Here is a 55498-nt window from a genome sequence, read left to right as displayed (position 1 = left end):
GACTGCACGAACGTCTGCACCTGGTTCCGGGCCAAGGGCCTCGAGGTCGACGAGCACGAGCTGTTCGGGGAGCTGATGGCCCAGGCGTTCTAGAGGACGCCACTAATCCGAAAATCAGCCGGAGCCGGACACACGACAACCTTGCGCCGTTCCGATGGCTCGGTGCTGCGTGTCGGCTTCAGTTGTGGACGGGTGACCTCCGCGCTGTTGGAGCAGGGGTGTGACAGGTGACCGCCCGGGGGGACTGATGAGGTGGATCGAATCTAATCCTCGTGCTCTGACCCTGAAGGGTCGTGGCGACATCGAAGGGCACATGGCCGGTCCCCGCGCGCAGGCTAGTCCACGGCCTCGTAACGGACCATAGGGTGAGCGTCGTCGACCGGGCGGCCACCCACCGATTTTCAGCCCGGAACGGGCGCCCCCGCAAGGGGGCAGGATGGCTAGTCCGAGAATGGCGGTGACCAGGCAGGCGGCAGCTCCCGGCGGAGCCGGGAAGGGTTGTTGCGGTGGTTAGGCGGCGGGTTCGAGGGTGACGTGGTAGCCGAGGGCTTCGAGGCCTCGGATGTGGCTGCGCTTCTTGGCGGTGGTTGAGACGCGCTGGTCGTAGTGGTCGGGGCCGAGGTCTTGGTAGCGGGCGTTGGGGTCGGCGAGGAGGTGCCAGATGATGGTCAGGATCGATCGTCCGACCGCGACCATGGCCTTCTTCTTGCCGCGTCGGCGCGCGAGCCGGCGGTAGCGGGCGCCGAGGAAGGTCTCGGTGCGGCCGGCGCCGACGGCGGCTTCGCCGAGGACCCGGGCCAGGTAGCGGTTGCCGTGTCCGGTGGAGCCGTTGCCCTTGTTCTTCCCGGCCGATGACTTGATCCCGGGTGAGAACTTCGCCCACGACGCGAGGTGGCCGGGGGTGGGGAATCGGGTCATGTCGAGGCCGATCTCGGCGATGATGACCGCGGCCGCTCGCGGGCCGATCCCGGGGATCTCATCGAGCCGGGCGACCGCGTCAGCGAAAGGGGCGAGATGCTCCTCGAGCTCGTCCTCGAGGGCGGCGATGTCGTTGTTGGTCTGATCGATGCGTGCCAGCATCCGTGACAGGAGGAACCGATGGTGCTCACCGAAAGTGCCGACCTTGAGTCCGGCGAAGGCCTCCTCCAGCAGGCTGATCTTGGGACGCATCCGTGAGCGGGCCAGGTCCGCGAGTCGCTTGGGGTCGCGTTCCCCGGCGATCATCGCGGCCAGCATGTCGCGTCCGGAGACCCCGAAGATGTCCGAGGCCACTACCGAGAGCTTGATGCAGGCGTCCTCCACCAGCTTCTCGACCCGGTTCTTCTCCGCGGTGCGGACCCCGACCAGGTCGGCTCGGTAGCGGGTCAGGTCCCGCAGCCGGCGGATCTCGTGTGGGGGCACGAAGCTGGGTCGGAGCATCTGACGTTCGGCGACCTTGCACAGCCACACCGCGTCCAGCACGTCGGTCTTCGGCCGTCCGGGCAGGTGCCGGACGTCCTTGGCATTGACCAGCCACGGCTGAAGTCCGTGAGCCTCAAACAGGTAGAACGGTGGCCGCCAGTAGTCGCTGGTGGCCTCCATCACGACCCGCTCGATGCGTAGATCGACCAGATGGTTGGCCAGGTCGCTCAACGACCCCACCATGGTCGAGTGCGTGGTCACCTCCTGGACCCGGCGCTTCTTGCCCGCCGCCGCGGGCAGCCGGACACAGCACACGACCTCGGCCTTGCCGATGTCCAACGCTGCGACGCGTTCGATGATCTGCTCATCGTCTTCAGAGTCTGCGAACACCCCACTCCTCCTTGGGATCGGTCGGTTCTGATGGCAACGACCGCCCGGGGGAACCACCAGGGCAAAGAAGCGAAACTAGTCCTCGCGCTCACACCGACTCACCTCCTGGTGACCCGGATCGGCAGCATTGAAGGGCCCACCACGCGGTTCCCGCGCCCGGCTAGACGACGGCCTCGCAGGACCATAGGAACAACGGCGTCACCGGGCGGCCGCAGCACCATTCTCAGCCCGGAACGGGCGCCCCGACAGGGGCACTTTGGCTAGATGACTAATTCCAAGGCCTCGCACGCTGCGCGACGCTCATCATCCGCTCCGGCGGCGTTGCCGACGCTTGAAAGACGTCCAGTCTGCCGACGCATCGGCGCCTTGCCGGAGCGGCGCTGAGCGCCGCTCGCTTGCACGATCCCTTGGAATTAGTCATCTAGGGTGCGGGCGTGCGATCGCGTCATGCCGTCCGAGGTGAGCCCGACGAGCTGGTCCTCGGCCTGGAGCGTCGGGCCGCCGAGCAGCCCGACGTGCCGGTCGATCCCGCCCGGACCACGCTCTACTCCCCCGGCGACCTCTACGACGCGGCGCCGTACGACGACTCGCTGGACGCCCGGGCCTACCGCTGGGCCCGGGCTCCACGCACCCCGGAGGCGGCGCTGTGCCGCGCGCTGCACGACCACGCGATCGACGTCGCGCTGGAGCGTTGGATCGCGGACCGCCGCCTGGTCGGCGTGATGGGCGGGCACGGACTGCGGCGCGGCGAGCAGGCGTACGTCGAGGCGGCCCGGCTCGGCATGCTGCTCGGCGCGTCCCACGTGGTGGCCACCGGCGGCGGGCCGGGCGCGATGGAGGCGGCGAACCTCGGGGGCTACCTCACGGGCCACCCGGACGCCCTCGACGACGCGCTGGCGCGGCTGGCCGCGGCCCCGTCGTTCCACCCGTCGGTCGACGCGTGGGCGGAGGCCGCCTTCGACGTGCTCGCGCGGCACCCCGACGGGGCTCCCGGCCTCGGGATCCCCACCTGGCACTACGGGCACGAGCCGCCGAACGTCTTCGCGACCGCCATCGCGAAGTACTTCCGCAACTCCCAGCGCGAGGCGATCCTGCTCGAGATCTGCGACGCCGGCATCGTGTTCCTGCCCGGCCTCGGCGGCACCGTGCAGGAGATCTTCCAGGACGCCTGCGAGAACTTCTACGCCGACGAGGCCGCGGTCGCGCCGATGGTGCTGGTCGGCGCGACCTACTGGACCGAGACCCTGCCCGCCTGGCCGCTGCTCCGGGCGCTCGCGCGGGGCCGGGCGATGGAGCGACACGTGCACCTCGTCGACACCGTCGACGAGGCCGCCCAGCTGGTCGATTCCAACGACACGAACACCAATACGGTGACGCGGACGACCGACTGAGCCTAGATTGACGCGGTGCAGATCTCGCGTCGTGACGTCCTCCGCTCCTCCGCCGCCGCCGGCAGCGTCGCCGCTCTCGGTGGCTTCGGCCTCGGCCTCGCCGACGCCGCGGTCGCAGGTTCCCCCACCGTCCGCGCGGCCGGGCGGACCGCCGTGCTCGGCAAGACCACACGCACGGCGGTGCTCGCCAAGGGCACTGCGGGCGCCGGCGGCTACCGGCCGGTGGTCGCCCGCGCTGGTGAGGCGACGGTGGTCCGGGGCGGGCTCGGCGCCGAGGCACAGCGCAAGCGGGCGAGCCGGCGCCGGGCGCTGGTCGCGTTCGGGCAGATGAGCGACGTGCACATCTGCGACAGCGAGTCCCCCAACCGTCTCGAGAACGCCGAGTTCTTCAGCAGCTCGGCGTACCGGCCCGGCGAGATGCTCGGCCTGCACGTCGCGGAGGCGATGGTGCGGCAGATCAACCGGATCGGCCGCGGTCCGGTGACCCGGCGCAAGCTCGACTTCGTCGTGCAGACCGGCGACAACGCCGACAACGCGCAGTACAACGAGCTCCGCTGGAACATCGACGTCCTCGACGGGGGCACCGTGCGGCAGGACTCCGGCGACCTCAACCGCTACGAGGGCGTGATGGACTCCAGCGACCCCGCCTTCTACACGCCGGCCTACTACCACCCCGACGGCACGCCGGCCGGGCAGGTCGACGACGACTACCGCAAGACCTACGGCTTCAAGGCGATCCCCGGCCTCATCGACGCCGCGCGCCGCCCCTTCGACGCCACCGGCCTCGACGTGCCGTGGTACTCGGCACTCGGCAACCACGACCCGCTGATCCAGGGCAACGAGGCGCCGGACGCGACCAGCCAGGCCAAGGCCATCGGCGGGACCAAGACGATCCGGGTGGGGCAGCTCCCGCGCAACGTGACGCCGGACCCCGACCGCCGCCAGCTCAGCACGGCGGAGATCGTCGAGGAGCACTTCCACCTGGTGCCCGGGGCGCCCGGCCCGGTCGGCCACGGCTTCACCCCGGAGAACCGCAAGTCCGGCACCGGCTACTACACCTTCGACCACGGCAAGCACCTGCGGTTCGTCGTCCTCGACACCGTCAACCACAACGGCGACGACCGGGGCTCCCTGAACCAGACGCAGCTGAGCTGGCTGCGCAAGGTCCTCGCCGGCTCCCGCAAGCGCCTGGTGGTCGTCGCCAGCCACCACACGTCGTGGACGATGAACAGCACGGTCACCGGCTCGATCGACCCCGGGCGCCGGGTGCACGGCGACGAGCTGGTCAAGGAGCTCCTGCGCCACCCCAACGTGATCGCGTGGGTCAACGGGCACACCCACAGCAACAAGATCCTGCCGCATCCCCGCAAGAAGAAGGGCGGCAAGGGTCGCGCCGCGGTGGTCGGCGGCTTCTGGGAGATCAACACCGCCTCCCACATCGACTGGCCGCAGCAGGCCCGCCTGATCGAGGTCGCCGACAACCGCGACGGCACGCTCTCGATCTTCACCACGATGATCGATCACGGGGCGCCCACGGCGTACGCCGACCTCGGGTCGCCGCTCGAGCTCGCCGCCGTCGCCCGGGAGCTGGCCGCCAACGACCCGCAGGAGCGGAGCAAGAAGCGGGGCGGGGTGCGCACCTCCCGCAACACCGAGCTGCTGCTGCCCGCGCCGGCCTTCCTCACCAAGAAGAAGAAGAAGAAGTAGCCGACCGGTCACAACCCCAGGACGAGTCGCAGACCGTCGTCCACCTGTCGCATGACGCTCGCGTCCAGCGAACCGACCGGCTCGGTGAGCCGAGACCGATCCACTACCAAGGTCTGCGACACGTTCACTACACAGCTCTTCGGCAGACCCGCTGCGCCGGCCTCGAGCTCGACATTTCCCGGTAGCGGCGCAAGACGCAGGTTGCTCGTCACGGCCGTCACGATCACGGTAGAGATACGCGACCGGTTGAAACGGTCCGAGGAGACGACCAGGGCCGGGCGCCGGTAGCCGGGCTCAGAGCCGAGGGGGTCACCGAAGTCGGCCCACCAGACCTCCCCGCGGGCTACCACTCCCACACGCCGGCGTCGATCAGCGCCCGCGCTGTGACGGGAGTCGCCGGGCTGCCCATCTCGTCGGCCAGTGCGTCGAGCGCACAGGTCACCGGATCGTCGCCCTGCTCCCCGAGGAACTGTCGGATCGCACGGGTATACAACTGAGACCGACTCCACCCCAGGCGCTCGGCTGCCTCGTCCGCCTCACGGAACACCTCGTCAGGGATGGATACCGCCGTCTTCATGACCCAAGAGTATAACCGGTATGAAAGCAGGCGCGTGGGCTCCTTCGACCGGTCAGGCCTCGGTGGCGGCCAGCTGGCCGCAGGCGCCGTCGATCTCGCGGCCCCGGGTGTCGCGCACGGTCGTGGGGATGCCCTTGGCCTCGAGCCGGCGCACGAACTCGCGCTCGTCGGCCGGGTCGGACGCCGTCCACTTCGACCCCGGCGTGGGGTTGAGCGGGATCAGGTTGACGTGCACCCAGCCCCATCGGCTCCGCCGATCATCCGGTAGAGCACCACGCTCGCGCAGCACGTCGGCGAGCAGGTCGGCCCGCCACGCGTGGTCGTTGATGCCGCGCATCATGGCGTACTCGATCGAGACCCGTCGCTTGGTCACCCTGGCGTAGTTCCAGGCGGCGTCGACGGTCTCGGCGACCGAGAAGCGGGTGTTGATCGGCACCAGCTCGTTGCGCAGCTCGTCGTCGGGGGCGTGCAGGCTGAGCGCCAGGGTGACCGGGATGCCCTCCTCGGCGAGCTGGAGCATCCGGGGCACCAGGCCGACGGTGGAGACGGTGATGCCGCGAGCGCTCATCCCGAGGCCGTCCGGCGTGGGGTCGGTGAGCCGGCGGACGGCGCCGATGACCGCCTTGTAGTTGGCGAGCGGCTCCCCCATGCCCATGAACACCACGTTGGAGACCCGGCCCGGGCCGCCGGGCACCTCGCCCCGGGTGAGCGCGCGAGCGCCGGCGACGACCTGCTCGACGATCTCGGCGGTGGACATGTTGCGCTGCAGCCCACCCTGACCGGTCGCGCAGAAGGGGCAGGCCATGCCGCAGCCGGCCTGGCTCGAGACGCACATGGTGGCCCGGTCGGGGTAGCGCATCAGCACCGACTCGACCAGCGCCCCGTCGAAGAGCTTCCAGAGGGTCTTGCGGGTGGTGCCGCGGTCGGCCTCCATGGTCCGCAGCGGGACCATCAGCTCGGGCAGCAGGCCCGCGACCAGCTCGTCGCGCTGCGTGGCCGGCAGGTCGGTCATCTCGGCCGGGTCGTCGACCAGCCGGGCGAAGTAATGGGTCGAGAGCTGCTTGGCGCGGAAGCCGGGGAGACCGAGCTCCGCGAGCCGCTCCTTGCGCTCCTCGGGCGTCAGGTCGGCGAGGTGCCGCGGTGGCTTCCTGCGGCCGCGGGGCTCGTCGAAGACGAGGGGAAGGTTGGTGCGCTCGGACATCGCAGCCGATTCTCCCACCCGCTCGCGCCGCGGGGCGATTCGTGGGCCGGTCAGCCCTCGTAGGAGATCATGTACCAGAGCACCAGGGCGGCTACGCCGCCGACGACCAGCGCGGTCACGAGGACGCCGGTCAGCATGTAGCCGCCGAACCTGCGGGTGCGTGGCGCGATCACCAGGCCGATCGGCACCGCGAGCATGACGAGCACGAAGGGGAACAGGCCCTCGGCCGTCTCGTCGTCCAGCACCAGGTGCAGCAGGCCGATGAAGAGCCCGGGCACCAGGATCACGAAGGCCAGGCCGGTGAAGAAGCCGGTCAGCGCGGTGAACGTCGGGTGGTCACGGTGCCACCAGTCGGGCTCGCGGGCGGCGCGCTCGTCGGTCGCGGCGACGGGCTCCGGGGCCTGGTCCTGGTCGGTCGACATCATCTCGATGCTACGTCGAAGCGGCGCCCGCGACGGCCGCGCCATGCCGGTGGCGCGGGCCCGGCCAACACGGCCTAGTAGACCAGGTAGTGGAGCAGCAGCCAGATCGGGGCGATCGTGGCCAGCAGGGAGTCGAGCCGGTCCATGAGGCCGCCGTGGCCGGGGATCACCTGGCTCATGTCCTTGATGCCGAGGTCGCGCTTGATGACCGACTCGCACAGGTCGCCCAGCGTGGCCATCACGACCGCGATGGCGCCGAGCAGCAGCCCGACCCACCAGTCGCCGTCGAGCAGGTAGACCACCAGCGCCCACCCGGCGGCGAGGCAGAAGACGAACGACCCCGCGAAGCCCTCCCAGGACTTCTTTGGCGAGATGACCGGCGCCATCGGGTGCTTCCCGAACAGCACGCCCGCGACGTACCCCCCGATGTCGGAGGCGATCGTCACCAGGACGAACGCGATGATGCCCTGCACGCCGGGGTCGTCGAGGCCGCCGCCGTTGCGATCGGGTCCCTCCGCGAGGAGGAGCGCCACGAACGAGCCGAGGAACGGCACGTAGACCAGGCTGAAGACCGAGGCCGTGGCGTTCTGCACGTAGCCCTCGACGCCGCGACGCAGCAGCCACAGCATGGTGGCGAGCGCGGCCACCGCGGTCGCGGTGACCAGCGCCGGGGCGCCCCAGACGTAGGCGACGACCACCATGACGACGCCGCCGACCATCAGCGGCGGCTCGGGCAGGTCGATGCCCTTGGCGGAGAAGCCGCGGCTCAGCTCCCAGATCGCCACGACCACCGCGGCGGCGACGATCACCATGAACGCCGGCTTCCAGAAGAGCAGCGACAGCGCGATCGCCGTCAGCAGCACGACCGCCGAGCTGACGGCAGCACGGAGGTCACGTCCGGCGCGGCCGTGGTCCTTCTGCGGTGGCGCCGGCGTCGAGGCGTCGGTCATGGAGGCTTCCGAGTTGCTCAGACCTCGAGCAGCTCGGCCTCCTTGTTCTTCAGCATCTCGTCGATGGCGTCGGTGTGCTTCTTGGTCGTCGCGTCGAGCCGCTTCTCGGCGCCGGCGACGTCGTCCTTGCCGGCCTCGCCGTCCTTCTCGAGCTTCTCGAGGCTCTGCTTGGCCGTACGCCGCAGGTTGCGCACCGCGACGCGACCGTCCTCGGCCTTGCCCCGGGCCACCTTGATGTACTCCTTGCGGCGCTCCTCGGTGAGCTCCGGGAACACGCAGCGGATCACCTTGCCGTCGTCGGCGGGGTTCACGCCGAGGTCGGAGTCGCGGATCGCCTTCTCGATGGCCTGCATCGCGCTCTGGTCGTAGGGCTGGATCAGGATGACCCGCGCCTCCGGCGCCGTGAACGACGCGAGCTGCTGCAACGGCGTGGGGGTGCCGTAGTACTCGGCGACGATCTTGTTGAACATGCTCGGGTGGGCGCGGCCGGCCCGGATCGCCGCGAACTCCTCGCGCGTCGCCTCGACCGACTTGTCCATCTTGCCGTCGGCCTCGTTGAGGATGTCGTTGATCACGGCTGCTCCTGTTTCTTCGCGGTGATGCTGCTCGGTGGTGCTGCTCGGCGCCGGGGCGCCGCTGCTCAGCGGGCGGGGTCAGCCCGCGCTGACGAGCGTGCCAATCTTCTCACCCTGCACGACGCGCAGGATGTTGCCCTCGGGCTCCATGCCGAAGACGACCATCGGCAGCTTGTTCTCGCCGCAGAGCGCGAACGCGGTCTGGTCCATGATCTTCAGGCCGCGGGCGATGGCGTCGGTGTAGGTCAGCTCGTCGAACTTCGTCGCACTCGGGTCGACGTGCGGGTCGGCGGAGTAGACGCCGTCGACGCCGCTCTTGGCGACCAGCACCACGTCGCACTTGCTCTCCAGCGCCCGCTGCACGGCGACGGTGTCGGTGGAGAAGAACGGCATGCCCATGCCGGCCCCGAAGATGACGACCCGGCCCTTCTCCATGTGCCGGATCGCGCGCCGCGGCACGTAGGGCTCGGCGACCTGGCCCATCGTGATCGCGGTCTGCACCCGGGTCTCGACGCCCATCTTCTCGAGGAAGTCCTGGAGCGCGAGGCAGTTCATCACGATGCCGAGCATGCCCATGTAGTCGGCGCGCACGCGGTCCATGCCGCGCTGCTGGAGCTCGGCACCGCGGAAGAAGTTGCCGCCGCCGGTCACGACCGCGATCTGCACGCCGGCATCGACGACGGCTGCGATCTCACGGGCGACGGTCTGCACGACGTCGGGGTCCACCCCGACCTTGCCGCCGCCGAAGACCTCGCCGGAGAGCTTGAGCAGGACTCGCTTGTAACCGGTCACGGGCGGCTCCTTCGTGCCTGGTGGGGAGTGGTGCGGACATGCGAGAAGGCCGGTCCGATGATCAGGGTTGCTGTCATCGCACCGGCCTCCTCGTGTGGTCTGGGGTGAACCTATCCGCTCAGGCACCGACCTCGAAACGGGCGAACCGCTTCACGGTCGTGCCCGCGGCGTCGAGCACCTGCTTGACGGACTTCTTGGCCTCGAAGACCGACTCCTGGTCGAGCAGGACGATCTCCTTGAAGAAGGCGTTGATGCGACCCTCGACGATCTTCGCGACGGCAGCCTCGGGCTTGCCCTCCTCGAGCGTCTTCTTGGTCAGCACGTCCTTCTCGGACTCCACGACGTCGGCCGGGACCTCGCTGCTGGTGAGGTACTGCGCCTTCAGCGCGGCCGCCTGCTGGGCGGCCTGCTTCGCCGCGGCCTCGTCGCCCTCGAACTCGACGAGGACGCCGAGCGTGGGGGGCAGGTCGGAGGCCCGCTTGTGCAGGTAGACCGTGGTCGTGCCGTCGAAGTAGGCGACCTGACCGAGCTCGATCTTCTCGCCGATGGTGCGGGCGAGCTCCTCGACGGTCTCGCCGACCGTCTTGTCGCCGAGCGAGACGGCCTTGAGCGCCTCGGCGTCGCCGACCTTGTTGCTGTCGGCGGCCTCGGCGATCGCCTGCGCGGCGTTGATGAACGCATCGTTCTTGGCGACGAAGTCCGTCTCGGCCTTGAGGCTGATCAGGGCGTTGCCCGAGGCGGCGACCAGGCCGGCGGACGCCTCGCGCTCGGCGGCCCGGGCGGCGGCCTTCGCCGCACCCTTCACGCGGAGCAGCTCGACCGCCTTGTCGAAGTCGCCGTCGGTCTCGTCGAGCGCCTTCTTGCAGTCCATCATGCCGGCCTGCGTCAGCTCACGGAGCTTCTTGACGTCGGCTGCGGTGTAAGCCATGTTCCTCTTCCTCGAAGTGTCCGGAGTGGATGCGGTGCTCAGGCCTGGGCGTCGGACGCCTCGGCGGCCGGCTCAGCAGCAGCCTCGGCGGCCGGCTCAGCGGCAGCGGCCTCGGCGGCCGGCTCAGCGGCAGCGGCCTCGGCGACCGGCTCGGCGGCAGCGGCCTCGGCGACCGGCTCAGCGGCAGCGGCCTCGGCGGCCGGCTCGGCGGCGGTCTGCTCGGCGTCACCGGTCAGCAACTCGCGCTCCCACTCGGCCAGCGGCTCCTCGGCGCCCGGCTCGGCCGCACCCTCGGCGGCCTTGGCGCCGGAGCGGGCGATCAGGCCCTCGGCGACGGCGTCGGCGACCACGCGGGTCAGCAGGCCGACCGCGCGGATCGCGTCGTCGTTGCCCGGGATCGGGTAGTCGACGACGTCGGGGTCGCAGTTGGAGTCCAGGATGCCGATGATCGGGATCCGCAGCTTGCGGGCCTCCTCGACGGCGAGGTGCTCCTTGTTGGTGTCGACGATCCACACGGCGGACGGCGTACGGCTCATCTCGCGGATGCCGCCCAGGGACTTGTTGAGCTTGTCCCGCTCGCGGCGCATCTGGAGCAGCTCCTTCTTCGTGCGGCTGCTGCCGGCCACGTCGTCGAAGTCGATCTCGTCGAGCTCCTTGAGGCGGTTGATCCGCTGGTGCACGGTCGCGAAGTTGGTGAGCATGCCGCCCAGCCAGCGCTGGTTGACGTAGGGCATGCCGACGCGGGTCGCCTGCTCGGCGATCGCCTCCTGCGCCTGCTTCTTGGTGCCGACGAACATCACGGTGCCGCCCTTGGCGACGACGTCCTTGACGAAGGCGTAGGAGCGGTCGATGTAGGCCAGCGACTGCTGCAGGTCGATGATGTAGATGCCGTTGCGCTCGGTCATGATGAAGCGCTTCATCTTCGGGTTCCAGCGCCGGGTCTGGTGTCCGAAGTGCACGCCGCTCTCGAGAAGCTGGCGCATGGTCACGACTGCCATGTGAATCTCCTGGTGTGTGGAGCCCGCACCGTTGCCGCCCGACCTTCAACCAGGCCGGACCGGAGCGTGCTCTCGCTGTTCTCAGTTACTGCCTCCGGCGGGTGCCGTCGGCCCTGACGTCTGCGCGCGACCCGACCGGTCCCCCCATCCCTGGGAGGGTCGGACTGAAGGTCGTCGCCCACGGGTGGCCGGGTCCTCGGAGTGCCAGGACCCGTCGCGGTCTGCGGACGTGCGAAGTCAACCCATACGGGTTGCGGACTCCAGCGTAGTCGACCGCACCGGGCCGCGACCAATCGCGGCCGAGGGGCCACCGGACGTCCACAGGCTCCCGTCCGGCAGCGTCCTCCACAGCCCCGGCCTCGACCCACTCCGGCCGTCCCCGGCCGACGGGAGCCTGGACTCCATGACACCACGCCACCGGCTCCGCACGCTCCTCGGCCCCCTCCTGGCGATGGCCGTAGCCGGCCCCGCGGCGCCCGCCGCGGGCGAGACCGATCCGGTCGGGGTGTGGCCCCTGAGTCCCGAGCCGGCCGTCGTCCGGGCCTTCGACCCGCCCGCGGACCCGTGGGACACCGGCCATCGCGGCGTCGATCTCCGGGGTCACCCGGGTCAGCGCGTGCGGTCCGCCCTGGCCGGCCGGGTGACCTGGGCCGGGGTGCTCGCGGGCCGCGGGGTGGTCGTCGTCGGCCACGGCACGACCCGTACGACGTACGAGCCGGTCACGGCGACGGTCGCGGTCGGCGACCGCGTCGCGGCGGGCGATCTGATCGGCGCGCTCTCGCCGGTCGGCTCGCACTGCGCGCCGGGCAGCTGTCTGCACTGGGGCTGGCTCGAGGGCGAGACCTACCTCGATCCGCTCCGGCTCGTCGGCGCCGGTCCGGTCCGGCTGCTCCCGCTGTGGCGGGACGATCCGGCGGGGTCGCCGGGGCCGGCCGTGACCGAGCCCTGGCAACCGCCCTCACTTCCCTACGCGCACTGGCGGCCGTTGCTACGCTTGCTACATCTGGTGAGGATGGCATGAGAGGCACGGTGAGTCGGCTGATGGAGCGCATTCCCCACCGTCGGCTCCGCAATGACAGTTCGGAGATCCTGCGCCGGGTGGCCGACGGGGAGTCGTTCGAGATCACGAACAACGGCGAGGTCGTGGCCATCCTCGCTCCACCGACCGCGGCTGTGAGCTGGAACCTCCGCATCGTGAAGCCCGCCGTCCGCAAGGGTGGCTGGTCGAGGTTGAAGCCAGTGCGGCTGCCGCCCGGATCGCCGGCGCTGAGCGAGACCCTCGACGAGTTGCGCGAGGAGCGGCTGTGAAGATCTACCTGGACTCGTCGGCAGCGACGAAGCTCGTCGTCGAGGAACCCGAGAGCGCTGCGCTCCTCGCGTACCTGGAGGAGCGGGCGGCGTCGGCCGAGTTCGTGTCATCGATCCTGTTCGAGACCGAGCTCAGGCGCGCCGCGCGACGGCGCGGCATCGATGAGGAGAACGTCACGGCGGCCGTCGACCTGGTCAACCTCGCCGAGGCGCCCCGTGCGGTGTTCAAGGTCGCCGCGGCCATCGGACCGATGGCGCTCCGCAGCCTCGACGCCATCCACCTGGCCACCGCTCTGCGCGAGGACGTCGACGTCCTCGTCACGTTCGACCGCCGCCTGCAGGACGCGGGCCGGGAGGCCGGGTTGGTGGTCGAGGCGCCGGCCTGACCGGGGCTCACGCCCTGGGGTGCGCCTGCTGGTAGGCCCGACGCAGCCGGTCGGTCGTCACGTGCGTGTACAGCTGGGTGGTCGCGAGCGAGGCGTGGCCGAGCAGCTCCTGCACGGAGCGCAGGTCGGCGCCGCCCTCGAGCAGGTGGGTGGCCGCGGTGTGCCGGAGCCCGTGCGGCCCGATGTCCGGCGCACCGGGTACGTCCGCGATCCGCCGATGCACCATCGTGCGGACCGCCCGCTGGTCGATCCGCCGGCCGCGGGTGCCGAGGAAGAGCGCCGCGCCCGAGCCCTCGACGGCCAGCAGGGGCCGGCCGTGCCGGACCCAGAGGTCGAGCGCCCGGGCCGCCGGGCGCCCGAACGGCACGGTCCGCTCCTTGCGGCCCTTGCCGAAGACCCGGATCACGTTGCGCTCCCGGTCGACGTCGTCGACGTCGAGGCCGGCCAGCTCGCCCACCCGGATGCCGGTCGCGTAGAGCAGCTCGAGCATCGCGACGTCGCGCAGCCCGGTCGGGCTGCCGTCGTCGGCGTGCTCGGTCGCGGACCGGATCAGCTCGGCGGCCTCGTCGGCGCGCAGCACCGGTGGCAACGACTGGTGCGCCTTCGGCGACCCGAGGCTGGCACCGACATCGGTCGGGATCCGCTCGGTGCGGGCCAGCCAGGCCGTGAAGACCCGGGCCGCGGTGGCGCGGCGCGCGATCGTGGTGCGGGAGCGGCCCATCGTCTGCTGCTTGGCCAGCCAGCTGCGCATCGTGCGCAGGTCGAGGTCGCCGACGGTGCTGCCGCCCAGCCTGGCCGTGTGGTCGAGCAGCCCGCCCACGTCCGTGACATAGGCCCGGACCGTGTGCGCCGTCAGGTCGCGCTCGACCGCAAGGTGCCGCTCGTACTCCCCGAGCACGGCGGCCATCGCCTCCGGCAGCACGTCGTGCGCCGCGTCCTCCTCACTCACGTCTGCACTCTACGAACGGCCGACCTCCTCACTCGTGAGCCAACGCGGCGAGCCGCCACCCGGCCTCGTCCAGCTCGACCATCCCCCGCATCTCGAGCTCGAGCAGGGTGCCGTGAGCCCGTTCGGCGCTGAGACCGACGAGCCGCGCGATCGACGAGGACGTCGCGCCACGCGCGACCGGCACCGCGTCGAGCACGAGGCGCTGGCGCTCGGTCAGGGCGTCCCGGGCCCGGTCGCGACCGCGCGGGATGCTCAGGAGGTGCTCCCCCGCGGGGCTGAGCACCTCCAGCACCTCGGCTCCCGAGGTGACCAAGGTCGCCGCGCCGGTGCGGACCAGCTGGTGGACGCCGGCCGACGAGGCGCTGGTCACCGGGCCCGGGACGCCCATGAGGTGCCGATTGAGGCGCCCGGCCCAGTTGGCGGTGTTGAGCGCACCGCTGCGGAGTGCGGCCTCGACGACTACGGTTCCGCGGGTGAGCGCGGCGATCAGCCGGTTGCGCGACAGGAACCGCACCCGCATCGCCGCGCCACCCGGCACGGTCTCGGAGACCACCGCCCCGTCGTCCGCGATGCGGGCCACGAGCGCGGTGTGCTCCTTCGGGTAGACCCGGTCGGCTCCGCAGGCCAGCACGGCCACGGTCGGCGCGCCCGCCGAGATCGCGCCACGATGGGCGGCCTGGTCGATGCCGTACGCCGCGCCGGACACGACGATGCGCGCCGCCTCGGCGACCTCGCCCGCGACGTCGCGGGCGAGGTCGGCGCCGTAGGTCGTGGCCGATCGCGAACCGACCACCGCGAGGGCGCCGCCGAGCGCGTCGAGGCGGAGCGGCCCGCGCACCCACAACCCCAGCGGCACCCCGCCGCGCTCCTGCACCGAGCCGGCGCCGGCCAGGTCGTCGAGCCCCGCCGGCCACTCGTCGTCGCCGGGCACGACGAACCGGAGCCCGGACCTGGCGGCGACCTCGAGCTCACGAACGCTGTCGATCTCCGCGAGCCTCGGTCCGAGCGTCGCGTCCTCGAGCAGCTGCTCCAACACGGCGGCGGCACCGAAGGACGTCACCGCGTCGAGCAGGGCGGCCCGGCCGGGCTCGGCGATCCTCCCGAGCGCGACGCGGGCGAGCCGGTCCGGCTCGGTCACGACACCCGCTCCAGCATCTGCAGCAGGAGCGGCTCCCCGGTGCGGAGCCGCAGCGCGGTCTCCACCTCGTCGAGGCCCGGACGATCGAGGCGACGGAGATCGGCGACCGTCCAGGAGAGCCGGTGGACGCGGGTGGCACCGCGGCGGCTCAGCCGTCCGTCGTAGAGCTGCTCGTCGACGGCGCGCTGACCGGCCTTGGTGAGCGGCCAGCGCTCGCGCAGCACCGGCCCCGGTGCGTGGCCGTTGAGGCGCCAGCTCTCGCCGTCGTACCGCTCGGCCTGCCGAGCGCGGGCGGCGGTGACCCGCTGGCGCACCTGCGCCGAGGACTCGGGTGCCTCGGTGTCGGCGAGCGCGTCGTGCCGGCGCAACGGCGGCAGGTGCCGGACGATGTCGACCCGGTCGGCGACCGGACCCGTGACCTTGTTGCGGTAGTCGCGGCGCTGGACCTCGCGGCACGTGCACCGGTTGAACCGGACGTCCCCGCTGTAGTCGCCGCAGGGACACGGATTGCACGCGAGCACCACCATGCCTCGGGCCGGGAGCGTCACCGACTCGTCGCGTCGGGCGATCGTCACGTCCCCACTCTCGAGCGGCTGGCGCAGCGCCTCGATCACGTCGGAGCGGAACAGGGGGAACTCGTCGAGGAAGAGCACGCCGCCGTGGGACCGACTCACCTCTCCCGGCCGGACGGCGCCCGACCCTCCCCCGACGATGCTCGCCTTGCTGGCGTCGTGGTGCGGGGCCGCGAACGGAGGCCGGGTGAGCATCCCGGCAGCCGGGTCGAGGGTGCCGGCCAGGGAGCTGATCGCGCTGAGCTCGAGCGACTCGTCCGGCGTGAGGTCGGGCAGGATGCCGGGAACCCGTTCGGCCAGGCTGGTCTTGCCGGAGCCCTTGGGCCCGGACAGCAGGAGATGGTGGCCCCCGGCCGCGGCGACCTCGACGGCGTACCGCGCGTCGTCGACTCCGAGCAGGTCGGCGAGGTCGAGCTCCTCGAGCCGCTCCTGGCCACGCCAGGCGAGCAGCCGGGCACCCGACAGCGGGGCCACCGGCTCGGCGTACGGAACCTCCTCGTCGCGCAGGATGGCCACCACCTGCGCCAGCGAACGGACCCCGATCACGCTCATGTCGGGGACCATCGCGGCCTCGGTCGCCTGCGGCTCGGGGACGAACACGGCGCGGATGCCCCGCTCGGCGGCCGCGAGCACCATCGGCAGCACGCCGCTGACCGAGCGCAGGTTGCCGTCGAGGGTGAGCTCGCCGACGAGCGCCGTGTCCGCCAACGAGGCGGCCGGGACCGTGCCCGCGGCCGCCAGCACGGAGACCGCGACCGCCAGGTCGAAGTGGGTGCCCCGCTTGAGCAGGTCGGCGGGCGAGAGCAGGATCGTGATCCTCCTGGTCGCCGGCCAGTCGAGGTGGCTGTTGATGATGGCCATGCGACACCGGTCGCGGGCCTCGTTGATCGTGGTGTCGGCCCGGCCGACCACGGTCACGCCGACCTGGCCGGGTGAGACGTCGGTCTGCACGTCGATGAGGTGGCCCACCGCGCCGTGCAGCGACACGGTGTGGGCGGTGGCGAACGGCATCAGCCGACCCCCCGGACGTGCTCCACGGCCGACGGCCCCTTGAGGGGTCGGAGCACGGCGACCAGGTCGACGCGGACCTCGGGCGCGGTCAGCCCGTGCGCGGCCTGCCAGCGCATCGCCAGCCGCCGCAGCCGGTCGAGCTTCGCCGCGTCGACCGCCTCGTGCGGGGTGCCGTAGTCGACCGAGGTGCGGGTCTTCACCTCGCACGCGACCAGCACGGCGCCGTCGCGCAGCACCAGGTCGAGCTCACCCGCCTCGCACCGCCAGTTGCGGTCGAGGACGACCATCCCCTGTGCCACGAGGTGCCGCTCCGCGAGCCGCTCGCCGTACTCCCCCAACGCCTGGTTGTGCAGCGCCTGGTTGCGCCCCGCCCGTGCCGTTCCCGTCATCTCGATGACCTCCTGACCGCCAGCGTCGCGGTCGGAGGGGACGGTCGGGAGCGCGGAAGGCCGCGCCTGGGGATCGCGCTGCCGGAAGGGCGCCTGTGGACGGAAGGTGGCCCGTCAGCCGGGGGCCGTCAGGACTTCGGGGGGTCGATCTCCGTCGGGCTGAGCTCCTCGACGTTGACGTCCTTGAACGTCAGTACCTTGACGTTCTTGGCGAAGCGTGCGGGGCGGTACATGTCCCACACCCACGCATCGCTCATCGACACCTCGAAGAACACGTCGCCGGCCTCGGTGCGCGCCTTCACGTCCACCTGGTTGCACAGGTAGAAGCGACGGTCGGTCTCGACGACGTACTTGAAGATGCCGACGACGTCGCGGTACTCCCGGTAGAGCGTCAGCTCCATCTCGGTCTCGTACTTCTCGAGGTCCTCCGCGCTCATGCTTCTCCGGGGTCCCCGCGGAAGGGCGCCGCCGCGCGCAGCGCCCCCGTCGCGCGCTTTCGTGGGGTGTTCACGACGCCGACTCTATCCCCGTGGGCTCGAGTCCGAGCTCGCCCACGCCGGGCTCCAGGCCCGCGGCCCGACGGACGTTGACGAACCGCATCCGGTGCACCGGCGAGGGCCCGTGCTCGGTGAGCGCCGCGGTGTGCACGTCGGTGATGTAGCCCTTGTGCGTCTTGAAGTCGTACGCCGGCCAGACCGCGTCGAGCTCGGTCATGATCCGGTCGCGGGTGACCTTCGCCAGCACCGACGCGGCGGCGATGCACGCGGCGACCCGGTCGCCCTTCCAGACCGCCAGGCCGGGTACGCCGAGCCCGTCGACCGGGAACCCGTCGGTCAGCACGTAGGCCGGCGGCAGCTCGAGCAGGGCGACCGCGCGCCGCAGCGCCTCGACGTTCGCCACGTGCATGCCGAGCCGGTCGCACTCGTCGTGGGACACCACCACCACCGACCAGGCGAGCGCCCGCTTCACGATCTGGTCGTAGCAGCGCTCGCGGGCCTTCTCGGTGAGCAGCTTGGAGTCCGCCAGCCCCGGCACGATGCCCGCCCTGCCCGGCGGCAGGATCGCCGCGCCCGCCACGAGCGGACCCGCGCAGGCGCCACGGCCGGCCTCGTCGACGCCGGCGATGTCCTCGATGCCGTGCCGACGGAGCGCACGCTCGTAGCCGTAGAGACCGGCGTCCCTGCGGACGGTGACTCCACGGGGCAGCTCGCTCACGGGACCATCACCCCCGGTCAGTCGGCGTCGGGCACGTCCGCGAAGGTGTCGGGACGGTGCAGGATCTTGAAGCGGTCACTGGGCCACAGCAGCACGAAGACCTTGCCGACCACGTCGTCGACGTCGACGTACGGATTCTTCGTGCAGTCGGTGTCCGTGGGTTTGCACATGTGGAACGACGAGTCCGCCGAGTTGTTGCGGTTGTCGCCCATCACGAAGACCTGGCCGTCGGGGATCGGCCCGACCTCCCAGTCCTTGCTGCAGTCGTTGACCATCGGGCCGTAGCAGTCGGCGCCGCCGAGGCGGGCGTAGTCCTTCTCGTCCAGTGGCTGGCCGTTGACCGTGAGCCGGCCCTGCTCGTCGCAGCACTTGATCACGTCGCCGGCCACGCCGATCACCCGCTTCACCAGGTGCCCGCCGGTCGGGTAGAGCCCGACCTTCGACAGCGCCTTGGCGACGGTGCCGGTCGGACCGGCGGCCTCCTCGCCGTTCAACCAGCCGCCCGGGTCCTTGAACACGACGACGTCGCCGCGCTCGGGGCCACCGAACCAGTACGACGGCTTCTCGACCAGGATCCGGTCGTTCTTCACCAGCCCGGGCTCCATCGACTCCGACGGGATGTAGAACGCCTGCACGAACAGCGCCTTGATCAGGATCGCCAGCACCAGCGCGATGCCGAGCAGCAGGATCGTCTCCTGCCAGACGGGCAGGTGCTTCTTCTGCTTCTTCTGCTTCGCGCCGTCGGGGCTAGTCGGGGCGCCCGCAGGCCCCTCGTCGGGTGACTCCGCGTTCGCCGTGGGTTCGTCGGTGGTGCTCATGCCCTCGCCATCGTCGTCGGAAGCCACGCCCCAGGGTAAACGTAGCCCGGTGCCGAAGCGGGACCGCCGCGACCGAACCGGTCAGGACGCGTCCGGTACGTCGTCGAAGGTCGCCGGCCGGTGCAGGAACCCGAAGCGATCCACCGGCCAGGCCAGGACGAAGACCTTGCCGACCACGTCGTCGACGTCGACGTACGGGTCCTCGTCGCAGGCGGTGCCGATCGGTGCGCCGAGACACGCGTGGCGGCTGGAGTCGGCCGAGTTGCTGCGGTTGTCGCCCATCACGAAGACCCGCCCGTGGGGAACCGGCCCGACCCTCCAGTCGCAGGACGCCGACCCGCGTGGCATCGGGCCGTAGCAGTCGGCGCCGTCGAGGACGGCGTAGTCCTCCTCGTCGAGGGGTTGGCCGTTGACCATCAGGCGGCCCTGCTCGTCGCAGCACCTGATCACGTCGCCGGCCACGCCGATCACCCGCTTCACCAGGTGGCCCTCGGTCGGGAAGAGCCCGACCTTCGCGAGCGCTCTCGCCAGGGCCGACGGCGGCTCGCCCGGCGGCAGCCAGCCACCGGGGTCCTTGAACACGACGACGTCACCGCGCTCGGGGCCACCGAACCAGTACGACGGCTTCTCGACCAGGATCCGGTCGTTCTTCACCAGCCCGGGCTCCATCGAGGCCGAGGGGATGTAGAAGGCCTGCACGAACAGCGCCTTGACCAGGATCGCCAGCACCAGCGCGATGCCGAGCAGCAGGATCGCCTCCTGCCAGACCGGGAGCCGCCGGCCCCGGACGCGCGAGGACCGCGACCCCTCGTCGGGATCGCGGTCCTCGGAAGTCATCGCGGGGTCCCCGCGGAATCGTGCGCCGGAGGAGCGAAGCGGAGGAGGCCGCGATTCCGTGGGGTGCTCACGCGGGTGAGCGTAGCGCTCAGGCCTCGCGGCGCTCCTTGATCTTGGCCTTCTTGCCGCGGAGGTTGCGCAGGTAGTAGAGCTTCGCGCGGCGGACGTCACCACGGGTGACGACCTCGATCTGCTCGAAGATCGGCGAGTTCAGCGGGAAGGTCCGCTCGACGCCGACGCCGAAGGAGACCTTGCGGACGGTGAAGGTGCGGCCCACGCCGGCACCGTGGATGCGGATGACGACACCCTGGAACACCTGGATGCGGGACCGGTTGCCCTCGACGACCTTCACGTGCACCTTGACGGTGTCACCGGAGCGGAACTCCGGGAGGTCCGTGCGCTTGCTCGCGCTGCCGAGCTCGGCGATGACGTTGCTCATTGTCTCTCCTCGCGAGTGCCACAGGTCAGCCGCGGTGCGGGGATGGCATGCAGTTGGACGGCCCAGCCTGGTGGCCGGCGGCGCCACGCTCCCCCTGTGGCAGGAGGTGGTGCGGAACCCCGTCGAAGACTCACTCCGGGCGATCCCTGTTTGACCGGCTGGACCGAGGGTCAAGTCTGCCACAGGGGCTCAGGGCCGGGAAATCCGCTTGGTCATCCGGACCACGCCCGGGGCGATCTCGCCGCGGAGCCGGTAGCCGGCCTTCCGGTAGATCCGCTGGTTGCGGGCGCTCCCGGCGCCCGTGAACAGTGCGTACGTCGTAGCCGCGGCGGGCGCCATCGCCTCGATCCGCTCCAGCAGCACGCGACCGAGGCCACGGCCGGCGAGGTCGGGGGCCACCATCAGCCGGCCGATCTCCCACAGGTCGTCGTCGAGGGAGGCGCGCACGGCGCCGACCAGGCGCCCCGCGGAGCGGGCGACCAGCACCGTGTCGCGCGCCAGCCACGCGCGTACGTCGTCGTGGGTCTCGTGCAGCGCGGGGATCCGCACGCCGGGGTTGTCGTGCTCCTCGGCCACCCAGCAGGCCAGCTGCAGCACCAGCAGCTCACCGGAGTCGGCGAGCTCGGCGGGTCCGATCTCGACGTCGTCCATCAGTGTCGACGCCGCGACGAGGTCCGGTCGCCGCTGCACCGTGCGCCGCACGGCCTGGTCGTGCCGCCACGCGGCGATCGCGGCGTGGTCGCCCGAGAGCAGCACCGGCGGCACGTCGTGCCCGCGCCACGAGGCGGGCTTGGTGAAGACGGGATACTCCAGCAGGCCGTCCTCGTGCGACTCCTCCACGAGCGACGCGGCGTTGCCCATGAAGCCGGGGAGCAGGCGCACCACGGCCTCGGTGATCGCCAGCGCGGCGACCTCTCCCCCGTTGAGCACGTAGTCGCCGAGCGAGACCTCACACACCTCGGCCCGGGTGGCGACCTCGTCGACGACGCGCTGGTCGATGCCCTCGTAGCGCCCGCAGGCGAACACAATCCGCTCGCGGGTCGCCAGGTCGCGGGCGACCGCCTGCGTGAAGGGCCGCCCCGACGGCGTCGTGAACACGACCGTCGCCGGCCCCTCCGCCAGCAGCTCGTCGAACGCCTCGCCCCACGGTTCGGGCTTCATCACCATGCCGGCGCCGCCGCCGTAGGGCGTGTCGTCGACGGTCCGGTGCCGGTCGTGGGTCCAGCCGCGCAGGTCGTGGACCCGGATGTCGACCAGGCCCTTCTCCCGGGCCCGGCCGGCGAGCGAGAGCTCCAGCGGGGCGAGGTACTCGGGGAAGATCGTGACGACGTCGATCCTCACGAGTCATCCTCCGGCAGCGGCGTCACGAGGCCGGGCCGGTCGGCGATCACGACCCGGCGCGTAGCGAGGTCGACCTCGGGCACGAGCGCCTTCACGAACGGCACCAGCGCGTCGCGACCGTCGGGCGTCCGCACGCTCAGCAGGTCCTGGGCGCCGCCGTGCACCAGGCCGGTGACCTCGCCGAGCCCGGCGCCGGAGACGTCGTACGCCGCCAGCCCGACCAGCTGGTGGTCGTAGTACTCGTCGGGGTCCTCGGGGGTCTCGTCAGCCGCGATCGTGGCGTGCAGCAGGATGCCTCGCGCCGCCTCGGCGGCGTTGCGGTCCGGGATCTCCTCGAAGCGCACCAGCAACACCGACTGGTGCCACTTGGTGCTCGCGACCGTGAGCGTCCGGAGCGTGGACGCCGACCCCTTCGGGGGCTGCACGGCGAAGACCGCACCGCGCGCGAAGCGTCGCTCCGGCTCGTCGGTGCGCACGTCGATCGTGACGTCCCCACGGATGCCGTGCGGCTTGCCGATCCGGCCCACCAGCACCTCGATGGTCTCCACGTGCTTCCTCTCAGAAATGCCGAACGGGTGCCGCCCCCTGAGGGCGACACCCATTCAAGCGGTCGAACGGCGCGTTCAGCGACGTCGGTCCACGTCGACGAAGTCGATCCGGGCGCCGCCGCGTCCGGCGAGCGCCGAGATCACGGTGCGGAACGCCGTGGCGGTGCGACCGCCACGGCCGATCACCTTGCCCAGGTCGTCGGGGTGCACGCGCACTTCGAGGATCGACCCGCGGCGCAGCTGCTTGTCTCGCACGCTCACGTCGTCGGGGTTGTCGACGACACCGCGCACCAGGTGCTCGAGCGCCTCGGCGAGCATGGCGCTCAGGACTCGGCCTTCTCGGCCGCGTCGGCGTCGGACTGCTCCGCGGCCTCGGCCTGCTCGGCGGCGACCTCCGGGGTCTCGTCCGCGGGGACCGGAGCGGTCTCCTCGGCGGCCGGGGCCTCCTCGGCGGGCTTCTCGTCGGCCTTCTTCTTGGCCGCCGACTTCTTGGTGACCGCGTCGCCCTTGGGCTCGCTCGCGGCCTCCTTGAGCGCCTCGTTGAAGATCGCCAGCTTGTCCGGCTTGGCCTCGGCGACCTTCAGGGTGCCTTCGGTGCCGGTGTAGCCCTTGAACTTCTGCCAGTCGCCGGTGATGGTCAGGATCTTGGTGACGGCGTCGGAGGGCTGCGCGCCCACACCCAGCCAGTACGCGACCCGGTCGGAGACGACGTCGATGTACGACGGGTTCTCCTTGGGGTGGTACTTGCCGATCTCCTCGATGACCTTGCCGTCGCGCTTCTTGCGCGAGTCGACGACGACGATGCGGTACTGCGGCACCCGGACCTTGCCCAGGCGCTTCAAGCGGATCTTGACGGCCACGTTTGTGGTGTCTCCTCGGAAGTTGTGTGTGGTGAGGACCCGCGGACCGGGTGGGGACCAGGAGCGGTGTCCTCGATGGGCTCTGCGTCGTCCGGATGAGAGGGTCCGGGCGCGCAGGACTCAGCCGCCAAGTCTGCCAGACGCGACACCGGTCGAGAAAATCGGGCAGAGTCGGTCGCATGACCACGCCGCCGAGCCAGCCGCCGCCGTCGTACCCGGTGCCGTCGGGCTACCCGCCGGGCCAGCCGCCGCGTCCCCAGAAGTATCGCCCGAGCTGGGTGTGGTTCCTGGTCGGTGCCGGCCTGATCGTCGTCGGCGGGGTCGCCGCCGTCGGGCTGTTCATCTGGACCCTGGCGGCGTTCTTCACCACCGATGCCCGCGTGCCCATCGACGGCCGGCCGCACACCGTCACCGTCGACACCGACGGCGACCGGATGCTGTGGCGCTCCGACGACGTGTTCGACCCCGGCTGCCGGGTGGTCGACACGGCCACCGGCGAGGAGATCCGGCTGCGCCCCGTGACCAGCCAGTTCACCCGCGACACCGGTGACGGCGACTTCGTGGCGGCGTACCGCTTCGCTCCAGGCTCCGGAGAGCTCGAGGTCACCTGCAACGCGACGCCCGGCGACCTCGAGTCCGAGGACGGGTTCGGCGATCCCGACGAACGCCAGGTGGTCATCGGGCCGGCCCCGACGGTCGGCGGCTTCGTCGGCGGGCTGATCGCGACGGTCGCGGTGGGCGGCCTGCTCGGCCTGCTGGGCCTGGCGACGCTGATCGTCAACGGCGTGCTCTGGGCGACCCGGCCGGCGCGGCCGAAGTCCTGACAGGACGCCGGATCGTTTGTGATACTCCGTCGCGTGTCTGATGCCTCGGGGAACGCTCGGCCGACTGCCCTGATCATCGAGGACGACCAGGACACCATCGACCTGCTGGAGGTCGTGCTGACCCAGGCCGGCTTCGCCGTGCTGAGCGCCGGCGACGCGGCGACCGGCATCGCGCTCGCCCAGCAGCACCAGCCGGTGCTCGCCACCATCGACGTGACGATGCCCGAGATGGACGGCCTCGAGGCCACGCGGCGGATCCGCGAGTTCAGCTCGGCGTACATCGTCATCATCAGCAGCCGCTCCCAGGAGGCCGACATCCTCGCCGGCTTCGACGCCGGTGCCGACGACTACGTGCCCAAGCCGATCCGCCCGGTCGAGCTGCGGGCTCGGCTGGCCGCGGTCGCGCGCCGGCCGGTGACCGAGATCGTCGGTGGGACCGCCGAGACCGGCTGGGCGCCGGCGGCGGAGGACGCGGAGCGTTCGGCGTTCCTGCGCCAGGTCGCCGCCGGGCAGCCCGTCGGCGCCGAGCCGGAGCCCGACGACGAGGACACCGGGCACGACGGCCGCGAGGGCATGCTCGAGGTCGGCATGCGGTTCGTCGGTGGCTGGATCGAGTTCCGCGGGCTGCGGATCAACCCGGCGCGCGGCATCGTCGTCGTCGACGACCGCCTCGTCGACCTCCCGCAGGAGCAGGTCGACCTGCTGGAGGTCCTGATGTACACCGGCAGCCGGACGCTGAGCGCCCGCCAGCTCGCACTGCGGATGCGCGGGCAGACCGAGCAGACGGCGACCACCACCCACCGCCAGGACGAGCGGTGGATCGACGCGCTGATGACGGGCCTGCGGCTGGGGGTCAAGGACGACGGCCCGCGGCCGCGCTGGTTCGCGGTGCTGCCCCGGAGCAAGTACCGCCTGGTCCGGCCGGCGGCTCCGTCAGCAGATCCGTCCGCGTAGCACGACACAGGCCGGGCGGAGCAGCACGGACAGGTCGGCCAGCGGATCGGCGTCGTAGACGACGAAGTCCGCCGGCGCGCCCTCGGCCAGGTCGGCGTTCCAGCCGAGCCACTCGCGGGCGCGCCACGACGCCGCGCCGAGCGCGTAGTCGCGCGGCAGCCCCATCGCGGCCAGCCCGATCACCTCGCCGGCCAGGTTGCCGTGGCGGCTGACCCCGCCGTTGTCGGAGCCCGCGTAGAGCGGCACCCCCGCGTCGTACGCCGCCATCAGCGTCTCGCGGCGGCGCACGAAGAGGTCGGTCATGGTGCGGGAGTACGCCGGGAACCGCTCGCGCCCCGACCAGGCGTACTCGGGGAACTTCTCGGTCTGCATGACGGTCGGCACCAGCGCCACCTGCCGCTCGACCATCTGCGCGAGGTGGCTCTCGTCGAGGCCGGTGCCGTGCTCGATGCAGTCGATGCCGGCCGCCAGCACGCTGGTGAGGACGTCGCTGCCGAAGCAGTGGGCGGTCACCTTCGCGCCGTGCTCGTGGGCGACGCGGATCGCCGCCGCGAAGTCGTCGGCCGGGAACGACGGCATCAGGTCGCCGTCCTCGCGGGAGATCCAGTCACCCACCAGCTTCACCCAGCCATCGCCGCGCTGGGCCTCCTGGGCGACGTACGCCGCGAGGTCCGCCGGCTCGACCTCGTGGGCGTAGTCGCGCAGGTAGCGCTTGGTGCGCGCGATGTGTCGGCCGGCGCGGATCAGCCGCGGCAGGTCCTCGCGCTCCTGGATCCAGCGGGTGTCGACCGGGGACCCGCAGTCGCGGATCAGCAACGCGCCGCCGTCGCGATCCTCGATCGCCTGCTGCTCGGTCTCCTCGTCGCTGATCGCACCGTGCTCCCCCAGGCCGAGGTGGCAGTGGGCGTCGACCAGGCCGGGCACGATCCAGCCATCCACCGCCCGCTCGGCACCGGCAACCGGCTCGTAGGTGATCGCGCCGTCCACGACGTACAGCTCACGGGGTTCGCCGTCGGGCAGGACCGGACCGGAGAACTTCAGTGCAGCAGCCATGCCCGGACGCTACCGCCTGCGGTGGCCGGCGCCGGCCCCGCCGTCCCATCGATCGCCGCACGCCGCCCAGGCCCACGCGCGTCATCAGGGCCCCGCCTGAGCCGCTAGCAACAGCTTGTCGATGTCGCGCAGCGGCGCGGTCGGCTTGTGGTCACGGTCGGTGACGCGCTTACCGGATTTGTGTGGTCGCCGTGGGTAGGGGTTACGGGGGGGGTGGTGACGGCTGCTGGGCGGCTTGCGGTCTGCTCGGGTCGACCGGGTCGCTCGGGTCAGGCGGCGTAGTCGACGGCGATGTGGAGGTCGGTGTAGTAGAGCTCGCCTCCCATGAGGGGCACGACGCGGCTGGGGGTGGGTGCGCGGGGCGCTGTTGATCGGATGACGTGGCCGGTAGGCAGCGTGGTCTCGACGACGTGCTGATCGGGCGGGCCGGCCAGTGGTCTGGCCCGCCAGCCGGGGGCCTGTTTGGTGTGGTTGCACTGCTCGCACAGGCCTTGGCCGTTGATCGCGGAGGTGGGACCACCGTCGGCGTGGTCGGTGATGTGGTCGTGGTGACGGACCGGGGCGTTGCACCAGGGGGTGCGACAGGTCTGGTCGCGCAGCTCGAGGAACAGCCCGAGGGCCTTCGGGAACGCCCGGGCGCGGGCCTCCATTGCGACGAGGGTGCCGGTCTCGGGGGCCACGTAGAGCCGCCGCAGCGCCGTCCGCGCCGTCTGCGCCGTCTGCGCCTGCGCGTGGGCGAGGGCGGTGGCGGCGAGGTCGCGGGCGTGGTCGGCGGTCAGGGGGCCGTAGCCGGTGAGCCAGGCGGGCTGGTGTCCGCCGGCGAGGAGGGTGTGGTCGGAGACGGTCAGGTTGACCGTGACCGGGACCCCCTCCGCCGTGGCCTGTCCGGTGACGAGCTCGACGAGGGTGTCGGTCATCACCTGACCCCGTGACCGCGGGTCGCCCTGGGCACGAGCGGAGTCGGCGACCCGGGTCAGGGTGGCGTAGACCGCGACACCCTGAGCGACCGGCAGCAGTACCGAGAGCCGGGCCATCGTGTCCGGCGCGGGCCGCAGGCTCACGTGCCGCTCGGCCTCCGCCTTCGCGCGGCGGTCGACCACCGCGGCCGGGTCCAGGCCGGCGACCAGCGCCCGGGTCTGCGCGACGAGTCGTCGGTCGCCCCACCCCTCGAACCGATACGCGCCATCGGAGTCGGGGGCGCACAGCTCGGCGTCCACCCGGGCCCGGTGCCCGGGTGCCAGGCAGGCGGTCTCCCGGGCGATCAGGATCGCCCGCCACTCCGACACCACCCCGGCCGCCAGCGCGGCCTCCGTCGAGGGGAGCTCGGCCAGGGCGTGCGCGAACCCCAACAACCGCGACCCGCGCGCGGGGGACTCCCGGCGGGCGTAGGCCACCAGACCGGGCACGTCCCGCCCCCGCCGCGCCGCCGGCACCCCCTGGTCGGCGTGCCGGGCCTTCACGCGGGCATCGAGTGCCCGGGTCAACCGGGCCTGGGCCGCGCAGGCCTTCGCTTTGGTGTCCTCGAGGGCGCGGATCGCGTCCACCAGCTCCGCCTCGCTCATCCTCGACGCGTCGGACACGTCACCGGCCCGGAGGTCGGTGACGGGAGCGCTGGTCATGCCTCATTGTATCGAACGATTGTTCGATCACACAAGGGATTGGGCGGACCAGTTCGGCCGGGGTGGCCGGCTTGGGGTGGTTTCGAGACAGGCGCCAGCGCGCCTTCCTCAACCACCGGGCTCGGAGGGAGGCTCGGCGACGGTGGTTGAGGAGGTTGCGCTAGCAACCGTCTCGAAACCCACGCACCCACGCTGGCGCCGCCGGGAGGGCGCCGACAATCGCTCGCGCGGTACAGGTGGTTTCGAGACAGGCGCTAGCGCGCCTTCCTCAACCACCGTGCTCGGCGGGAGACTCGGCGACGGTGGTTGAGGAGGTTGCGCTAGCAACCGTCTCGAAACCACCCCCAACGCGACCCAGTCCCGACCACAGGTCGGCGTCCTCCCGACAGGCGCCGACAGGGTGCGCGGGAGGAGCCGTCAAGGGCGCGAAGCGGCGAAGCGAACCCTGGACGGCGCAGGACGCGCACCCACACTGGCGCCCGCGGGACGACGCCAACACTCCCCCAACCCGGGACAGGTGGTTTCGAGACAGGCGCTAGCGCGCCTTCCTCAACCACCGGGCGCGCGCCTTCCTCGACCACCCGATCGCCGCGCCGGCTACGCGGCGACGAGCTCGGGCTGCCGGGCGACGTGCAGGGCGGCCTGGAGCCGCCGCTGCGCGGTGAGGACCAGGACGAACGCGACCGCCATCGCAACGACGGTGACCGCGAAGGCCGCGGTGTGGCCGTGCTGGTCGGCGAGCCGGCCGGCGATGGTGGAGCCGACGGCGTAGCCGAGGCCGGTGGCGCTGGCGAGCACCGTCATCGCGGTGGCGACGCGGGCGGGCGCGACGACCCGCTCGGCGAGGGTGAACACGCCGATCATGAAGGGCGCGACCGCGCAGCCGAGCACCGCCACGACCGCGATCAGCGCCGGCAGGCCGTCGACCAGCAGCAGCGGGAACGAGAGCACGAAGAGCGCGCTGACCGCGGCGAGGATCCGCCGCTCCGGGCCGATCCGCTCGGGGATGAACGCGGTAGCGATGCCCGCGACGGCGCTGCCGACCCCGAGGGTGGCGTGCACGAGTCCGGCGACACCCGGCTGACCGGCGGCGGTGGCCAGCACCGTCGTGCCGGTCTGGGTCGCACCGAAGAGGGTGCCGATCAGCAGCTGGGCGCTGACCAGCACCACGAGCACCGGGGTCAGCAGCCGCCCGGTCGGCAGCGCGGCGCCCGCACCACGATGGGTCCGCGCGGTGCGGTGCAGCGCGAACGCCGTACCGAAGACCGCGAGCATCGCGGCCGCGAGGAGCAGCGCACCACCGGGCGAGATCACGACGACCCCGAGGCCCACGAGGGCCGGGCCGATCGCGAACGACGCCTCGTCGGCGGCGCCCTCGTAGGAGAACGCGACATCGACGAGGCGGCGCTGCTGACCGCCGGTGCGGGCCGTGATCGGCCGCCAGCGCACCCGGGCCAGCGGCCCGACCTGGGGCATCGTGAGCCCGGCGAGGGCGGCGACCGCGACGACGGTCGCCGGCGCCGCGTCGGCGTGCACCAGGGCGACGAGCAGCGTCAGCGAGGCGGCGCCGGCCACCGACTGGACGAGCACCACGTGGCGCTGGCCGAGCCGGTCCGCGAGCGAGCCCGCGATCGGGGCGCCGACGGCGTTCGCGACGGCGAGGGCGCCGGCGGAGAGTCCGCCGAGGCCGTAGCTGCCGGTCGCGCCGGCGACCAGGAGCAGGGTGCCCAGCTGACTCATCGCGAGCGGCAGGCGGGCGACGAACGCGACGACGACGTACGTCGGACCCGCGAGCTCGAAGAGCCGCCGGTAGGAGGCGAGGGGTGACACGGGAGGGGCCTTTCGGGTCGCGTCGAACGACGCGCCGAACCCACCTCCAAGACGCGTGAAACCCTGAACTGGCTCCAGTCTAGGGCTCCGACCGGCCGAAGGCCGATTCCGGGCCGCTACAACTGGTCGAGCAGCCAGGACGGACTGAGCGCCTGCGCGCCCACGCCTCCGACCCGGGACTGCAGGAAGCGGTCCGCGGTCACGACCACCACCCGGTCGCCCCGCTCCGCGGCGCGCTGCGCCTCGGCGACGATCGTGTCGTCGCCGACGCCCTTCGCATGGACGGTGCGCACGTGTCCGTCGCGCCCGGCGCGCACCCCACCCTTGGCCTGGCCCTCGAGGACGAGCACGATCTCGTCGTACGCCGTGTCGGCCACGAGCAGCGACTCGTGCAGCCGGCGGGCCGCGCCGGCGCGGTCCTTCCACCAGCCGTCCGGCCGGCTGCCGACGACGTTGGCGGCGTCGACGATGAGGACCTGGGTCACTTGAGGTACTTGGAGAAGTCCTTGGGCAGGTTGAGCGCCGCGGCGGCCTTCTCGTAGTCGACCGGCTCGTCGCCGCCGGCGGGCGTGCCGAACGGGTTGCCGCCGCTGGCGGCCTTCTCCTTCTCCGCGGCGGCCTGCTGGGCGGCCTTAGCCGGGTTGCCGGAGACCCGCTTGCCCTTGCCCTTCTTGGCCTGCTGCTTGGCCTTCGAGCGCTTGCCGCCCATGCCGGGCATGCCCGGCATGCCGGGCATGCCGGGCATGCCGCCGCCCTTGGCCAGCGACTGCATCATCTTGCGCGCCTCGAAGAAGCGGTCGACGAGCTGGTTGACGTCGGAGACCTGCCGGCCCGAGCCACGTGCGATGCGCGCCCGGCGGGAGCCGTCGATGAGCTTGGGGTTGGCCCGCTCGGCCGGCGTCATCGACTGGATGATCGCCTGGATGCGGTCGATCTCGCGCTCGTCGAAGTTCTCGAGCTGGTCGCGGAACTGCCCCATCCCGGGCAGCATCCCCATGATCTTCGACATCGAGCCGAGCTTGCGGACCTGCTGCATCTGCTCGAGGAAGTCGTCGAGGGTGAAGTCGCCGGTCTGCAGCTTGCCGGCGGCCTTCGCGGCCTGCTCGGCGTCGAAGGTCTTCTCGGCCTGCTCGATGAGCGTCATGACGTCGCCCATGTCGAGGATGCGCGAGGCCATCCGGTCGGGGTGGAAGAGGTCGAAGTCGGTCATCTTCTCGCCGTTGGAGGCGAACATGACCGGCTTGCCGGTGATCGACGCGATCGACAGCGCGGCTCCACCGCGGGCGTCGCCGTCGAGCTTGGTGAGCACGACGCCGTCGTACCCGACCCCGTCGAGGAACGCCTGGGCCGTGCTGACGGCGTCCTGACCGATCATCGCGTCGACGACGAAGAGCACCTCGTCGGGCTGGACGGCGTCGCGGATGTCGGCGGCCTGCTTCATCATCTCGGCGTCGACGCCGAGGCGGCCGGCGGTGTCGACGATGACGACGTCGTGCAGGGTGCGCTTGGCCTCCTCGACCGCGTCGCGGGCGACCCGCACCGGGTCCCCGACGCCATTCCCGGGCTCGGGGGCGAAGACCTTGACGCCGACCCGCTCGCCGTTGACCTGGAGCTGGTTGACGGCGTTCGGCCGCTGGAGGTCGGCGGCGACCAGCAGCGGGCTCTTGCCCTGCTCCTTGAGCCAGAGCGCGAGCTTCGCGGCCAGCGTCGTCTTGCCGGCACCCTGGAGGCCCGCGAGCATGATCACGGTCGGGCCGGACTTGGCGTAGCGCAGCCGGCGGGTCTCGCCGCCGAGGATCGCGACGAGCTCCTCGTTGACGATCTTGACGATCTGCTGGGCGGGGTTCAGCGCCTGGCTGACCTCCTCGCCGCGAGCCCGCTCCTTGACCGCGCCGACGAACTCCTTGACCACCGGAAGGGCGACGTCGGCCTCGAGCAGCGCGATCCGGATCTCGCGGGCGGTGGCGTCGATGTCGGCCTCGGAGAGCCGACCCTTCCCGCGGAGGTTCTTGAAGGTGTCGGCGAGCCGGTCGGAGAGTGTCGCGAACAAGTGCTGTCCTGAGGTGCTGGAGGGGTGCCTGGACGGTCGGATGCAGAGGCCAAGCCTAACCGGGCGGCCCTCGCGGGCCGTACGCTGGCGGCATGGTGCTCGTGCTGGTGGCCGTCGCGGTGCTGCTGGCGGGCGGCGCCCTCGTCGTGTGGGCCGGTACTCGCATGATCAACACCGCTGCCGACAGCGGGGCCGGTGCGGGGGTCGCGTTCGGCACCGCCTTCGAGGCGTTCGACCCGGCCCGGGCGCGCGCCGACGAGGACCTCGAGAGCCGCAGGCAGATGGGCGAGGTGCTGCCCACGCCCGACCCGGAGCACCCGGTCTGGAACGTCGACCTCCAACGCAACCAGGTCAGGATCCCGCGACCGCGCTGAGCGCCGCCCGCACCGCGTGCGCCGCCTGGGCGGCCCGCACGTCACCGAGCACCCCGGCAGCGGCCTCCTGCAGGTAGAACACGTCGACCGCCTGCGGTCCCAGCGTGTCGACGTGCGCCGACCTGACGGCGATGTCGAGGCCCGCCAGCGCGGCACAGACCAGGTGGACGGTGCCCGGCCGGTCGGCGGTGCGCACCTCGAGCACGGTCGCGCGCGCCGACGCCTCGGGCCGGACGACGACGGTCGGCTCGAGCGCGGCGGTCGGCTCGGTCCGGCGCAGGCTGACGGCCGGGTCGAGGCGGCCGGCGACGATCGCCTCGTAGCGCTGCCGGAGCACCGCAGGGTCCAGGCCGGCCGCGTCGACCTCCCACACCGACACGGCGTACTGGTCCTGGGCCCAGGCCCGCGCGGCCCGCACCGGAACGCGCTGGAGCGCGAGCACCGCCGCGACGTCGGCCAGCAGCCCCACCCGGTCGGGCGCGATCACCCGGACCCGGGTGCCGTCCGGCAGGTCCTCGACCGTGATCGACACTGCGCCGCGGCGTACCTCCCCGGGGACGGGTACGTCGGAGGTGACCGGCGGCGGCACTCCCCCGGTGTCGATCGCCGCCCGGGTCCGGCACGCCAGGCCGCGGACCAGGCCCCCGCGCCACGACGACCACACCTTCGGCGCGGTCGCCTTCGCATCCGCCTCGGTGAGCGCGAGCAGCAGGTCGAGCGCCTCGACGCTCCCGACCCGCTGCGCGACCAGCTCGGCCGTCGCGGGGTCGTCGACGTCCCGGGTCGTCGCCGTCTCCGAGAGCAGCAGGTGCCAGCGCACCAGCCGGGCGACCAGGTCGACGGCGTCGGGACCGAACCCCATCCGCGCGGCGATCTCGCGGGCCACCGGTTCCCCCGCGACGCTGTGCGCGGCGAGGCCGCCCTTGCCGATGTCGTGCAGCAGGGCGCCGACCACCAGCACGTCGGGCCGGCCGACCCGGCGGATCAGCGCCGACGCCTCGACACACGTCTCGACGACGTGCCGGTCGACGGTGAAGCGGTGGATCGGCGACGCATGCGGCAGCAGGCGCAGCCGCTCCCACTCGGGCAGGATCCGGGCCAGCGCGCCGGTCTCGTCGAGCGTCTCCCACACCGCGAGCAGGCCGCGCCCCGAGGCGAGCAGCCGGACCATCAGCTGCCGCGCCTCCGCCGGCCAGGGCGTCGGCAGCGGGGCCGCCTCGCGGGCCAGGCGCGCCGCGGTCGGCGGAGCGAGCACGACGTCGCGCTCGGCCGCCAGCGCCGCGGCCCGCAGCAGCAGGAGTGGGTCCTCCCCCGGCCGGGCGGCGCCAGTCAGCACCACCTCGCCGCCGGAGAGCGCCACCCCCGCCGCGAGCGGCGCGAGCTCGGGCCGGCGGCCGGCCGCGGTGCGCGCCGGTCGCGCCAGGGCCGCCTCGACGCGCCGCCAGGTCAGGTGCGAGAGGTGCGCGATCCGCCGTCCGAGCTCGCGGACCCGCACCTGCGCCGCCGGTGCGTCGGCGAGGCCCAGACCCCGGGCGAGGTCGGCCCACTGCTCCGGGTCGAGCCGATCCCCCGCCCGGCCCGCGACCTCGTGGAGGACGTCGCGCACGTCGAGCATCGCCTGCCGGGCCCGCTCGAGCTCGACGTGCGGTACGTCGACCAGCCAGGTGGCGACCAGCGCCTTCAGCACCGTGGCGTCGCGCAGCCCGCCCTCGGCCTCCTTGAGGTCGGGCACGGACAGGTGGGCGACCTCGCCGACCCGCTGGTGCCGCGCCTGCACCAGCTCTCGGAGCGCCGGCAGCCGGTCCCGGGCTCCGCGTCGCCAGTCGGCGAGCACGGTGGTGCGCAGTCGCAGCGTCAGGCCGGCGTCGCCGGCGAGGTGGCGGACGTCGAGCAGGCCCAGCGCGACCCTCAGGTCGGCCCCGGCCGCCGCCCGCGCCTCCGACAGGGTGCGCACGGCGTGGTCGAGCCTGGAGCCGGAGTCCCACAGCGGATACCAGACCCGCTCCGCGACCGCCCGCACGTCCACGCCGTCGTCGGCCACGAGCAGCACGTCGAGGTCGGAGTACGGCGCCAGCTCGCCGCGTCCGTAGCCGCCGACGGCCACCAGGGCGGCGCCGGCGTCCGGGCCCGCACTCGCGCGGTAGGCCGCGACGCATCGCGCGTCGGCCTCGGCGGTACGCCGGGCGCGCCCCGCGGCCGTCAGAGCGCCGCCTCTCCCCGGTCGCCCGTGCGCACCCGGACCACGGTGTCGACCGGCTGCACCCAGACCTTGCCGTCGCCGATGCGGCCGGTCTGAGCGGACTTGACCACGATCCCGACCACGTCCTCGGCCGCCTCGTCCTCGACGACGATCTCGATCCGGATCTTGGGCACCAGCGCGATGTCGTACTCCGCGCCCCGGTAGACCTCGGTGTGGCCCTTCTGCCGGCCGTAGCCGCTGACCTCGCTGACGGTCATCCCGGCGACGCCGAAGGTCTCCAGCGCCTCCCGGACGTCCTCCCACTTGTGCGGCTTGATCACCGCCGTCACGAGCTTCATGCGTTGGCTCCTTCGGTGATCGTGCTCTTGGCCAGAACCGACGGGGTGGTGGCGGTGCCGGCGCCGAGCCCGCCGTGCAGGTCGTACGCCGACTCGCCGTGCTGGTCGCTGTCGATGCCGTCGACCTCGGCCTCGTCGGAGACCCGCCAGCCGATCGTCAGCTTGATGGCGTAGGCGATGACCGTGGTGAACACCGCCGACCACGCGATCGCGATGGCGGCCGCCATCACCTGATCGCCCAGCGGCCCGAAGCCGCCGCCGTACAGCAGCCCGTCGATGCCGCCCGGGGCGGCGGAGGAGGAGACCAGGCCGATCAGCACGGTGCCGACGATGCCGCCCACGAGGTGCACGCCGACGACGTCGAGCGAGTCGTCGAGACCGAACCGGAACTTCAGGCCGACCGCCCAGGCGCACAGGCCGCCCGCGACGGCGCCGATGAGGATCGCGCCCGGGATCTCGACCGCGCCGCAGGACGGCGTGATCGCGACCAGGCCCGCGACGATGCCGGAGGCGGCGCCGAGCGAGGTCGCCTTGCCGTGCAGCACCTGCTCGACCAGCAGCCAGGCGAGCATCGCGGCGCAGGTGGCGACCGTGGTGTTCAGGAAGGTCACGCCGGTCTCGGAGTAGAACTGCGCGAGGTTCTCCTCATCGGTCGCGCCGGTGAAGACGATCGAGCCGACGTTGAAGCCGTACCAGCCGAACCACAGGAGGCCGGCGCCGAGCATCGTCAGCGTCAGGTTGTGCGGCCGCATCGGCTCCTTGCCGAAGCCGATCCGCTTGCCGACGACCAGCGCCAGCACCAGGGCCGCGACCCCGGCGTTGATGTGGACGACGGTGCCGCCCGCGTAGTCCTGCGCACCGAAGTGCTCGGAGATGAAGCCGCCGCCCCAGACCATGTGGCCGATCGGGAAGTAGCTCAGCGTGACCCACAGCGGCAGGAACACGATCCAGGCCGACAGCTTCACGCGGTCGGCGATGGTGCCGGAGATCAGCGCCGAGGTGATGGCGGCGAAGGTCATCTGGAACATCACCGCGACGTAGCCGTCGGAGGCGACGCCGTCGAGGCCGAACAGGTCGAAGGGGTTCGCGAAGAGCCCACCCACGTCGTCGGGGCCGAACGTCATCGACCAGCCCCACAGCACGTACACGATGCCGACGACGCCCACCGCGACGTACGACATCATCATCATGTTCAGCACGGACTTCGAGCGGCTCATGCCGCCGTAGAAGAGCGCCAGCGCCGGCACGGTCATCATCAGGACGAGGGCCGTCGCCACCAGCATGAAGGCGTAGTAGCCGTCCACAGAACCTCCAGGGATCGCATCTCGGGAGGGGCGGGTACGGCGACGACCGCGCTGTCGGCTCCCGGAGCCCGCCCATTGGCCAACACCCTCGGCGGCGTACGTTTCGGCGCGCGCCGCGCCATGTTGCGGTCAGGAAACGAGTGCCCGTGGTCTGTTTCGGGCGCGTTAACGGCGTCCGGCCGGCCCGACAGACATCCCGGCGCGGCGGGCAACCGCGGGCCGCAGGCCCGCGCTGCCCGCTGGTTATGATGCGCGGGCACTGGCACCGTCATGAGGGATGCGCGTGGTTCACCATCAGTACGACGACGTGTGGATCGTGATCCCCGTCTACAACGAGGCTCCCGTCCTCCGTGACGTGGTCGAGCATGTGCTCAGCGTGTTCAGGCATGTCGTGTGCGTCGATGACGGCAGCACCGACGGGTCGATCGACGAGATCGCGGCCACCGGCGCCCACCTCGTGCGACACCCGGTCAACCTCGGCCAGGGCGCCTCGCTGGAGACCGGCCTCGCCTATGCCCGCAGGCAGCCGGGTGCGGCGTACTTCGTCACCTTCGACGCGGACGGACAGCACCGCACCTCGGACGCCGAGGCGATGGTTGCGCTGGCGCGCAGCGGGGAGGCGGACGTCGTGCTCGGCACCCGGTTCGGAGGCCAGGACGAGGACGTCCAGGTCCCCCGCCTGAAGCGGATCGTGCTCAAGGTCGCGGCGTTCACCAGCCTGTCGAGCCGCCGCCTGAAGCTGACCGACGCCCACAACGGACTGCGCGTCCTGACCAGACCCGTCGCCGACGAGATGCGGATCACCATGAACGGCATGGCCCACGCGTCGGAGATCGTGCAGCACCTCAGTCATTCGTCGTGGCGGGTGCGTGAGATGCCGGTGACGATCGACTACACCGACTACTCGCGCAGCAAGGGCCAGTCCCTGGTCAACGGGATCAACATCCTGTTCGACCTCTCGCTGCGCCAACGGAGGGGCTGAGCATGCCGATCCAGATCACCCTGATCGTCGCCGTCCTGGCGATCCTCTACGTCACGACGCGGCGATCGCACCAGATCCACGTGCAGGCGGGCAAGCGGATCGCGATCGTGCTCTTCGCCATCGCGAACGTGTACGCGGTGCTGCGCCCCGAAGACGTGAACCGGCTGGCCCAACTCCTCGGCGTCGGCCGGGGCACCGACCTGGTGCTCTACGCGACCGTCGTCGCCCTGATCGCGGTCACGTTCAGTGTCTTCCAGCGGTTCCAACAGGTCGACCGTCGCTTCACCGATCTCGCCCGGACCGTCGCCCTCCGTGAGGCGGAGGTCGTCAACCGCGAGCGAGGACTCGCCGGTCCCACCGTCCGGCCCGTGCGCAACCCGGACGACGAGCGCTGAGAGGGGTCGCTAGTGGTCGTCGCTGGAAGTTCCTCGGGGGTGGCCCGTGCACAGGGTGCGTGCATCGCAAGGCGCCGGAGCGCGGCTCTACTTGTTCGTCCAGCAAGCGACGGCAACGCCGCGAGGTGCGTGCCCGGGGTGCGGGCCACCCGAAGAACTTCCGGTGATGGCCACTAGCCCAACAGCGCGTCGACGAACGCCCCTGGGTCGAAGGGGGCCAGGTCGTCGGCCCCTTCGCCGAGCCCGACCAGCTTGACCGGGACGCCCAGCTCGCGCTGCACCTGGACGACGATGCCGCCCTTGGCGGAGCCGTCGAGCTTCGTGAGCACGATGCCGGTGACGTCGACGACCTCGCTGAAGACGCGGGCCTGGATCAGGCCGTTCTGACCGGTGGTGGCGTCGAGGACCAGCAGCACCTCGGTGACCGGCGCCTGCTTCTCGATCACCCGCTTGACCTTGCCGAGCTCGTCCATCAGGCCGGCCTTGTTCTGCAGCCGGCCGGCGGTGTCGACGATCACGGTGTCCGCGCCGGTGTCGAGGCCCTCCTTGACCGCCTCGAACGCGACGCTCGCCGGGTCGGTGCCCTCGGCTCCGCGGACCACGTCGACGCCGACGCGCTCGCCCCAGGTGGCCAGCTGCTCCACGGCGGCGGCGCGGAAGGTGTCGGCGGCGCCGAGCACCACGGTGCGGTCCTCGGCGACCAGGATCCGGGAGACCTTGCCGACGGTGGTGGTCTTGCCCGAGCCGTTGACGCCGACCACGAGCACCACCCCGGGCCTGCCCTCGGCGCCGCTCACCTGGAGGCGGCGGTCCATGCCGGCGTCGACCAGGGTCAGCAGCTCCTCGCGGAGCACCGCACGCGCGTCCTCGCCGCCCTCCACCCGCAGGCGGGTGCGCAGGTTCTCGACCAGCTCCTGGGTGGGCGCGACGCCCACGTCGGCGGTGAGCAGGGTGTCCTCGATCGACTCCCAGGTGTCCTCGTCGAGGCGGTCCCGGGAGAGCAGGGCGAGCAGGCCGCGGCCGAGCCCGCTCTGCGAGCCGGCCAGGCGCTGGCGCAGCCGGACCAGCCGGGACGCCGTGCCCTCGGGTCGCTCCAGCGCAGGCGCGGGCGGCTCGGCGGGAGCGGCGGGGGCCTCTGCCTCGACCGGGATCTCGGCCGGCGCCTCCGTCGTCGGTGCCGCAGTCGGCGCGGGGGGCGGGGGCGGGGTGCGCAGGCCCGGGGCCGGCGCCGGCGGCGCCGACGGCGTACGCCGGGCCCGGCCGACGACGAGTCCGACGACGAGCGCGACCGCCAGGACGGCGATCGCGATGACGAGATAGAGCCAGTCACCCATGGGCTCAATCCAACCAGAGCAGGTGGCGCGGTCCGTCAGTGGCGCTGCTCGGCGTCTCCGTGCTCACGAGGCGGGTCGAGGGCGAAGACCTTCTCGTCCTCCTCTGCGAGGACGGGCGCGGCGTCGACGGCCCGGGCCATCGCGTCGCCGAGCCAGGGCGCGGCCGGCATCTGCTCGCCGCGGTGGGGGTAGGCGACGTACGCCGCCACCAGTCCGGCCACCAGCAGGATCAGGACCATCACCACGACGACAGTGAGCACACGCACCTCCCGAGTCAGACGAACGCCCACGGCGTACCCGCGGCACCACCGTGCCACACGACGGGCGGCCCTCCGCAATCAGACGCGCAGCAGTCGCTCGACTGCGGCGCGGATCACGTCGGGCATCGGCGTGGCGGGGCGGGCCGGGTCGGTGTTGTCGACGTAGACGTGCACGAAACGCCCCTCGGCCGCGGCCTCGGCCCCCTCGCGCACGGGGTCACCCTGGAAGAGCCCGATCCGGTAGACGACGCTCGATCGGCCCACCTTGTCGACGACCAGTCCGGTCTCGATCGGCGCCGGGAAGCCGAGCTCGCGGAAGTAGCGGCAGCCGGTCTCGGCCACGACGCCGATCTGGGGAAGCGCCCGGATGTCGGTGCCGGTCGCCTCGTAGAGGTAGGCGTTGACCGCCGTGTCGAACAGCTCGTAGTAGGTCGCGTTGTTGAGGTGCCCGTAGGCGTCGTCGTCGCGCCACCGGGTCGTGACGGTCCGCCACGCCACGTAGTCGGACCGGGTGGGACGGTCGCTCACGCGCTCTCCGCCTCGCGAAGCCGCTGGCTGATCACCGCCGAGACGCCGTCGCCGCGCATGGTCACGCCGTAGAGGGCGTCGCCGACCTCCATGGTGCGCTTCTGGTGGGTGATGACCAGGAGCTGGGAGTTCTCGCGCAGCTCCTCGTAGATCTCCAGCAGGCGACCGAGGTTGGTGTCGTCGAGGGCGGCCTCGACCTCGTCGAGGATGTAGAACGGCGACGGCCGGGCCTTGAAGAGCGCGACCAGGAACGCGACCGCCACCAGCGAGCGCTCGCCGCCGGAGAGCAGCGAGAGCCGCTTGACCTTCTTGCCCGGCGGACGGGCCTCGACCTCGACCCCGGTGGCGAGCATGTCGCCGGGGTCGGTCAGCACCAGGCGGCCCTCGCCGCCCGGGAAGAGCCGCGCGAAGGTCGCGTCGAAGGCCCTGCTCACGTCGGCGTACGCCTCGGTGAAGACCTGCTCGACGCGCTCGTCGACCTCGCGGACGATGTCGAGCAGGTCCTTGCGGGTCTTCTTCAGGTCCTCGAGCTGCTCGGAGAGGAACTGGTGGCGCTCCTCCATCGCCGAGAACTCCTCCAGCGCCAGCGGGTTGACCCGGCCGAGCTCGCGCAGCGCGCGCTCGGCGGTGCGCAGCCGCTTCTGCTGCTCCTCGCGGACGTACGGGTACGTGGCGGGCTGGCCGCCGTCGGCGAGGTCCAGCGTCTCGGCGTCGGCTTCGGGCCCGTCGGTCGCGGCCGCGTCCGGGGAGCTCGTCGCGGCGGGGTCGGACAGCCGCGGGACGGGCACGTCGGGGCCGTACTCGGCGATCAGCGCGTCGGCGTCGATGCCGAGCTCCTCGATCGCCTTCTCCTCGAGCTGCTCGATGCGCATCCGCCGTTGGGTGCGGGCGACCTCGTCGCGGTGGACGGAGCTGACCAGCTCGTCGTGCTCCTTGCCGAGGTCGCGGAGCTGGGTCCGGACGTCCCGGAGGTCCTGCTCGCGGCCGCTGCGGGACTGCTCGACGGCGGCCCGGGCCTCGGCGGCGCGCCGGATCGAGATCTCCAGCCGGGCCAGCACGTAACCCACCGCGACGCCGACCGCCTCGGCGGCCCGGCCCTCGCGGATCAGCCGCTCGCGACGTTCGGCCGCCTGGGCCCGGGCCGCGCGCTCCTTCTCGGCCGCCCGCAGCAGCGCGTCGGCGCGGCCGTGCAGCGCGCGGGCCCGCTCCTCCGAGGTGCGCAGCGCCAGCCGGGCGTCCATCTCGCCCTGGCGGGCGCCGCGGGCGGCCTCGACGAGCTGCTCGCGGGCGGTGGTGTCGGGCTCCTCCTCGGGCGCCTCCTCCGCGGACGCGAGGCGCTGCTCGAGATCGGCGAGGCCGGACACGGCCTGCACGCGGGCCTCCTCGGCCTTCGCGATCGCCTGGGCCAGCCGCTCGGCCTCGCCGCGGGCGGCACGGGCCTGCGAGCCGAACTGGCCGAGTTCCTCGGCGACGGCGGCCAGCGTGGCGTCGGACTCGTGGAGCTTCGCGAGCGCGACGTCGACCCGCTTGTGCGCCTCGAGCCGCTCGCTCTCCAGCCGCGACATCTCGAAGCCGAGGCGCTCGGAGGAGGCGATCGTCTCGGCGAGCTGCTGCGCGGCCTCGTCGACGGCGGCCTGGACCTCGATCAGGCTGGGCTGGCTGCCGGAGCCGCCGGCCGCGAAGTGGGTGCCGATCAGGTCGCCCTCGCGGGTCACGGCGGTGACGTCGGGCAGGGCGGCCACGAGCGAGCGGGCCGCCGCGAGGTCGTCGACGACCGCGACCTTGAGCAGCAGCCGGGTGAGCGCGGGGCGGACCTCGCCGGGGCACTCGACGACGTCGACGGCGTACTCGGCGCCCGGCGGCAGCGCGGGCCAGTCGCGCGGCTGGTCGGGCGCGCCGCCGAGCAGCATCCCGGCCCGGCCGAGGTCGGCGCCCTTGAGGTGCTCGATGGCGCGTACGGCGGCGCCGGCGTCGGCCACGGCCACCGCGCCGGCCGCGGAGCCGAGCGCTTGGGCGACGGCGGTCTCGAAGCCCACCCGCACGCTGAGCAGCGCGGCGACCGAGCCGAGCAGTCCCGAGACCTCGTCGCTGGCCGCGAGCAGCGCACCCGCGCCGTCCTTGCGGTTGAGGCCGAGCTCGAGCGCGTCCTTGCGGGCGGCGAGCGCGGAGCGGTCGCGGTCGGCCTGGAGCGCCTCGTCACGCGCCTTGGCGAGCCGCTCCTCGACGTCGTCGAGGCCGGCCGAGGCCGCCTCGTGCTCGGCGTCGAGACCCTCCTCGCCGGCGTCGAGGCCGGCGACCTTGGTCTCGAGCGCGGTGAAGTCGCGCTGGGCCCGCTCGGCCCGGGCCACAGCCTCCTCGCGGGCCAGGCTCAGCCGGCCGACCTCCTCGTCGGCGGCGGCCGCCCGCTGGCGCAGCGCGTTGACCTGACCGTTGAGCCGGGCCAGGCCCTCGCGGCGGTCGGCGGCGGCCCGCTGCAGCGCGGCGATCTTGCGGTCCTCCTCGGCGGCGGCGTCCTCGGCGCCCCGGCGAGCGGTCACCGCCTCCTCGAGCGCGACCCGGTGGGCGTCCACCTCGGCGGCGATCCGCTCCTCCTGCTCGCGCACCTGCGCCGCCTCGGCCTCGAGCTGGTCGGGGTCGCGGCCCGAACGCGCCTCTTCGACGTCGCGGGTGCCCGCGGCGTTGCGCACGCGCTCGGCCGCCAGCGACTGGGTGCCGCGGAGCCGCTCCTTGAGCCCGGAGAGCGCGAACCAGGTCTCCTGGGCCTGGGCCAGGGCGGGCAGGTCCTCGCGGAGGGCGGCCTCGAGGGCGGTCTCGCGCTCGCGGCCGGCCGCGATCTCGGCCTCGACCTGCTCGCGGCGGGTGACCAGGATCGACTCGTCGGCCAGCTCCTGCTCCAGCGAGGTGCGGGCGACCGTGAGGTCGTCGGCGAGCAGCCGGGCGCGAGCGTCGCGCACATCGGCCTGCACGGTGGCCGCCCGCCGCGCGACCTCGGCCTGGCGGCCGAGCGGCTTGAGCTGGCGGCGGATCTCCACGAGCAGGTCGCCCAGGCGGGCGAGGTTGCCCTCGGTGGAGTCGAGCTTGCGGAGCGCCTTCTCCTTGCGCTTGCGGTGCTTGAGGACGCCGGCGGCCTCCTCGATGAAGCCCCGGCGGTCCTCGGGCGTCGCGTGCAGGATCGTGTCGAGCTGGCCCTGCCCCACGATCACGTGCATCTCGCGGCCGATGCCGGAGTCGGAGAGCAGCTCCTGGACGTCGAGCAGGCGGCACGAGTTACCGTTGATGGCATACTCCGACCCGCCGCTGCGGAACATCGTGCGGCTGATCGTGACCTCGGAGTACTCGATCGGCAGCGCGCCGTCGGCGTTGTCGATGGTCAGCACGACCTCGGCCCGCCCGAGCGGCGGCCGGCCCGAGGTGCCGGCGAAGATGACGTCCTCCATCTTGCCGCCGCGCAGCGACTTGGCCCCCTGCTCGCCCATCACCCAGGCGAGCGCGTCGACGACGTTCGACTTGCCGGAGCCGTTGGGACCCACGATGCAGGTGATGCCGGGCTCGAGCTGGAGCGTGGTCGAGGAGGCGAAGGACTTGAACCCCTTGAGGGTCAGGCTCTTCAGGTACAACGTCGGGCTCCCAGCTGGTCGGTTCCGCGGACACTGAGGTCGGAGGCTGCATCATCGCAGCCGACCCAGGGGAAGCTCAGCCTGGCTCACGATACCCGGCGCCACCCCCGATCCCCGGTATCCGGGCACGTGCCGAGTCGGCTCAGGCCGGGGCCTCTGCGTGGTCGGCGTGGTCGGTGTGCGCGATGTGGGTGAGCTGGCGCCAGATCAGCACGACGAAGACCGCGGAGCCGACGAAGGCGAACCAGAACGGCGCCGTCACTCCCCCGTGCTGCGCGATCACCCCGCCGAGGCCCGAGCCGATAACCAGCCCGCCGAAGACGCCGACCAGGTTGACGCTACCGACCCGGCCCTGGAGCTCGTTCGGGACGGCGCGCTGGCGGATGGTGAGCGAGGTGGTGCCCCAGATGAAGGCGTGCGCGCCGAAGACGAAGAAGATCCCCATCGCCACCCAGGCGCTCGTGGTCAGCGCGAGCGAGAGCATCGTCAGAGTCTCGACGACCAGGCCGACGCGCATCAGGTTGCTCAGGCTGACCCGCCGGGTGATCCAGCCGTAGGACAGCGTGCCCGCCAGCCCGCCCACCGCCGACACCGTCGTCAGCAGGCCGAATCCGACCTCGCCCAGGCCCAGTCGCTGGGTCGCGTAGAGCACCAGGATCGACCAGGCGGCGCCGAAGGTGATGTTGAAGACGAAGATGGTCAGCACCAGCGTGCGGACGGCGGGGTGGCGAACCACCCAGCGGAACGCCTCGGCGATGTCCTGCCGGAGGTGGGTCTGGGGCGCCTCTCGCCGGTGCGGCGGCAGCACCACCCGTGCCACCAGCAGCGCACCGAGCGCCACGACCACGCCCTGGGCCAGGAAGGGCAGCGCGTGTCCGGCTGTGAACAGCGCCGCCCCGATCGGCGGCCCCGCGAGCTGGTTGACGGTGATGAAGCCCGTGGTGAGCCGGGCGTTCGCGACCGCGAGGTCGTCGCGGTGGACCAGCATCGGCATCAGCGTCGCGGCCGTGTTGTCGGCGAACACCTCCGCGGTGCCGAGCAGGAACATCGCCAGCAGCACCAGCCAGATCGACACCACGTCGGTGGCGATGGCGAGGGTGAGCAGCACGAGCACGCCCGCACGGAGCAGGTCGACGGTGACGATGATCAGCCGCCGGTCCAGCCGGTCGGCGAGCGCCCCGGCGTACAGGCCGAAGACCAGCGGCGGCAGCCACTGGAGCAGGGCCGCCATCGCGACCAGCGCCGGGTCGTCGGTCATCGACGCCACCAGGAGCGGCCCCGCCGCGAGCGCGAGCCCGTCGCCGAGGTTGCTCACCCAGGACGACGCGAGCAGCCAGCGGAAGCCGGTGCCGAGACGGCGCGGCGCGACGATCTCCACCAGCCTGCTCACAAGGCGCTGACTCTAGACGCAGCTCCCGACGCATTTCCTCCGGTTTACCGCGCACCGGCCCGGGGGTAGGTCAGGGCAGACGTCCCACCAGGGACCGGAGACGGGGAGACAGCATGATCAAGACGGCTCTGGCGGCGCTCGTGGCGTCCGCCGTGATGGTCGCACCCGCCGCGACCGCGGCACCGACGCACGCCGATCGGACCGACCACGCCCGCGCCGCGAAGGGCGTGACGGGCTCGTGGAAGGGCGCCGTGTACGGCGACGCGGGCGGCCCGGTCGGCTACACCGCGAAGGTGAGGATCACCCAGCGGCACGGGAAGCTGCGTGGCACGATCACCTACCCCGGGATCTGCTCCGGGACCTGGAAGTTCCGCGGGAAGAAGGGCGGCTGGTACACGTTCCGCGAGGTGATCACCCGCGGTCCGAGCCCCTGCGTGAGCCCGGTCAGCGCCAAGGCCAAGCGGGTCGGCGCGAAGCTGAAGGTGGTGTGGCGGGAGCCGCAGACCGGCGACACCGCCAGCATGAAGGCACGCCGGACCTGACCGGCCGTGCCTGGCGACGGTCAGGCGGGCTGCATCTCCGACAGGGACGCGGCTTCGTCGAGGAGCGCGGCGGCCTGCGCGGCCGCGAGCTTGTCGTTCTCCTCGCTCAGGCGCAGCACGAGTGCCTCGAGCTCGCCCACACGCGCGCGCAGCCGAGCGTTCTCGGCCGAGAGTGCGGGAGTCCGCAGGTCGCTGTCCATGTAGCCGATCAGCGCCTTGGCCATGTATGAGCCTTCCGGGGTGGTGAGAGGGGATGGGGTCCGCGATGGCGGGCCGTCTTCAAGAGTCCCACCCAGGGCGCCGCGGGTCAATGTGAGGCGCTCCGGCGGCGGCGCGGGGCGGGCTGGCAGACCGGGCAGAAGTACGACGAGCGGTTCATGAACGCGACCCGGCGCACCGGCGTACCGCACCGGTCGCAGGGCTCCCCCTCGCGCCCGTAGGCGTGCAGGGAGCGGTCGAAGTAGCCCGACTCGCCGTTGACGTTGACGTAGAGGGCGTCGAACGACGTGCCGCCCTCGCCGAGCGCGGCGACCATGACGTCGCGGGCGTGGCCGAGCAGCTCGCGCACCTGGGCGGCGGTCAGCCGCTCCCCTGGGCGCTCGCCGTGCAGCCGCGCCCGCCACAGCGCCTCGTCGGCGTAGATGTTGCCGACCCCGGAGACCAGGCCCTGATCGAGCAGCTGCCGCTTGATGCCGGAGGCCCGCTTGCGGACCCGGCGCACGAACAGGTCGTCGTCGAACTCCGGGTCGAGCGGGTCGCGGGCGATGTGCGCGATCTCCGGCGGCAGCTCGGCGCCGCCCCCGGAGAAGGACAGCCCGCCGAACATCCGCTGGTCGACGAACCGCATCTCGCGGCCCTCGTCGCTGCCATCGAGGGCGAAGCGGACGCGCAGGTGCCGCTCGGCCGGCGCGTCGGGCGGCTGGACCAGGATCTGTCCGCTCATCCCGAGGTGGCCCAGCAGCGCGTCGCCGCTGTCGAGCGGCAGCCAGAGGTACTTCCCGCGGCGCCGGGCGGCGTCGACGCGGCGGCCGGTCAGGGCCGCGGCGAAGCCGGCGGGACCACGTGGGTCGCGGCGCACCGGGCGCGGGTGCAGGACGTCGACGCGGGCGATGGTGGCGCCGACGACGTGGCGCTCGATGCCGGCGCGCACGACCTCGACCTCCGGGAGCTCGGGCACCGGAGCCGGTCAGCCCTGCTCGGCGGCAGTGTCCGCTGCGGTGTCCACGGCGGCGCTGCTCGCCGGGTCGGCGACGTCGAGCTCGCTGGCGATCTCGCCGTACGCCGTCTCGGCGGCCGCCTGCTCGGCCTCCTTCTTGGAGCGCCCGACGCCGTTGCCGTAGAGACGGTCGCGGACCCGCACCTGGGCGGTGAAGGTCTTCATGTGGTCGGGGCCCTCGTCCTCGATGACGTACTCGGGGACGCCGAGCCCGTGCTCGGCCGAGAGCTCCTGCAGCGAGGTCTTCCAGTCCAGGCCGGCGCCCAGCGCGGAGGCGGCCTCGATGAGCGGGTCGAAGAGCCGGTGGACCACCGGGGCGGAGCCCTCGAAGCCCCCACTCAGGTGCACGGCGCCGATCACCGCCTCGACGGTGTCGGAGAGGATCGACGCCTTCTCACGGCCACCGGTCGTCTCCTCGCCGCGGCCGAGCTTCACGTGCTCGCCGACGCCGATGCCCCGGCCGACCTCGGCCAGCGCGCGGGCGTTGACGACCGCCGCGCGCAGCTTCGCCAGCCGGCCCTCAGACAGGTCCGGGTGGGTGCGGTAGAGCGTCTCGGTGACGACCACGCCGAGCACCGAGTCGCCCAGGAACTCCAGGCGCTCGTTGTTCGGCAGACCACCGTTCTCGTACGCGTACGAGCGGTGGGTGAGTGCGCGCTCGAGCAGCTCGGGGTCCAGCTCGGGGTCCCCGAGCGCTGCTCGCAGCGCGGCGTAGTTGGTCAGCGGACCGGAACCGGTCAGAGGACCTGACGACGGTCGGCGCGCGCGCCGTACTGGCCGCACTCGCCGCACGCACGGTGCGGGAGGTGCTTGGCACCGCAGGCGGGGTTCGCGCAGGTCACCAGCTGGGGCGCCACGGCCTTCCAGGCCGAGCGACGGTGACGCGTGTTGCTGCGCGACATCTTCCGCTTCGGGACAGCCACTGTTCTCTCCTCTAGCCAGGACCGGAGTCTCCGGCCATGTGTCGATCTGGTCTCAGTTCTGGTCGTGCTGATCCTGCTTCAGGGCCGCCAGCCCCGCCCAACGCGGGTCGATCGGCGCGTCGTGCGCGTGGTCCGGGTCGTCCTTGAGTCGAGCCCCGCAGTCGGGGCACAACCCGGGACAGTCGTCCTCGCACAGCGGCTGGAACGGCAGTGCGAGCACCACCGCGTCCCGCAGCAGGGGCTCCAGGTCGACCAGGTCTCCCTCGAGCGTGCTGACCTCGTCGTCCTCCTCGGAGGGGTTGCGCTGGTCCTCGTAGACGAACAGCTCCTGGAAGCCGACGACCATCCGGTCGGAGATCGGCTCCAGGCACCGCGCGCACTCACCGACGGGCTCGACCTCGGTCGAGCCCGTCACCAGCACACCCTCCATGACCGCTTCCAGCCGCAGGTCGAGCTCGACCTGTGAGCCTTCCGGGACACGGAGGACTTCGATGCCCAGATCTGCCGGTGCCGGAACCGTCCGCGTCACCTGATGCTGGGACCCCGGGCGGCGGCCGAGCTCGCGGGTGTCGAGCACGAGCGGCGCTCTCGGGTCCAGGCTGCTCAGGGTTCTACTTCCGGTTTCAGGCACGACAGATCAGCGAGAAGCGTACCGGTCGGGCGTCGGCCCGGCCAAACCCCGAGGTAGCTCGGACCGAGCCTGCGAGGGACGAGCGTGGGCCGAGGGGGTTGAGGGTGTCGGCTGGGACCGCGCGCCAGCGCGGGACCAGCGACACGTCTCGAAACCCCGAGGTAGCTCGGACCGAGCCTGCGAGGGACGAGCGTGGGCCGAGGGGGTTGAGGGTGTCGGCTGGGACCGCGCGCCAGCGCGGGACCAGCGACACGTCTCGAAACCCACTAGCGCTCGGCCAGCCGCAGCGTGAGCCGGGCGTGCACGGCGGGCGGCACCAGCGCGGAGACGTCCCCGCCCAGCGAGGCGACCTCCTTGACGAGGCTCGACGACACGTAGCCCCAGGACGCGTTGGTGGGCACGAAGACCGTCTCGACGCCCGTGAGGTGGGAGTTCATCTGCGCCATCGGCAGCTCGTACTCGTAGTCGTTGCCGCCCCGCAGGCCCTTGACGATCGCCGCGGCGCCGATCTCGCGGCAGAAGTCCACGATCAGGCCGGTGAAGCCCATCACCCGCACGTTGGGGAGGTCGGCGCAGACCTCGCGCAGCATCTCCATGCGCGAGTCGGGGTCGAACAGCCGCGACTTCGAGGGGTTGGTGCCGGTCGCGACCACCAGCTCGTCGAAGATCGCCGCCGCCCGGCGGATGATGTCGAGATGACCGTTGGTCACCGGGTCGAACGATCCGGGGCAGACGGCGCGGGTCATGGCGTGGACGCTACCGCGAACCACAGGGTGGTCTCCCCGTAACGCTTCTCACGCTCCCGGCCGAGCCCCTCCGGCCACGCCGGCTCGGGGCTGCGCGACGAGCGCTCGACGACGACCATCGCGCCAGGGGCCAGCCAGCCGTGGTCGACGAGCGCGGCGAGGTCGCCGGCGACCATCTCGTCGTCGAGCGGGTACGGCGGGTCGAGGAAGACCACGTCGTACGCCGCGCTCGGCCGCTTGCGCAGCGTGGCGGCGACCGAGGCCGCGACGACCTCGGCCCTCGGGTAGCCGATCGTCCGCGCGTTGGCGGTGACCAGGGCGGCGGTGCGGCGGTCCTGCTCGACCAGGGTGACGGTCGCGGCGCCGCGCGACCAGGCCTCGAGGCCGACCGCGCCGGATCCGGCGTACAGATCGAGGACGCGGAGGCCGTGCAGCGAGCCGCACCACGACTCGATCGCGGAGAAGAGCGCCTCTCGGACCCGGTCGCTCGTGGGGCGGGTGGCGTCGCCGCGGGGTGTCTGGAGCCGCCGACCGCCGGCGCTGCCTCCGATGATGCGGGTCATGGCGTGCTCACGACTTCTCGATGAAGTCGGCCTGGACGGAGGCCTCGAGCCGGGCCACCTCGGTGGCCAGGTCGGGCGCGAGCGTCAGATCGGCGTCCGCGTCGAGGAGTGCGTTGGCCGCCTCGCGGGCCTGCACGATCGTCGCCTCGTCGCGGAGCACGCGGAGGTTCTGCAGCCCGGATCGGAACCCCGACTGCGACTTGCCGAGCACGTCGCCCTCCCGGCGCTGCTCGAGGTCGACCCGGCTCAGCTCGAAGCCGTCGGTGGTCGCGGCGACGGCGTCGAGCCGCTCGCGGGCCGCGCTCCCCTGCTCCGCGCGCGAGACCAGCAGGCAGAGGCCGGGCAGCCCGCCCCGGCCGACCCGGCCGCGGAGCTGGTGGAGCTGGGAGACGCCGAACCGCTCGGCGTCGAGCAGCACCATCGCCGTGGCGTTGGCGACGTCGACGCCGACCTCGATCACGGTCGTCGAGACCAGCACGTCGACGTCTCCGGCGGCGAAGGCACGCATCACGCGGTCCTTCTCGTCGGGCGGCAGCCTGCCGTGCAGCCGCTCGACCCGGAGGCCCGCGAGCGAGGCCTCCGCGAGCTGCGCAGCGACCTCCTCCACGGCGGACAGGCCGCCGGTGGGCGCATCGGGGACCACGGGGTTGTCCTCGTCGTCGAGGTCGACCTGGTCGGTCTCGCCCTGCTCCTGCTCGTCGCCGGTGATGCGCGGGCACACGACGTAGGCCTGATGGCCCTTCTCGACCTCCTCGCGCACCCGCTCCCAGACCCGGCCGAGCCAGCCGGGGTGCTCGGCGAGGGGCACGACGTTGGTCTGGATCGGCGCGCGGCCGGCCGGGAGCTCGGTGAGCGTCGAGGTCTCGAGGTCGCCGAAGACGGTCATCGCGACCGTGCGCGGGATCGGCGTCGCCGTCATCACGAGCACGTGCGGCGGAGTGCCGGCCTTGTCGGTGAGCGCGGCCCGCTGCTCGACGCCGAAGCGATGCTGCTCGTCGACGACGACCAGACCGAGGTCGGCGAAGATCACGCGCTCCTCGAGCAGCGCATGGGTGCCGATCACGATGCCGGCCTCGCCGGTGGCGATCCGCGACATCGGCCCGGTGCGCTGGGCCTTGGTCATCGACCCGGTGAGCAGCTCGACGTTCGTCGCGTCGGCGGCCCCGCCGAGCATCCCGCCCGCGGCGAGGTCGCCGAGCAGGGCCGTGATCGAGCGGTGGTGCTGCTGGGCGAGCACCTCGGTCGGGGCCAGCAGCGCGGCCTGGCCGCCGGAGTCGACGACGCGCAGCATCGCGCGCAGCGCGACCAGGGTCTTGCCCGAGCCGACCTCGCCCTGGAGCAGCCGGTTCATCGGGTGGTCCTGGGCCAGGTCGGCGTCGACCTGCTCCCCCACCTCACGCTGGCCCGCGGTCAGCTCGAAGGGCAGCCGGGCGTCGAACGCCGCGAGCAGTCCGCCCTGGTCGCCGGTGCGCGCCCGGGCGCCGAGCGCGCGGACCTCGCGCCGCCGCCGGGCCAGCACGAGCTGCGTCACCAGGGCCTCCTCGAAGCGGAAGCGCCGCTGCGCCCGGGTGATCTCGGCGTAGTCGTCGGGCGCGTGGATCCACGCCAGCGCCCGGCGGGCGTCGAGCAGGTCGTACTGCTCGCGGATCGCCTCCGGCAGCATGTCGGCCACGTCGTCGACCACCGACAGCGCGAACGCGATCGCCTTCTGGATGTCCCAGGAGTCGACGCCCTTGGTCAGGGGGTAGATCGGGTAGAAGGCGCGCAGGGTCTCCAGCGAGAGCTCGGCGAGGTCCTCGCCCCCGCTGCCGAAGAGCACCATCTGCGGGTTGGTCAGCTGCCACTCGCCGCGGAAGCTCCCGACCTTGCCGAGGAAGATGCCCTCGCGCCCCTCGGCGAGCCGCGCCACGTTCCAGTCGGCGATCCGGCCGGACTGGGCGAAGAACGACATCCGCAGGCTGGCGCCCTCGGCGTGCACCACGGTGTCGACGCGGTACGCCGTGCGTCGGGTGCGCCGGTCGGTGTAGGTGCGCTTCTGCGGCTTCCCGAGGCGGCCGGAGATGGTCAGCATCTCCCCCTCGTGCAGCCGCTCCACCCGGCTGAGCTCGCCGGTCTTGAGATAGCGCCGCGGGAAGTGGTGCAGCAGGTCGTCGACCGTGCGCAGCCCGAGCCGCTCGACGATGGCGTCGCGCTTCTTCTTCTGGTCGCCGAGGACGGTGGCGACGGGTGAGTCGAGTGTGATCACGGGTGCGGTGCTCTCATTCCACGGACATCAGCAGCGGGTAGCGCGGCTGGCCTCCGTCGTACACCACGACGTCGACAGCGGGGTGCCGCTCCTCCACGTACGCCGCGCACCGCGTGGCGAGCGCGCCCTCGACGTCCTCCGCGCCCGCGACGATCGTGACGAGCTCCCCGCCACCGGCGAGCAGCCGCTCCAGGACGTCGGTCGCGACGGCATAGAGGTCGGCGCCGACGACGGCGAAGTCGCCCGCGATCACGCCGAGGACGTCGCCCGGCTCGCACGGCCCCGCCATCGTCATCGCCTGCTTGGCCGCGACGGTGACCGCCCCCTGCCGCGCGTGGCGCGCGGTCGCGGTCATCTCGAGCACGTCTTGGTCGAACGCGCGCCCGGGCTCGTGCACCGCGATCGCGGCCAGCCCGACGACCTGGGCGTGGGTCGGGATCACCGTGACCCGGATCGCCTCGCCGAGGTCGGCCTCCGCCGTGCGCGCCGCGATCTCGGCGACGCGCACCGTGTCGGCGTCGTTGGGGAGCACCACGACCTCGGCGGCGCCGCAGGCGGTGATCGCCTCGAGCAGCTCGCCGGTGGAGGGCCGCAGGCCGGGGCCGCCGCCGACCACGACCCCGCCGGCCTCCTCGAACAGCGCCGCGAGGCCGGGGCCGGCCGCCACCGCGATCACCCGCCGGCCCTGGCGCGTCGAGACGGTCCGGGCCGCCGCGATCTGCTCGGCGAAGTGCGTCACCCGGATCCGGTGCGGACGGCCCGCGGCGATCCCGGCCTCGATCGCGGCGCCGACGTCGTCGACGTGCACGTGGACGTTCCAGAGCCCCTCGCCGCCCACGACCACCAGCGAGTCGCCGAGCCCGGCCAGCGTCTCGCGGAGCGTGGGCACCGCGTCGTCGCCGGCGTCGAGCAGGTACATCACCTCGTACGACGGTCCGTCCGGGCTCAGGTCGGCGCCGGGCGCGGTCTGGGGCACGGGGATCTGCCGGGTGCCGAGCGGCGCCGTGACCGGCACCGGCCGGCGGCCGGTCAGCACGGTCTCGGCCGCGTCGAGGATGACGCTGACCCCGCGGCCGCCGGCGTCGACGACCCCGGCCGCCGCGAGGGCGGGCAGCTGCTCCGGCGTCCGGGCCAGCGCCTCCCGCGCGGCCGCGGCGGCGACGGCGAACACGTCGCGAGACCGGGTGCCGGAGTCGCGGACCACGGCCACCGCCGCATCGGCCGCGGCCCGGATCACGCTGAGCATCGTGCCCTCGACCGGCGTCCCGACCGCCGCGTAGCTCGCGTCGGCTGCGCACGCCAGCGCCTCGGCCATCACCGTGGCGTTGCGCTGGTCGGGGGCCGCCTCGGAGATCCGCCGCGCGATCGCGCCGAGCATCTCGCTGAGGATCACGCCGGAGTTGCCGCGGGCCCCGAGCAGCGCGCCGCGGCTGAACGTCGCGAGCGCGGTCCCGACGTCGACGCCCGGGTCCGCCTCGACGGCGTCGCGGATCGCGTCCCGCCCCGAGGAGACGGTCAGGTACATGTTCGTGCCGGTGTCGCCGTCGGGCACCGGGAAGACGTTGAGCGCGTCGATCTCCTCGCGCGCGTCGGCGAGGGCGTCGGTCGCGAGGTCGACGAAGCGGAGCACGACCTCGACCGTGATGACGCCGCCGCGCGGAGTTTCCATCGCCGTCCTCGATCGGGGAGACTGCCCCGGAGCCCCGGTGCGGCTCCGCGGGGAGATCAGTGCCACAGGCTAGTGGCAGTGGCGCGATTTCCGCGTCCGCGGGGTGGTCCGATACTCTTGTGCGGTTGCCCGTCCGCGGGCCCTCGATCCGTCTGACCAATCGATTCGTTTCAGGAGTACCTCGTGGCTGCCGTCTGCGACATCTGCGCCAAGAAGCCGGGCTTCGGCAACAACCGGCCGTGGTCGCGCAAGATCACGAAGCGTCGCTTCGACCCCAACATCCAGCGTGTCCGGGCGACCGTCAACGGCACTCCCAAGCGCCTCAACGTCTGCACCGGCTGCCTCAAGGCCGGCAAGGTCACCCGCTGACCTGACGTACCACCGCGAGGCCCCGACCGGATCCGGTCGGGGCCTTTTCGCGTTGGCGGGGGGCGGTTTCCCCGGTCCACCCGCTCTACTGACGTATCTGTGGGTCGCGTCCGGGCAGTCGTGGTGGATGCGGTCCGCGGCTGAGCATGGCCAGGGCGATCAGTGGTTGGGGTGAGTGGAAGCCGAAGGCGATGCGGGTCAGGAGTCGGATCTTGGTGTTGACCGATTCCACGAGGGCGTTGCTGAGCTTGTGCGTCAAGGTCGCCTCGACGCGGTCGCTGATCGCGGTGATGCGTCGGGCGAGGTGTGCGAACTCCTCGATCTGGCTGGCGGTGGCCCAGGCCAGCCACTCGTGGAAGGCCTCGACAGCCGGGCGGCCTTGCATCGCGAACAACAGCCGTAGACCTTCCTTGAGCCGGTAGGCCTCCCACAGCATCGGGTGGGTGGCCGCGACCCAGTCCAGGCGTTGTCGTTGCCGGTCGGTGAGGTCCTCGGGGTTGCGCCACAGGGCGTAGCGGGCGTCGCGCAGCGCCTTGGCGTCACCGGTGGAGTCACGACGCTGCCGGCCCTGCTCGTGTCCGTTCTTCCGGGTCGCGCCGGCGGCGCGAGCGGCCCGCCAGGCGGCGGCACGGACGATGGCCAGGGCCTGGTTGGCCCATTTGACGATGTGGAACGGGTCGGCGCACTGCACCGCGTCGGGGCAGCGGGCGGTGACGACCTCAGCAATCCAGGTTGCGGAGTCGGCGGTGACGTGGGTGATCTGGCGACTGCGCTCGGGCCCGAGGTCGTCGAAGAATCGATGCAACGTGGGCCGGTCCCGTCCGGGTTCGGCCCACACCAGCCGGCCGGTGTCGTGGTCGACGACCACGGTCAGGTACAGCTGGCCGCGGCGGTAGGAGATCTCGTCGATCCCGATCCGGGTCAGCCCATCGAGCCGGGCCCCGGTCGGGCCCCCGTGCTCGGCGTCGATACTCGCCCAGACCCGGTCGACGATCGCGCCCACGGTGCGCCAGGCGACCCGCATCAGCTCGGTCACCGCGCTCTTGGACGTCCGGACCACCAGCCAGGCGACCTGGGCGTCGAAGGTCAGGGTGTGACCGGCGCCGTGCACGGCCCACGGCACATGCGCGACCACCACGCCGTGCGCCGGGCAGCGGACCCGCGGTGCGTCGGCCTCCAGGAATGCCATCGCGACCCCGTGGTCCAGGGTCCGCCACCGCCGGCGTCCCGAGCCGGGGTCGTAGCCCGGACATCGACGCCGGCACCGGCCACACCGGCCACACCGGCGTGCCATCGGCCGCACGTGGAAGACCAGCGACCCATCCGGATCCCTGGTCACGTTCTCGATAGCGGTGTGCTCCAGACCGAGCAGACCCCGCCATAGGCTGACCCCAGGCACGCCGTTCTCCTGACCCGGTTCCTGTTCTTCGACAGCTCAGAAACCTAGGCAGCGAACGGCGTGCCGCCATCCACGGCGCGCTCAACCACCCACAGATGTGTCAGGAGAGCCGGTCCACCGGGGAAACCGGAGCTGTTGGGCCGAAGCATCGCCCGAAGAGCTCCGGTTCTGCCCGAACAGTCGACTCAGAAGTGCGTCCAGCCGGTGGGGCCCTCGTACGGCGTGCCGTCCACGGTCACGCCCGACCCGGCCGCGACCGAGCCGATCACGGCCCAGCCCGCCGGGACGGCGTCCACCGAGGCGAAGGTCGCCAGCAGGGCGTGGTCCTCGCCCCCGCTGAGCATGAACTGGATCGGATCGGCACCGAGCGCGGCGCCCACGGCATGCAGCGGCTCCGGCACGTCGAACGCCGAGGCGTGCACGTCGATCGCGACGCCGGAGTCGTCGGCGACGTGGCCGGCGTCGGCCAGCAGGCCGTCGGAGACGTCGATCATCGCGGTCGCGCCGGCCTCGGCGGCGATCCGCCCGGCGTCGTACGGCGGCTCCGGGCGGCGGTAGGCCTCGACCAGCACCCGGGGCGAGCGGAACCCCCGGCCGAGCACCGCCAGGCCGCCGGCGGACCAGCCCTGCCGGCCGCAGATCGCGAGGACGTCGCCGGGCCGCGCTCCCGAGCGCAGCACCGGTGCCTGCGTGCAGGAGCCGAGGACGGTCACCGCGACCACGATCTCGTCGGCGCGCGTGAGGTCGCCACCGACCACGCTCGCGCCCACCAGGGAGCACTCCTCGGCGAAGCCGCGGGCGAAGTCGAGCGCCCACTGCACCGGCAGGTCCGCCGGCGCGGCGAGGCCGACCGTCAACGAGGTCGCCCGGCCGCCCATCGCGTTGATGTCGGAGAGGTTCTGCGCGGCGGCCCGGTGGCCGACGTCCTCGGCGCTGGCCCAGTCGCGGCGGAAGTGCCGGCCCTCGACGAGGAGGTCCGTCGAGACCACCACGTGTCCGT

The 55498-nt window shown here is 72.4% G+C and carries 60 protein-coding genes and 1 pseudogene (2 of these 61 cut by a window edge); 13 read left to right on the top strand and 48 right to left on the bottom strand.

Translation table 11 applies throughout. The annotated features are described in order from the left end of the window. Nucleotides 1-93 carry the final stretch of a serine protein kinase RIO gene (locus KM427_RS10150; protein WP_183590543.1) on the top strand. 819 nt of this gene lie to the left of the window's left edge, so the window shows 93 of its 912 coding nt (coding positions 820-912); the start codon falls outside the window, past its left edge; it ends in the stop codon at nt 91-93. Between the two features lie 417 nt (nt 94-510). Here KM427_RS10150 and KM427_RS10145 read toward each other — a convergent pair whose 3' ends face one another. After that, complete coding sequence (locus KM427_RS10145) at nt 511-1791, bottom strand: IS110 family RNA-guided transposase (RefSeq protein ID WP_215527114.1); 1281 nt, start codon at nt 1789-1791, stop codon at nt 511-513. Nucleotides 1792-2225: 434 nt separating this feature from the next. Here KM427_RS10145 and KM427_RS10140 point away from each other — a divergent pair, with 434 nt between their 5' ends. Continuing rightward, on the top strand, nt 2226-3182 hold the full coding sequence (locus KM427_RS10140) for an LOG family protein (RefSeq protein WP_252275247.1): 957 nt from the start codon (nt 2226-2228) through the stop codon (nt 3180-3182). A gap of 15 nt (nt 3183-3197) precedes the next feature. After that, a complete protein-coding gene (locus KM427_RS10135) occupies nt 3198-4889 on the top strand; it encodes a TIGR03767 family metallophosphoesterase (protein WP_215527113.1) in 1692 nt (563 codons plus the stop codon). Between the two features lie 8 nt (nt 4890-4897). Here the strand turns inward: KM427_RS10135 and KM427_RS10130 are convergent, their stop codons facing one another. The 9 genes from KM427_RS10130 to rpsB all read right to left on the bottom strand — a co-directional run bounded on the left by KM427_RS10130 (nt 4898) and on the right by rpsB (nt 11332). After that, entirely contained in the window at nt 4898-5239 is a 342-nt protein-coding gene (locus KM427_RS10130) for a type II toxin-antitoxin system PemK/MazF family toxin (protein WP_215527112.1), read from the bottom strand. Beyond that, the gene (locus KM427_RS10125) at nt 5233-5466 is read right to left on the bottom strand and encodes a ribbon-helix-helix domain-containing protein (protein ID WP_215527111.1); all 234 of its coding nucleotides are present in this window, start codon (nt 5464-5466) and stop codon (nt 5233-5235) included. The genes KM427_RS10130 and KM427_RS10125 overlap by 7 nt, the downstream gene beginning before the upstream one ends. Nucleotides 5467-5518: 52 nt before the next feature. Continuing rightward, complete coding sequence (rlmN, locus tag KM427_RS10120) at nt 5519-6667, bottom strand: dual-specificity RNA methyltransferase RlmN (RefSeq protein ID WP_215527110.1); 1149 nt, start codon at nt 6665-6667, stop codon at nt 5519-5521. A gap of 50 nt (nt 6668-6717) precedes the next feature. After that, a complete protein-coding gene (locus KM427_RS10115; RefSeq protein ID WP_183590546.1) occupies nt 6718-7089 on the bottom strand; it encodes a hypothetical protein in 372 nt (123 codons plus the stop codon). Between the two features lie 74 nt (nt 7090-7163). Continuing rightward, entirely contained in the window at nt 7164-8039 is an 876-nt protein-coding gene (locus KM427_RS10110) for a phosphatidate cytidylyltransferase (RefSeq protein ID WP_215527109.1), read from the bottom strand. A 17-nt stretch (nt 8040-8056) separates the two neighbouring features. After that, nucleotides 8057-8611 (bottom strand): ribosome recycling factor, encoded by a 555-nt coding sequence (frr, locus tag KM427_RS10105; protein WP_215527580.1) that lies wholly within the window; start codon nt 8609-8611, stop codon nt 8057-8059. Nucleotides 8612-8692: 81 nt separating this feature from the next. Next, entirely contained in the window at nt 8693-9406 is a 714-nt protein-coding gene (gene pyrH, locus KM427_RS10100; protein WP_183590549.1) for a UMP kinase, read from the bottom strand. A gap of 118 nt (nt 9407-9524) precedes the next feature. After that, a complete protein-coding gene (gene tsf / locus KM427_RS10095; protein ID WP_183590550.1) occupies nt 9525-10334 on the bottom strand; it encodes a translation elongation factor Ts in 810 nt (269 codons plus the stop codon). A 38-nt stretch (nt 10335-10372) separates the two neighbouring features. Beyond that, nucleotides 10373-11332, bottom strand: coding sequence for a 30S ribosomal protein S2 (gene rpsB, locus KM427_RS10090; protein WP_215527108.1), 960 nt, complete (start codon nt 11330-11332; stop codon nt 10373-10375). Between the two features lie 403 nt (nt 11333-11735). On the opposite strand from rpsB, the gene KM427_RS10085 reads away from it, so the two are divergent. From KM427_RS10085 to KM427_RS10075, 3 genes are read left to right on the top strand one after another with little or no spacing between them, the layout of a single operon-like run. Continuing rightward, nucleotides 11736-12353 carry a M23 family metallopeptidase gene (locus KM427_RS10085; protein ID WP_215527107.1) on the top strand — a complete coding sequence of 206 codons (618 nt, stop codon included), beginning with the start codon at nt 11736-11738 and terminating at the stop codon, nt 12351-12353. Continuing rightward, entirely contained in the window at nt 12350-12640 is a 291-nt protein-coding gene (locus KM427_RS10080; RefSeq protein ID WP_183590553.1) for a type II toxin-antitoxin system Phd/YefM family antitoxin, read from the top strand. The genes KM427_RS10085 and KM427_RS10080 overlap by 4 nt, the downstream gene beginning before the upstream one ends. Then, nucleotides 12637-13026: a type II toxin-antitoxin system VapC family toxin gene (locus KM427_RS10075; RefSeq protein WP_215527106.1), complete on the top strand. Its 390-nt coding sequence runs from the start codon at nt 12637-12639 to the stop codon at nt 13024-13026. Before KM427_RS10080 ends, KM427_RS10075 begins: the two co-directional genes overlap by 4 nt. A gap of 7 nt (nt 13027-13033) precedes the next feature. Here the strand turns inward: KM427_RS10075 and KM427_RS10070 are convergent, their stop codons facing one another. From KM427_RS10070 to rpsP, 14 genes and pseudogenes are all read right to left on the bottom strand, one after another. Continuing rightward, nucleotides 13034-13933, bottom strand: coding sequence for a tyrosine recombinase XerC (locus KM427_RS10070; protein WP_215527579.1), 900 nt, complete (start codon nt 13931-13933; stop codon nt 13034-13036). A gap of 70 nt (nt 13934-14003) precedes the next feature. Continuing rightward, entirely contained in the window at nt 14004-15113 is a 1110-nt protein-coding gene (dprA, locus tag KM427_RS10065; protein ID WP_215527105.1) for a DNA-processing protein DprA, read from the bottom strand. Next, nucleotides 15110-16696 (bottom strand): YifB family Mg chelatase-like AAA ATPase, encoded by a 1587-nt coding sequence (locus KM427_RS10060; RefSeq protein ID WP_215527104.1) that lies wholly within the window; start codon nt 16694-16696, stop codon nt 15110-15112. The genes dprA and KM427_RS10060 overlap by 4 nt, the downstream gene beginning before the upstream one ends. Further along, entirely contained in the window at nt 16696-17085 is a 390-nt protein-coding gene (locus KM427_RS10055; RefSeq protein WP_215527103.1) for a YraN family protein, read from the bottom strand. Before KM427_RS10055 ends, KM427_RS10060 begins: the two co-directional genes overlap by 1 nt. A 128-nt stretch (nt 17086-17213) precedes the next feature. Next, nucleotides 17214-17522 (bottom strand): DUF2469 domain-containing protein, encoded by a 309-nt coding sequence (locus KM427_RS10050; protein WP_183590558.1) that lies wholly within the window; start codon nt 17520-17522, stop codon nt 17214-17216. Nucleotides 17523-17592: 70 nt separating this feature from the next. After that, a complete protein-coding gene (locus KM427_RS10045) occupies nt 17593-18300 on the bottom strand; it encodes a ribonuclease HII (protein WP_183590559.1) in 708 nt (235 codons plus the stop codon). 17 nt (nt 18301-18317) lie between these two features. Beyond that, the gene (gene lepB, locus KM427_RS10040; protein ID WP_215527102.1) at nt 18318-19118 is read right to left on the bottom strand and encodes a signal peptidase I; all 801 of its coding nucleotides are present in this window, start codon (nt 19116-19118) and stop codon (nt 18318-18320) included. Nucleotides 19119-19199: 81 nt separating this feature from the next. Beyond that, complete coding sequence (gene lepB / locus KM427_RS10035; RefSeq protein WP_183590561.1) at nt 19200-19955, bottom strand: signal peptidase I; 756 nt, start codon at nt 19953-19955, stop codon at nt 19200-19202. An 88-nt stretch (nt 19956-20043) separates the two neighbouring features. After that, on the bottom strand, nt 20044-20394 hold the full coding sequence (rplS, locus tag KM427_RS10030) for a 50S ribosomal protein L19 (protein WP_183590562.1): 351 nt from the start codon (nt 20392-20394) through the stop codon (nt 20044-20046). Nucleotides 20395-20583: 189 nt separating this feature from the next. After that, entirely contained in the window at nt 20584-21045 is a 462-nt protein-coding gene (locus KM427_RS25480) for a GNAT family N-acetyltransferase (protein ID WP_252275383.1), read from the bottom strand. 18 nt (nt 21046-21063) lie between these two features. Next, nucleotides 21064-21735 (bottom strand): annotated as a pseudogene (trmD, locus tag KM427_RS25475) (tRNA (guanosine(37)-N1)-methyltransferase TrmD); the annotation flags it as partial. After that, nucleotides 21732-22283: a ribosome maturation factor RimM gene (gene rimM / locus KM427_RS10020; protein ID WP_215527100.1), complete on the bottom strand. Its 552-nt coding sequence runs from the start codon at nt 22281-22283 to the stop codon at nt 21732-21734. The gene rimM and the pseudogene trmD, both read right to left, overlap by 4 nt. 75 nt (nt 22284-22358) lie before the next feature. Next, nucleotides 22359-22601 (bottom strand): RNA-binding protein, encoded by a 243-nt coding sequence (locus tag KM427_RS10015; RefSeq protein ID WP_183590565.1) that lies wholly within the window; start codon nt 22599-22601, stop codon nt 22359-22361. 5 nt (nt 22602-22606) lie between these two features. Next, complete coding sequence (gene rpsP / locus KM427_RS10010) at nt 22607-23143, bottom strand: 30S ribosomal protein S16 (RefSeq protein WP_183590566.1); 537 nt, start codon at nt 23141-23143, stop codon at nt 22607-22609. Between the two features lie 179 nt (nt 23144-23322). On the opposite strand from rpsP, the gene KM427_RS10005 reads away from it, so the two are divergent. Together KM427_RS10005 and KM427_RS10000 are read left to right on the top strand one after the other, a co-directional pair. After that, nucleotides 23323-23967 (top strand): hypothetical protein, encoded by a 645-nt coding sequence (locus KM427_RS10005; RefSeq protein ID WP_215527099.1) that lies wholly within the window; start codon nt 23323-23325, stop codon nt 23965-23967. Between the two features lie 33 nt (nt 23968-24000). Continuing rightward, complete coding sequence (locus KM427_RS10000) at nt 24001-24921, top strand: response regulator transcription factor (RefSeq protein WP_215527098.1); 921 nt, start codon at nt 24001-24003, stop codon at nt 24919-24921. Here the strand turns inward: KM427_RS10000 and KM427_RS09995 are convergent. The 5 genes from KM427_RS09995 to ffh all read right to left on the bottom strand — a co-directional run bounded on the left by KM427_RS09995 (nt 24901) and on the right by ffh (nt 31473). Next, complete coding sequence (locus tag KM427_RS09995; RefSeq protein WP_183590569.1) at nt 24901-25974, bottom strand: amidohydrolase family protein; 1074 nt, start codon at nt 25972-25974, stop codon at nt 24901-24903. The genes KM427_RS10000 and KM427_RS09995 overlap by 21 nt on opposite strands. A 269-nt stretch (nt 25975-26243) precedes the next feature. Next, entirely contained in the window at nt 26244-27593 is a 1350-nt protein-coding gene (locus KM427_RS09990) for an HNH endonuclease signature motif containing protein (RefSeq protein WP_215527097.1), read from the bottom strand. 597 nt (nt 27594-28190) lie between these two features. Continuing rightward, nucleotides 28191-29423, bottom strand: coding sequence for an MFS transporter (locus tag KM427_RS09985; protein ID WP_215527096.1), 1233 nt, complete (start codon nt 29421-29423; stop codon nt 28191-28193). A gap of 116 nt (nt 29424-29539) precedes the next feature. Beyond that, nucleotides 29540-29908, bottom strand: coding sequence for an NYN domain-containing protein (locus tag KM427_RS09980; RefSeq protein WP_183590571.1), 369 nt, complete (start codon nt 29906-29908; stop codon nt 29540-29542). Further along, on the bottom strand, nt 29905-31473 hold the full coding sequence (ffh, locus tag KM427_RS09975; protein WP_215527095.1) for a signal recognition particle protein: 1569 nt from the start codon (nt 31471-31473) through the stop codon (nt 29905-29907). Before ffh ends, KM427_RS09980 begins: the two co-directional genes overlap by 4 nt. Nucleotides 31474-31565: 92 nt before the next feature. Here ffh and KM427_RS09970 point away from each other — a divergent pair, with 92 nt between their 5' ends. Further along, nucleotides 31566-31847: a hypothetical protein gene (locus tag KM427_RS09970; RefSeq protein ID WP_215527094.1), complete on the top strand. Its 282-nt coding sequence runs from the start codon at nt 31566-31568 to the stop codon at nt 31845-31847. Here the strand turns inward: KM427_RS09970 and KM427_RS09965 are convergent. From KM427_RS09965 to KM427_RS09955, 3 genes are read right to left on the bottom strand one after another with little or no spacing between them, the layout of a single operon-like run. Next, entirely contained in the window at nt 31825-34050 is a 2226-nt protein-coding gene (locus KM427_RS09965) for a [protein-PII] uridylyltransferase (RefSeq protein WP_252275380.1), read from the bottom strand. The two genes, KM427_RS09970 and KM427_RS09965, sit on opposite strands and share 23 nt — an antisense overlap. Next, nucleotides 34047-34385 carry a P-II family nitrogen regulator gene (locus tag KM427_RS09960; protein WP_215527093.1) on the bottom strand — a complete coding sequence of 113 codons (339 nt, stop codon included), beginning with the start codon at nt 34383-34385 and terminating at the stop codon, nt 34047-34049. Before KM427_RS09960 ends, KM427_RS09965 begins: the two co-directional genes overlap by 4 nt. Further along, nucleotides 34382-35689 carry an ammonium transporter gene (locus KM427_RS09955; protein ID WP_252275242.1) on the bottom strand — a complete coding sequence of 436 codons (1308 nt, stop codon included), beginning with the start codon at nt 35687-35689 and terminating at the stop codon, nt 34382-34384. Before KM427_RS09955 ends, KM427_RS09960 begins: the two co-directional genes overlap by 4 nt. Before the next feature lie 283 nt (nt 35690-35972). On the opposite strand from KM427_RS09955, the gene KM427_RS09950 reads away from it, so the two are divergent. Beyond that, entirely contained in the window at nt 35973-36671 is a 699-nt protein-coding gene (locus KM427_RS09950) for a glycosyltransferase family 2 protein (RefSeq protein WP_252275240.1), read from the top strand. 2 nt (nt 36672-36673) lie between these two features. After that, nucleotides 36674-37066, top strand: a complete 393-nt coding sequence (locus KM427_RS09945) for a DUF2304 domain-containing protein (RefSeq protein ID WP_215527091.1) — start codon at nt 36674-36676, stop codon at nt 37064-37066. A gap of 173 nt (nt 37067-37239) precedes the next feature. Here the strand turns inward: KM427_RS09945 and ftsY are convergent, their stop codons facing one another. From ftsY to KM427_RS09920, 5 genes are all read right to left on the bottom strand, one after another. Beyond that, the gene (ftsY, locus tag KM427_RS09940; RefSeq protein WP_215527090.1) at nt 37240-38400 is read right to left on the bottom strand and encodes a signal recognition particle-docking protein FtsY; all 1161 of its coding nucleotides are present in this window, start codon (nt 38398-38400) and stop codon (nt 37240-37242) included. 35 nt (nt 38401-38435) lie between these two features. Beyond that, nucleotides 38436-38666, bottom strand: coding sequence for a hypothetical protein (locus KM427_RS09935; protein ID WP_183590578.1), 231 nt, complete (start codon nt 38664-38666; stop codon nt 38436-38438). A gap of 72 nt (nt 38667-38738) precedes the next feature. Next, nucleotides 38739-39188: an acyl-CoA thioesterase gene (locus KM427_RS09930; RefSeq protein ID WP_215527089.1), complete on the bottom strand. Its 450-nt coding sequence runs from the start codon at nt 39186-39188 to the stop codon at nt 38739-38741. Continuing rightward, a complete protein-coding gene (smc, locus tag KM427_RS09925) occupies nt 39185-42805 on the bottom strand; it encodes a chromosome segregation protein SMC (protein WP_215527088.1) in 3621 nt (1206 codons plus the stop codon). Before smc ends, KM427_RS09930 begins: the two co-directional genes overlap by 4 nt. Before the next feature lie 142 nt (nt 42806-42947). Then, complete coding sequence (locus KM427_RS09920) at nt 42948-44195, bottom strand: MFS transporter (RefSeq protein ID WP_215527087.1); 1248 nt, start codon at nt 44193-44195, stop codon at nt 42948-42950. 113 nt (nt 44196-44308) lie between these two features. Here KM427_RS09920 and KM427_RS09915 point away from each other — a divergent pair, with 113 nt between their 5' ends. Then, nucleotides 44309-44737 carry a hypothetical protein gene (locus KM427_RS09915; protein WP_215527086.1) on the top strand — a complete coding sequence of 143 codons (429 nt, stop codon included), beginning with the start codon at nt 44309-44311 and terminating at the stop codon, nt 44735-44737. Nucleotides 44738-44757: 20 nt separating this feature from the next. On the opposite strand, the gene KM427_RS09910 is transcribed toward KM427_RS09915, so the two are convergent. From KM427_RS09910 to KM427_RS09870, 9 genes are all read right to left on the bottom strand, one after another. After that, the gene (locus KM427_RS09910; RefSeq protein WP_183590583.1) at nt 44758-44961 is read right to left on the bottom strand and encodes a hypothetical protein; all 204 of its coding nucleotides are present in this window, start codon (nt 44959-44961) and stop codon (nt 44758-44760) included. Nucleotides 44962-45044: 83 nt separating this feature from the next. Continuing rightward, entirely contained in the window at nt 45045-45914 is an 870-nt protein-coding gene (mutM, locus tag KM427_RS09905) for a bifunctional DNA-formamidopyrimidine glycosylase/DNA-(apurinic or apyrimidinic site) lyase (RefSeq protein ID WP_215527085.1), read from the bottom strand. Nucleotides 45915-45923: 9 nt separating this feature from the next. After that, nucleotides 45924-46736 carry a ribonuclease III gene (gene rnc / locus KM427_RS09900; RefSeq protein ID WP_183590585.1) on the bottom strand — a complete coding sequence of 271 codons (813 nt, stop codon included), beginning with the start codon at nt 46734-46736 and terminating at the stop codon, nt 45924-45926. Next, nucleotides 46691-46876, bottom strand: a complete 186-nt coding sequence (rpmF, locus tag KM427_RS09895) for a 50S ribosomal protein L32 (RefSeq protein WP_181644900.1) — start codon at nt 46874-46876, stop codon at nt 46691-46693. Before rpmF ends, rnc begins: the two co-directional genes overlap by 46 nt. A 52-nt stretch (nt 46877-46928) precedes the next feature. Continuing rightward, nucleotides 46929-47507, bottom strand: a complete 579-nt coding sequence (locus KM427_RS09890; RefSeq protein WP_252275238.1) for a YceD family protein — start codon at nt 47505-47507, stop codon at nt 46929-46931. Between the two features lie 266 nt (nt 47508-47773). Next, nucleotides 47774-48253, bottom strand: coding sequence for a pantetheine-phosphate adenylyltransferase (gene coaD, locus KM427_RS09885; protein ID WP_183590586.1), 480 nt, complete (start codon nt 48251-48253; stop codon nt 47774-47776). Continuing rightward, on the bottom strand, nt 48250-48816 hold the full coding sequence (rsmD, locus tag KM427_RS09880) for a 16S rRNA (guanine(966)-N(2))-methyltransferase RsmD (protein ID WP_183590587.1): 567 nt from the start codon (nt 48814-48816) through the stop codon (nt 48250-48252). The genes coaD and rsmD overlap by 4 nt, the downstream gene beginning before the upstream one ends. Before the next feature lie 7 nt (nt 48817-48823). Beyond that, nucleotides 48824-51061 (bottom strand): ATP-dependent DNA helicase RecG, encoded by a 2238-nt coding sequence (locus KM427_RS09875; protein WP_215527084.1) that lies wholly within the window; start codon nt 51059-51061, stop codon nt 48824-48826. A gap of 13 nt (nt 51062-51074) precedes the next feature. After that, a complete protein-coding gene (locus tag KM427_RS09870; protein WP_215527083.1) occupies nt 51075-52730 on the bottom strand; it encodes a DAK2 domain-containing protein in 1656 nt (551 codons plus the stop codon). A 183-nt stretch (nt 52731-52913) separates the two neighbouring features. Here KM427_RS09870 and rpmB point away from each other — a divergent pair, with 183 nt between their 5' ends. Then, nucleotides 52914-53099 (top strand): 50S ribosomal protein L28, encoded by a 186-nt coding sequence (gene rpmB, locus KM427_RS09865; RefSeq protein WP_011756723.1) that lies wholly within the window; start codon nt 52914-52916, stop codon nt 53097-53099. Nucleotides 53100-53184: 85 nt separating this feature from the next. Here the strand turns inward: rpmB and KM427_RS09860 are convergent, their stop codons facing one another. Together KM427_RS09860 and KM427_RS09855 are read right to left on the bottom strand one after the other, a co-directional pair. Next, complete coding sequence (locus tag KM427_RS09860; RefSeq protein ID WP_215525763.1) at nt 53185-54498, bottom strand: ISL3 family transposase; 1314 nt, start codon at nt 54496-54498, stop codon at nt 53185-53187. A gap of 185 nt (nt 54499-54683) precedes the next feature. Beyond that, nucleotides 54684-55498, bottom strand: partial view of a thiamine-phosphate kinase gene (locus KM427_RS09855; protein ID WP_215527082.1) — the 3' portion only. Its footprint extends 148 nt past the window's final position; the window shows 815 of its 963 coding nt (coding positions 149-963); its start codon lies beyond the right edge, outside the window — the gene reads right to left on this strand; it ends in the stop codon at nt 54684-54686.

This window comes from Nocardioides sp. LMS-CY (genome assembly GCF_018732145.1).
GTDB lineage: Bacteria > Actinomycetota > Actinomycetes > Propionibacteriales > Nocardioidaceae > Nocardioides > Nocardioides soli.
Note: the sequence above shows the minus strand (reverse complement) of the source record. Positions and strands in the feature narration are given on the sequence as shown.

What these genes read in the sequence shown, in the direction of transcription:
- KM427_RS10125 (WP_215527111.1), bottom strand. Translation starts at nt 5,466, where the DNA reads ATGAAGACGGCGGTATCCATCCCTGACGAGGTGTTCCGTGAGGCGGAC.
- KM427_RS10055 (WP_215527103.1), bottom strand. Translation starts at nt 17,085, where the DNA reads ATGACGGGAACGGCACGGGCGGGGCGCAACCAGGCGCTGCACAACCAG.
- tsf (WP_183590550.1), bottom strand. Translation starts at nt 10,334, where the DNA reads ATGGCTTACACCGCAGCCGACGTCAAGAAGCTCCGTGAGCTGACGCAG.
- ftsY (WP_215527090.1), bottom strand. Translation starts at nt 38,400, where the DNA reads ATGGGTGACTGGCTCTATCTCGTCATCGCGATCGCCGTCCTGGCGGTC.
- KM427_RS09870 (WP_215527083.1), bottom strand. Translation starts at nt 52,730, where the DNA reads ATGGAAACTCCGCGCGGCGGCGTCATCACGGTCGAGGTCGTGCTCCGC.
- KM427_RS09960 (WP_215527093.1), bottom strand. Translation starts at nt 34,385, where the DNA reads ATGAAGCTCGTGACGGCGGTGATCAAGCCGCACAAGTGGGAGGACGTC.
- KM427_RS10015 (WP_183590565.1), bottom strand. Translation starts at nt 22,601, where the DNA reads ATGCTCGCCGAGGCGCTCGAGCACCTGGTGCGCGGTGTCGTCGACAAC.
- KM427_RS09995 (WP_183590569.1), bottom strand. Translation starts at nt 25,974, where the DNA reads ATGGCTGCTGCACTGAAGTTCTCCGGTCCGGTCCTGCCCGACGGCGAA.
- rlmN (WP_215527110.1), bottom strand. Translation starts at nt 6,667, where the DNA reads ATGTCCGAGCGCACCAACCTTCCCCTCGTCTTCGACGAGCCCCGCGGC.
- KM427_RS10110 (WP_215527109.1), bottom strand. Translation starts at nt 8,039, where the DNA reads ATGACCGACGCCTCGACGCCGGCGCCACCGCAGAAGGACCACGGCCGC.
- lepB (WP_215527102.1), bottom strand. Translation starts at nt 19,118, where the DNA reads ATGAGCACCACCGACGAACCCACGGCGAACGCGGAGTCACCCGACGAG.
- rplS (WP_183590562.1), bottom strand. Translation starts at nt 20,394, where the DNA reads ATGAGCAACGTCATCGCCGAGCTCGGCAGCGCGAGCAAGCGCACGGAC.
- rpsB (WP_215527108.1), bottom strand. Translation starts at nt 11,332, where the DNA reads ATGGCAGTCGTGACCATGCGCCAGCTTCTCGAGAGCGGCGTGCACTTC.
- KM427_RS09915 (WP_215527086.1), top strand. Translation starts at nt 44,309, where the DNA reads ATGATCAAGACGGCTCTGGCGGCGCTCGTGGCGTCCGCCGTGATGGTC.
- coaD (WP_183590586.1), bottom strand. Translation starts at nt 48,253, where the DNA reads ATGACCCGCGCCGTCTGCCCCGGATCGTTCGACCCGGTGACCAACGGT.
- KM427_RS09990 (WP_215527097.1), bottom strand. Translation starts at nt 27,593, where the DNA reads ATGACCAGCGCTCCCGTCACCGACCTCCGGGCCGGTGACGTGTCCGAC.
- KM427_RS10070 (WP_215527579.1), bottom strand. Translation starts at nt 13,933, where the DNA reads ATGGCCGCCGTGCTCGGGGAGTACGAGCGGCACCTTGCGGTCGAGCGC.
- KM427_RS10005 (WP_215527099.1), top strand. Translation starts at nt 23,323, where the DNA reads ATGACCACGCCGCCGAGCCAGCCGCCGCCGTCGTACCCGGTGCCGTCG.
- KM427_RS09970 (WP_215527094.1), top strand. Translation starts at nt 31,566, where the DNA reads ATGGTGCTCGTGCTGGTGGCCGTCGCGGTGCTGCTGGCGGGCGGCGCC.
- KM427_RS10085 (WP_215527107.1), top strand. Translation starts at nt 11,736, where the DNA reads ATGACACCACGCCACCGGCTCCGCACGCTCCTCGGCCCCCTCCTGGCG.
- KM427_RS10080 (WP_183590553.1), top strand. Translation starts at nt 12,350, where the DNA reads ATGAGAGGCACGGTGAGTCGGCTGATGGAGCGCATTCCCCACCGTCGG.
- KM427_RS09910 (WP_183590583.1), bottom strand. Translation starts at nt 44,961, where the DNA reads ATGGCCAAGGCGCTGATCGGCTACATGGACAGCGACCTGCGGACTCCC.
- KM427_RS25480 (WP_252275383.1), bottom strand. Translation starts at nt 21,045, where the DNA reads ATGGACGACGTCGAGATCGGACCCGCCGAGCTCGCCGACTCCGGTGAG.
- lepB (WP_183590561.1), bottom strand. Translation starts at nt 19,955, where the DNA reads ATGACTTCCGAGGACCGCGATCCCGACGAGGGGTCGCGGTCCTCGCGC.
- KM427_RS10060 (WP_215527104.1), bottom strand. Translation starts at nt 16,696, where the DNA reads ATGCCGTTCGCCACCGCCCACACCGTGTCGCTGCACGGCGCGGTGGGC.
- KM427_RS09945 (WP_215527091.1), top strand. Translation starts at nt 36,674, where the DNA reads ATGCCGATCCAGATCACCCTGATCGTCGCCGTCCTGGCGATCCTCTAC.
- KM427_RS10050 (WP_183590558.1), bottom strand. Translation starts at nt 17,522, where the DNA reads ATGAGCGCGGAGGACCTCGAGAAGTACGAGACCGAGATGGAGCTGACG.
- rsmD (WP_183590587.1), bottom strand. Translation starts at nt 48,816, where the DNA reads ATGACCCGCATCATCGGAGGCAGCGCCGGCGGTCGGCGGCTCCAGACA.
- KM427_RS10115 (WP_183590546.1), bottom strand. Translation starts at nt 7,089, where the DNA reads ATGTCGACCGACCAGGACCAGGCCCCGGAGCCCGTCGCCGCGACCGAC.